Annotated in this window: 54 protein-coding genes and 1 pseudogene (2 of these 55 cut by a window edge); 30 read left to right on the forward strand and 25 right to left on the reverse strand. The window is 46.0% G+C overall.

Annotated elements, in window-relative coordinates; all coding sequences use genetic code 11:
- From Q365_RS0114850 to Q365_RS0114865, 4 genes are all read right to left on the reverse strand, one after another.
- Nucleotides 1-1,509 carry the 5' portion of a methyl-accepting chemotaxis protein gene (locus tag Q365_RS0114850; protein WP_028024088.1) on the reverse strand. 807 nt of this gene lie to the left of the window's left edge, so the window shows 1,509 of its 2,316 coding nt (coding positions 1-1,509); its start codon is at nucleotides 1,507-1,509; the stop codon falls past the left edge of the window.
- A 332-nt stretch (nucleotides 1,510-1,841) separates the two neighbouring features.
- Nucleotides 1,842-2,348: a GNAT family N-acetyltransferase gene (locus Q365_RS0114855; protein WP_028024089.1), complete on the reverse strand. Its 507-nt coding sequence runs from the start codon at nucleotides 2,346-2,348 to the stop codon at nucleotides 1,842-1,844.
- Between the two features lie 24 nt (nucleotides 2,349-2,372).
- The gene (locus tag Q365_RS0114860; protein ID WP_028024090.1) at nucleotides 2,373-3,068 is read right to left on the reverse strand and encodes an aspartate/glutamate racemase family protein; all 696 of its coding nucleotides are present in this window, start codon (nucleotides 3,066-3,068) and stop codon (nucleotides 2,373-2,375) included.
- Between the two features lie 472 nt (nucleotides 3,069-3,540).
- Nucleotides 3,541-4,767 (reverse strand): EAL domain-containing response regulator, encoded by a 1,227-nt coding sequence (locus Q365_RS0114865; RefSeq protein WP_028024091.1) that lies wholly within the window; start codon nucleotides 4,765-4,767, stop codon nucleotides 3,541-3,543.
- Nucleotides 4,768-5,023: 256 nt separating this feature from the next.
- Between Q365_RS0114865 and Q365_RS0114870 the strand changes: the two genes are divergently transcribed.
- On the forward strand, nucleotides 5,024-5,911 hold the full coding sequence (locus tag Q365_RS0114870) for a DMT family transporter (protein WP_028024092.1): 888 nt from the start codon (nucleotides 5,024-5,026) through the stop codon (nucleotides 5,909-5,911).
- A 90-nt stretch (nucleotides 5,912-6,001) separates the two neighbouring features.
- On the opposite strand, the gene Q365_RS0114875 is transcribed toward Q365_RS0114870, so the two are convergent.
- Nucleotides 6,002-6,484, reverse strand: coding sequence for a MarR family winged helix-turn-helix transcriptional regulator (locus Q365_RS0114875; protein ID WP_028024093.1), 483 nt, complete (start codon nucleotides 6,482-6,484; stop codon nucleotides 6,002-6,004).
- A 328-nt stretch (nucleotides 6,485-6,812) separates the two neighbouring features.
- On the opposite strand from Q365_RS0114875, the gene Q365_RS0114880 reads away from it, so the two are divergent.
- The 6 genes from Q365_RS0114880 to Q365_RS0114905 all read left to right on the forward strand — a co-directional run bounded on the left by Q365_RS0114880 (nucleotide 6,813) and on the right by Q365_RS0114905 (nucleotide 14,341).
- Nucleotides 6,813-8,048 (forward strand): imelysin family protein, encoded by a 1,236-nt coding sequence (locus Q365_RS0114880; RefSeq protein WP_028024094.1) that lies wholly within the window; start codon nucleotides 6,813-6,815, stop codon nucleotides 8,046-8,048.
- A 71-nt stretch (nucleotides 8,049-8,119) separates the two neighbouring features.
- Nucleotides 8,120-9,496 (forward strand): di-heme oxidoreductase family protein, encoded by a 1,377-nt coding sequence (locus tag Q365_RS0114885; RefSeq protein WP_028024095.1) that lies wholly within the window; start codon nucleotides 8,120-8,122, stop codon nucleotides 9,494-9,496.
- 12 nt (nucleotides 9,497-9,508) lie between these two features.
- Entirely contained in the window at nucleotides 9,509-10,651 is a 1,143-nt protein-coding gene (locus Q365_RS0114890) for an imelysin family protein (protein WP_245621560.1), read from the forward strand.
- Between the two features lie 2 nt (nucleotides 10,652-10,653).
- On the forward strand, nucleotides 10,654-11,739 hold the full coding sequence (locus tag Q365_RS0114895) for a DUF1513 domain-containing protein (RefSeq protein WP_028024097.1): 1,086 nt from the start codon (nucleotides 10,654-10,656) through the stop codon (nucleotides 11,737-11,739).
- A gap of 101 nt (nucleotides 11,740-11,840) precedes the next feature.
- Complete coding sequence (locus Q365_RS0114900) at nucleotides 11,841-13,487, forward strand: L,D-transpeptidase family protein (RefSeq protein WP_028024098.1); 1,647 nt, start codon at nucleotides 11,841-11,843, stop codon at nucleotides 13,485-13,487.
- A 302-nt stretch (nucleotides 13,488-13,789) separates the two neighbouring features.
- Nucleotides 13,790-14,341, forward strand: coding sequence for a DUF882 domain-containing protein (locus Q365_RS0114905; RefSeq protein WP_028024099.1), 552 nt, complete (start codon nucleotides 13,790-13,792; stop codon nucleotides 14,339-14,341).
- A gap of 106 nt (nucleotides 14,342-14,447) precedes the next feature.
- On the opposite strand, the gene Q365_RS0114910 is transcribed toward Q365_RS0114905, so the two are convergent.
- On the reverse strand, nucleotides 14,448-16,226 hold the full coding sequence (locus tag Q365_RS0114910; RefSeq protein WP_028024100.1) for a GNAT family N-acyltransferase: 1,779 nt from the start codon (nucleotides 16,224-16,226) through the stop codon (nucleotides 14,448-14,450).
- Nucleotides 16,227-16,261: 35 nt separating this feature from the next.
- Entirely contained in the window at nucleotides 16,262-17,131 is an 870-nt protein-coding gene (locus Q365_RS0114915; RefSeq protein ID WP_028024101.1) for a UDP-2,3-diacylglucosamine diphosphatase, read from the reverse strand.
- Nucleotides 17,132-17,349: 218 nt separating this feature from the next.
- On the opposite strand from Q365_RS0114915, the gene Q365_RS0114920 reads away from it, so the two are divergent.
- On the forward strand, nucleotides 17,350-18,003 hold the full coding sequence (locus Q365_RS0114920) for an MBL fold metallo-hydrolase (RefSeq protein ID WP_028024102.1): 654 nt from the start codon (nucleotides 17,350-17,352) through the stop codon (nucleotides 18,001-18,003).
- Between the two features lie 12 nt (nucleotides 18,004-18,015).
- On the opposite strand, the gene Q365_RS0114925 is transcribed toward Q365_RS0114920, so the two are convergent.
- A complete protein-coding gene (locus Q365_RS0114925) occupies nucleotides 18,016-18,711 on the reverse strand; it encodes a DUF2982 domain-containing protein (protein WP_028024103.1) in 696 nt (231 codons plus the stop codon).
- A gap of 272 nt (nucleotides 18,712-18,983) precedes the next feature.
- Between Q365_RS0114925 and Q365_RS0114930 the strand changes: the two genes are divergently transcribed.
- Both Q365_RS0114930 and Q365_RS0114935 read left to right on the forward strand, forming a co-directional pair.
- Entirely contained in the window at nucleotides 18,984-19,361 is a 378-nt protein-coding gene (locus Q365_RS0114930) for a hypothetical protein (RefSeq protein ID WP_028024104.1), read from the forward strand.
- Between the two features lie 405 nt (nucleotides 19,362-19,766).
- Entirely contained in the window at nucleotides 19,767-20,180 is a 414-nt protein-coding gene (locus tag Q365_RS0114935; RefSeq protein ID WP_028024105.1) for a hypothetical protein, read from the forward strand.
- A 170-nt stretch (nucleotides 20,181-20,350) separates the two neighbouring features.
- Here Q365_RS0114935 and Q365_RS0114940 read toward each other — a convergent pair whose 3' ends face one another.
- Both Q365_RS0114940 and Q365_RS0114950 read right to left on the reverse strand, forming a co-directional pair.
- Nucleotides 20,351-21,760, reverse strand: a complete 1,410-nt coding sequence (locus Q365_RS0114940) for a basic amino acid/polyamine antiporter (protein WP_028024106.1) — start codon at nucleotides 21,758-21,760, stop codon at nucleotides 20,351-20,353.
- A 225-nt stretch (nucleotides 21,761-21,985) separates the two neighbouring features.
- Nucleotides 21,986-22,513: a SulA-like leucine-rich domain-containing protein gene (locus tag Q365_RS0114950; protein ID WP_028024107.1), complete on the reverse strand. Its 528-nt coding sequence runs from the start codon at nucleotides 22,511-22,513 to the stop codon at nucleotides 21,986-21,988.
- Between the two features lie 314 nt (nucleotides 22,514-22,827).
- Here Q365_RS0114950 and Q365_RS0114955 point away from each other — a divergent pair, with 314 nt between their 5' ends.
- Nucleotides 22,828-23,469 carry a thiopurine S-methyltransferase gene (locus tag Q365_RS0114955; protein WP_028024108.1) on the forward strand — a complete coding sequence of 214 codons (642 nt, stop codon included), beginning with the start codon at nucleotides 22,828-22,830 and terminating at the stop codon, nucleotides 23,467-23,469.
- 94 nt (nucleotides 23,470-23,563) lie between these two features.
- On the opposite strand, the gene purT is transcribed toward Q365_RS0114955, so the two are convergent.
- The 7 genes from purT to sbcB form a co-directional block, all read right to left on the reverse strand.
- Complete coding sequence (gene purT / locus Q365_RS0114960; protein WP_035025103.1) at nucleotides 23,564-24,739, reverse strand: formate-dependent phosphoribosylglycinamide formyltransferase; 1,176 nt, start codon at nucleotides 24,737-24,739, stop codon at nucleotides 23,564-23,566.
- A 203-nt stretch (nucleotides 24,740-24,942) separates the two neighbouring features.
- Entirely contained in the window at nucleotides 24,943-25,827 is an 885-nt protein-coding gene (locus Q365_RS0114965; RefSeq protein ID WP_169737855.1) for a DMT family transporter, read from the reverse strand.
- A gap of 122 nt (nucleotides 25,828-25,949) precedes the next feature.
- Nucleotides 25,950-26,837: a cytidine deaminase gene (cdd, locus tag Q365_RS0114970; RefSeq protein WP_028024111.1), complete on the reverse strand. Its 888-nt coding sequence runs from the start codon at nucleotides 26,835-26,837 to the stop codon at nucleotides 25,950-25,952.
- 135 nt (nucleotides 26,838-26,972) lie between these two features.
- Nucleotides 26,973-27,677, reverse strand: a complete 705-nt coding sequence (locus Q365_RS0114975) for a CidB/LrgB family autolysis modulator (RefSeq protein ID WP_028024112.1) — start codon at nucleotides 27,675-27,677, stop codon at nucleotides 26,973-26,975.
- Nucleotides 27,677-28,024 carry a CidA/LrgA family protein gene (locus Q365_RS0114980; protein ID WP_028024113.1) on the reverse strand — a complete coding sequence of 116 codons (348 nt, stop codon included), beginning with the start codon at nucleotides 28,022-28,024 and terminating at the stop codon, nucleotides 27,677-27,679. Before Q365_RS0114980 ends, Q365_RS0114975 begins: the two co-directional genes overlap by 1 nt.
- A 117-nt stretch (nucleotides 28,025-28,141) precedes the next feature.
- The gene (locus tag Q365_RS0114985; protein ID WP_028024114.1) at nucleotides 28,142-28,651 is read right to left on the reverse strand and encodes a hypothetical protein; all 510 of its coding nucleotides are present in this window, start codon (nucleotides 28,649-28,651) and stop codon (nucleotides 28,142-28,144) included.
- Nucleotides 28,652-28,773: 122 nt separating this feature from the next.
- Nucleotides 28,774-30,198 (reverse strand): exodeoxyribonuclease I, encoded by a 1,425-nt coding sequence (sbcB, locus tag Q365_RS0114990; protein WP_028024115.1) that lies wholly within the window; start codon nucleotides 30,196-30,198, stop codon nucleotides 28,774-28,776.
- Between the two features lie 246 nt (nucleotides 30,199-30,444).
- Between sbcB and Q365_RS27200 the strand changes: the two are divergent.
- From Q365_RS27200 to Q365_RS27210, 3 genes and pseudogenes are all read left to right on the forward strand, one after another.
- A pseudogene (locus tag Q365_RS27200) lies at nucleotides 30,445-30,573 on the forward strand (Arm DNA-binding domain-containing protein); the annotation flags it as partial.
- Nucleotides 30,574-30,597: 24 nt separating this feature from the next.
- Entirely contained in the window at nucleotides 30,598-31,023 is a 426-nt protein-coding gene (locus Q365_RS27205; protein ID WP_245621562.1) for a hypothetical protein, read from the forward strand.
- 41 nt (nucleotides 31,024-31,064) lie between these two features.
- Nucleotides 31,065-31,487 carry a site-specific integrase gene (locus Q365_RS27210; RefSeq protein WP_245621559.1) on the forward strand — a complete coding sequence of 141 codons (423 nt, stop codon included), beginning with the start codon at nucleotides 31,065-31,067 and terminating at the stop codon, nucleotides 31,485-31,487.
- A gap of 57 nt (nucleotides 31,488-31,544) precedes the next feature.
- On the opposite strand, the gene Q365_RS0115000 is transcribed toward Q365_RS27210, so the two are convergent.
- Both Q365_RS0115000 and Q365_RS0115005 read right to left on the reverse strand, forming a co-directional pair.
- On the reverse strand, nucleotides 31,545-32,762 hold the full coding sequence (locus Q365_RS0115000; RefSeq protein ID WP_162176375.1) for a hypothetical protein: 1,218 nt from the start codon (nucleotides 32,760-32,762) through the stop codon (nucleotides 31,545-31,547).
- The gene (locus Q365_RS0115005) at nucleotides 32,755-33,861 is read right to left on the reverse strand and encodes a nucleoid-associated protein (RefSeq protein ID WP_028024117.1); all 1,107 of its coding nucleotides are present in this window, start codon (nucleotides 33,859-33,861) and stop codon (nucleotides 32,755-32,757) included. The genes Q365_RS0115000 and Q365_RS0115005 overlap by 8 nt, the downstream gene beginning before the upstream one ends.
- Nucleotides 33,862-34,397: 536 nt before the next feature.
- On the opposite strand from Q365_RS0115005, the gene Q365_RS0115015 reads away from it, so the two are divergent.
- Nucleotides 34,398-35,165, forward strand: coding sequence for a hypothetical protein (locus tag Q365_RS0115015; RefSeq protein ID WP_028024118.1), 768 nt, complete (start codon nucleotides 34,398-34,400; stop codon nucleotides 35,163-35,165).
- A gap of 48 nt (nucleotides 35,166-35,213) precedes the next feature.
- On the opposite strand, the gene Q365_RS26735 is transcribed toward Q365_RS0115015, so the two are convergent.
- Nucleotides 35,214-35,360: a hypothetical protein gene (locus Q365_RS26735; RefSeq protein ID WP_155859016.1), complete on the reverse strand. Its 147-nt coding sequence runs from the start codon at nucleotides 35,358-35,360 to the stop codon at nucleotides 35,214-35,216.
- 481 nt (nucleotides 35,361-35,841) lie between these two features.
- Between Q365_RS26735 and Q365_RS0115030 the strand changes: the two genes are divergently transcribed.
- From Q365_RS0115030 to Q365_RS0115090, 12 genes are all read left to right on the forward strand, one after another.
- Entirely contained in the window at nucleotides 35,842-36,960 is a 1,119-nt protein-coding gene (locus tag Q365_RS0115030) for a putative phage abortive infection protein (RefSeq protein WP_028024120.1), read from the forward strand.
- A gap of 85 nt (nucleotides 36,961-37,045) precedes the next feature.
- A complete protein-coding gene (locus tag Q365_RS25785; RefSeq protein WP_051563806.1) occupies nucleotides 37,046-37,639 on the forward strand; it encodes a site-specific integrase in 594 nt (197 codons plus the stop codon).
- A 73-nt stretch (nucleotides 37,640-37,712) separates the two neighbouring features.
- Nucleotides 37,713-38,033, forward strand: a complete 321-nt coding sequence (locus tag Q365_RS25790) for a MarR family transcriptional regulator (RefSeq protein WP_051563807.1) — start codon at nucleotides 37,713-37,715, stop codon at nucleotides 38,031-38,033.
- 513 nt (nucleotides 38,034-38,546) lie between these two features.
- Nucleotides 38,547-39,212: a DUF6710 family protein gene (locus Q365_RS0115050; RefSeq protein WP_028024122.1), complete on the forward strand. Its 666-nt coding sequence runs from the start codon at nucleotides 38,547-38,549 to the stop codon at nucleotides 39,210-39,212.
- A 398-nt stretch (nucleotides 39,213-39,610) separates the two neighbouring features.
- Nucleotides 39,611-40,501, forward strand: a complete 891-nt coding sequence (locus Q365_RS0115055; RefSeq protein ID WP_028024123.1) for a TauD/TfdA dioxygenase family protein — start codon at nucleotides 39,611-39,613, stop codon at nucleotides 40,499-40,501.
- 597 nt (nucleotides 40,502-41,098) lie between these two features.
- Nucleotides 41,099-42,754 carry a peptide ABC transporter substrate-binding protein gene (locus Q365_RS0115060; RefSeq protein ID WP_028024124.1) on the forward strand — a complete coding sequence of 552 codons (1,656 nt, stop codon included), beginning with the start codon at nucleotides 41,099-41,101 and terminating at the stop codon, nucleotides 42,752-42,754.
- A 9-nt stretch (nucleotides 42,755-42,763) separates the two neighbouring features.
- The gene (locus Q365_RS0115065) at nucleotides 42,764-43,711 is read left to right on the forward strand and encodes an ABC transporter ATP-binding protein (protein WP_028024125.1); all 948 of its coding nucleotides are present in this window, start codon (nucleotides 42,764-42,766) and stop codon (nucleotides 43,709-43,711) included.
- A gap of 10 nt (nucleotides 43,712-43,721) precedes the next feature.
- Nucleotides 43,722-44,738, forward strand: coding sequence for an ABC transporter ATP-binding protein (locus tag Q365_RS0115070; RefSeq protein WP_028024126.1), 1,017 nt, complete (start codon nucleotides 43,722-43,724; stop codon nucleotides 44,736-44,738).
- Nucleotides 44,735-45,703 (forward strand): ABC transporter permease, encoded by a 969-nt coding sequence (locus tag Q365_RS0115075; RefSeq protein WP_028024127.1) that lies wholly within the window; start codon nucleotides 44,735-44,737, stop codon nucleotides 45,701-45,703. The genes Q365_RS0115070 and Q365_RS0115075 overlap by 4 nt, the downstream gene beginning before the upstream one ends.
- Entirely contained in the window at nucleotides 45,700-46,644 is a 945-nt protein-coding gene (locus tag Q365_RS0115080) for an ABC transporter permease (protein WP_028024128.1), read from the forward strand. Before Q365_RS0115075 ends, Q365_RS0115080 begins: the two co-directional genes overlap by 4 nt.
- Nucleotides 46,645-46,847: 203 nt before the next feature.
- A complete protein-coding gene (locus Q365_RS0115085) occupies nucleotides 46,848-48,035 on the forward strand; it encodes an NnrS family protein (protein WP_028024129.1) in 1,188 nt (395 codons plus the stop codon).
- Nucleotides 48,036-48,122: 87 nt separating this feature from the next.
- The gene (locus Q365_RS0115090; RefSeq protein ID WP_028024130.1) at nucleotides 48,123-48,920 is read left to right on the forward strand and encodes a class II glutamine amidotransferase; all 798 of its coding nucleotides are present in this window, start codon (nucleotides 48,123-48,125) and stop codon (nucleotides 48,918-48,920) included.
- Between the two features lie 94 nt (nucleotides 48,921-49,014).
- On the opposite strand, the gene Q365_RS0115095 is transcribed toward Q365_RS0115090, so the two are convergent.
- Nucleotides 49,015-49,785 (reverse strand): nucleotidyltransferase family protein, encoded by a 771-nt coding sequence (locus tag Q365_RS0115095; protein WP_028024131.1) that lies wholly within the window; start codon nucleotides 49,783-49,785, stop codon nucleotides 49,015-49,017.
- 344 nt (nucleotides 49,786-50,129) lie between these two features.
- Here Q365_RS0115095 and Q365_RS0115100 point away from each other — a divergent pair, with 344 nt between their 5' ends.
- Together Q365_RS0115100 and Q365_RS0115105 are read left to right on the forward strand one after the other, a co-directional pair.
- Nucleotides 50,130-50,765, forward strand: a complete 636-nt coding sequence (locus tag Q365_RS0115100; RefSeq protein WP_028024132.1) for a 2OG-Fe dioxygenase family protein — start codon at nucleotides 50,130-50,132, stop codon at nucleotides 50,763-50,765.
- A gap of 123 nt (nucleotides 50,766-50,888) precedes the next feature.
- Nucleotides 50,889-52,277: a MipA/OmpV family protein gene (locus tag Q365_RS0115105; RefSeq protein ID WP_028024133.1), complete on the forward strand. Its 1,389-nt coding sequence runs from the start codon at nucleotides 50,889-50,891 to the stop codon at nucleotides 52,275-52,277.
- A 95-nt stretch (nucleotides 52,278-52,372) separates the two neighbouring features.
- Here Q365_RS0115105 and Q365_RS0115110 read toward each other — a convergent pair whose 3' ends face one another.
- From Q365_RS0115110 to Q365_RS0115125, 4 genes are all read right to left on the reverse strand, one after another.
- Nucleotides 52,373-52,849 carry a hypothetical protein gene (locus Q365_RS0115110; protein WP_028024134.1) on the reverse strand — a complete coding sequence of 159 codons (477 nt, stop codon included), beginning with the start codon at nucleotides 52,847-52,849 and terminating at the stop codon, nucleotides 52,373-52,375.
- Nucleotides 52,850-53,039: 190 nt separating this feature from the next.
- Nucleotides 53,040-53,630, reverse strand: coding sequence for an FMN-dependent NADH-azoreductase (locus Q365_RS0115115; protein WP_028024135.1), 591 nt, complete (start codon nucleotides 53,628-53,630; stop codon nucleotides 53,040-53,042).
- 250 nt (nucleotides 53,631-53,880) lie between these two features.
- A complete protein-coding gene (locus tag Q365_RS0115120) occupies nucleotides 53,881-54,579 on the reverse strand; it encodes a TSCPD domain-containing protein (RefSeq protein WP_028024136.1) in 699 nt (232 codons plus the stop codon).
- A 68-nt stretch (nucleotides 54,580-54,647) separates the two neighbouring features.
- Nucleotides 54,648-56,804 (reverse strand): adenosylcobalamin-dependent ribonucleoside-diphosphate reductase, encoded by a 2,157-nt coding sequence (locus Q365_RS0115125; protein ID WP_028024137.1) that lies wholly within the window; start codon nucleotides 56,802-56,804, stop codon nucleotides 54,648-54,650.
- 618 nt (nucleotides 56,805-57,422) lie between these two features.
- On the opposite strand from Q365_RS0115125, the gene Q365_RS0115130 reads away from it, so the two are divergent.
- Nucleotides 57,423-57,671, forward strand: partial view of an HAD family hydrolase gene (locus Q365_RS0115130; RefSeq protein WP_028024138.1) — the beginning only. It continues 432 nt past the right edge of the window; 249 of the gene's 681 nt are visible here — the first part of the coding sequence; the start codon lies at nucleotides 57,423-57,425; the stop codon falls past the right edge of the window.

Here is a 57,671-nt window from a genome sequence, read left to right on the forward strand (position 1 = left end):
TCCCAACGAATTTACCGTGGTATTGGCTCCCTTGATAAGCTCAAGGAAGTCATCAAGCATGATGTTCATCGATTTTGATAATTCGGCGATTTCATTTTTTCCTGAGGAATCCAATCGTATTGTCAAATCGTGCTCTCTGGCAATGTGTGAAATACGTTGAGTCAGCGCAGTGATGGGCTTGCTGATACTTGCTGCAACCAGCCATGCGATGACGAGAGAAACTAGAATCAAGGCAGCACCGATAGCAAAAGCGAGTTGGTGTAAGGTTTGCTGCAGTTGATGCACTTCAAACAGAGATTCTGCTGTCTCTATCTCTGCGATTAATGCCCATTCTTGTCCGAGTATTGAAATGGGGCTGTAGGCCGCAAACACATCTTTTCCTACATGGTTTGGTCCTGACGTAAACCCTTTTTCGCCATTCAGTGCTGCTATGGTGTGGGCAGATTGGATCGTTTGTTGCCCTGATGACGACTCCGTAAGACCAATTCGTTCGACTACAGCGTCTGGAATACCATTGTTTCGCAGTGAATCAAGGTAGGCCGGTTTGTCTTCGGCAAGCAAACGAGATTGAGACCGTATTAATTGGTCGGGCCCGACAAGGAAAGTCTCTCCGGTATTGCCCATGCCATCAAGCTTCCAGTTACCGTCATAGGTCATGATGGCGTTGATACTATCGATAGGCATTTGGAAAATAAGAACACCAACATTTTTGCCATTTTTTACCACGGGTGTACCGACAAAGGATGCAGGACTGTCGTAAGAAGGGTAATAGGGGGAAAAATCAATAAAACTGTACGCACCTTTTTCGAGATCTTTAGCCTGCATGAATGCATCAGCCAGACCGCTTTGGCGGTATGGGCCATTAATCAAATTGGTGGCATAGTCGAGTTCTTTGAATACTGAATAGACGACGTCGCCGCTGGTATCGACCAAGAAGATATCGTAATAGCCAAACGATTCTAAAAATTGTCGAAAGTTGCTATGAAAAACATCGTGAATTTCGCTGTACGTGGTTTCATCAGAAGCTTTGTCGAGCAGATGTTTATTGCCAAGCTCATGTTCATTCAAACCAATGTAAGCCTGTTGCAGTAATTTGCCATTGAGACCTATCTGCTCGAGGTTTCGCAGTGCATCGGATGGCTTTTGGTTTGTGTCTTGATATGTACTACCAAACTCATCGGTGTAATATTTTTTCAGTGTGCCTGCCTGATTCGGGACCAGCACCGCTTCCGTTCCGACACTTTGGAAGCTCGTTGAAAACTGAAGCATCGCATCTTCAGTCATGGTGGAATTAGCCAGATTGGTCAACTGCTTTACGATAGTGTCAAAGTAGCGCGTAACCTCCGACTTCTTCACCTCTCGCGCTGACATCAATTGGTTCTGAATTTGATGCTCTAGGGCGTCGGCAGATGTTTTATCTGCCGTAAGGGTTAGCAGTGTTGCGGTAGCAATGACCGTTGCCGCGCTAACAGAGACAAAAATAACTTTGATTTTTGTAGAGATGTTCATGCTTTTTGCTCCAAATTTTAGTCATTGGTTGCAAATGTGATTCTCATTAAGTGTAGAAAATTTGACATGCTTTGTTGGCGAATCTGGAGGTTTTCCGCCAAATGTGTGTTAACGCTATGAATTTGAAGATTAATAATTTTATCGTATTGATATCCGTAGCTTGCCGTCAAAACGCAGACCATTAACTCGTCAACTAACTGACAAATGTCTAACGTTTTGTTGGCTTTATACGGTGTTGAAAGTGTATGTTTTGCCTAAATGAGTGGACATAACCTAAAGGGGTGAACATGTCCATCATTTGGTTTTGGGTGTGATGCGATATCTGTTATTTTTTAGTCGGTTACCAATGCGCGTTCTAAAATAGCGACCGAGTAGTATTGTTCAAATTTATAGCCAACATCTGTCAGATATCCCACCTGCGTAAATCCAAATTTTTCATGCAAGCGTAATGACGCGGCATTGGGTAATGTGATGACAGAATAGGCGCGTCGAATAGGGGAGCTGCTCATTTTTTCTAACAATGCAGCCATGAGTTCAGAACCCATACCTTTAGCTTGGCACTCATGGTGCAAGTAGATGGTGATTTCGCTACTGATTTTGTAGGCCAGCTTCTCGCGAAATTCACCGTTATAAGCAAACCCAATCACGTGGCCGTGCGGATCTTCTTTCACCAATACATGATAATAGCCATCACTGTCAGAAAGCTTTTCAAACCATGCTTGTCGCCGTTGGATTGACCAAGGGTCATAGTCAAAAGTGATTGCCGTATTCAATACATAATGGTTGTAGATGTCATTGATGGTGTCTAGATCCGACACGCTTGCATTTCTAATTGTCACTCAGTCATTCCTTCTACGCGGTGTTTACTGTTCTTTTAGCGCCAGCTCGACGGCAGCGTTGGCGTGCAACTCAGTGGTGTCATACAGTGGGATACCGGTGTGTTTTTGCTGAACCAGCAACCCGATTTCTGTACAACCAAGAATGACGGCTTCAATGCCTTGCTTTTGCAGTTCGTCGATAACTGAGAGGTATTGCTTACGTGATTGTGCGGAAATCTTACCTTGGCAAAGCTCTTGGTAAATGATCTCGTGAACAATGTCTTGGTGCCACTCAGGGGGAACGGACACTTCAATGCCGTGCTCGTTGAGTCGTTCTTTATAAAATGGCTGAGACATGGTGAACCGTGTCCCAAGCAGCCCTACGTGCTTGATACCATCATGTTTTAACTGTTGCGCGGTTGCATCAGCGATATGAAGTAAAGGGATAGAGGTGGCGGCTTGCACTTCCGAAGCGACTTTATGCATGGTGTTTGTGCCGATCATAATAAAGTCGGCACCCGCCGTTTCGAGCTTCTTCGCTTCATTGGCTAGCAGAGCTGCTGCAGCTTGCCAATCTCCAGCGCGTTGAAGTGATTCAATGTCAGCAAAATCGACACTCGTCAGGATCATTTTTGAGGAATGATGGCCGCCAAGCACTTCCTTGGTTTTTTGATTGAGTAGGCGATAGTAAATTGCTGTCGACTCCCAACTCATCCCACCAATTAAACCTATTGTTTTCATGTGCACAATCCTTGTATATCCGAGCACAGATGTAGTGATGTAACTATGTTGATGTAGTTATATGCTTCCGTTAACTAAACAGTAAATACCATATAATCTCCGAAAAGGCACTGTTACTTGCTGAGACAGATCAGAAGTCGTGCTTTCTCAACATCATTGCAACTATTGCGTTGAGGGGGAATAGACAGACTGATGTTTAAAAAGGGAATGAAAAAAGGGGTGTATGGTTGTGAAAGCGTCAAGCTGGGTGGTGTTTTCAGAATGGATTCAAGGTTACTTGGGATATGGTGTTTGGGATATGGCACTTAAGGTGTGTTGTTTAACAAAAGTTAGCCTCTATTAAACAACACATTTAAGTAACACATTTGAACAATGCATTGATACCGGCATTGATACCGGCATTGATATCGGGATTGTTCTTGTGGTTCAGGCGAATGACTTTTTTGGTAACCGTTTTGGAAACACGTTTGTGCTAGCCACTCGTTTTTGATGTCGTCGCATTGGCGCTGACACCTTTCAACCAGCTGCTATACCAACTGCCCAGGCTTTCTATGGCCTTCGGTCGGCAGATCAAAAAACCTTGCAACAATATGCCGGGGTACCTGGAATAGAGATAATCGAGATCCTCAAAGTGCTCAATGCCTTCTGCTACCAAATCTACGTCAAATGAATTGGTAATCTCAGCGAGTGATTGAACAATCACCTGACTGAATTGATCTTGATGGATGTGGTTGATCAAGGTTCTATCAATTTTTACTTCGGTAAAAGGCAAGCTTCTTAGCTGATTAATATTGGTAAAACCCGTGCCAAAATCATCCATTGATAGCCCATACCCCCTGATCCGTAGTCGGTTGAGTGACTCCATTTGTTCGGGGGTTTTAAGCGCATATTCCTCAGTGATTTCTAACACTACACGGGATTTATCGATATGTTTTTCGCTGAAGAGAATTTCAAGTCGATTCGGGATCTCTAGGTCCGCGAGCTGTTGAGCGGATAGGTTGATACTGACGTGTACGTTGTCGCCAAAGATTTCCGAGAGCTTATCCATATCATGTGCAGTCGCTTCTGCCAGCTGCATCGTCATTAAGTCCATCAGGTCATGTTCTATGGCTGTGGGTATAAAGCGACCCGGTAGAACGGCATCGGTTTCTCCCGGCAGTCGAATACGTGCAAGTACCTCTAGGCTTTCGACACGGTTTGTCTGAGGGTTTAACTTAGGTTGGTAATAAGGGATGACTTGATGGCGCTCAATACAGTGTAATAACTCTGATTTACTCATTTTTTGAAAATGAGTAAATCGTCGTTCTTCAATTTGGTCCATTCTATCGAGTATCAGTTTTAAAGCGTCGACTTTCAGCGGTTTGGATACATTTCCAAGTAGGCAGATTGACTGCTGTCTGGCAACTTCAGCAGCGAGTTCAATGATCCGCACATCAAGGTCAGAAATAATGCACACGCCACCTTTAAAGTCCATTTTTCCTAACTCTCGAATGACGCCCATGCCATCAATTTCGGGCATGTTGAGGTCGGTGAGGACAATGTCATATTTGGTGGGGAAATGCTGCAGTTCCTCAATGGCCTCAACGGGTGATGAAAAGCGAGTGACGTCGCTATAGCCCAGCTCTCGCAGCATTCCCTCAACTAACGCTAAGATGGCGATGGAATCGTCAACTATCAAAATTCGCCTATCTTTGCTCATTTCTAATCCCTAAAAAAAGTGTCTCAATAGTAAAACTAGATGGATATTAGAAAAACACAAACGTCTACAAGGTATGAAAAAGCATACAATGCGAAGTCAGGCGAAAATTTTGAATCGGTTTAGACACTTAGTGACAGAACATTGATTTGAAGAAATGTTTTTATTGAAGTTTTGTTGATACATCCGATTCTGGCGATTGGTGATCGCAGATCGAGTTAAAGTCACCACGAAGGATAAACACTATGCAGGATTTTTCATGGAAATGAATAGAAAAGACACACTTGATCTGGTGCTGCTCGCCGCGTTATGGGGGGCTTCATTCATACTCATTCGCTACGCCGTGCCTGAATTTGGCCCGTTTGCTCTGATTTTGGTGCGTGTGGGGTTAGCTGCCTTATTACTGCTACCGATTCTAATGATTCGCCGTCAACTCCCTATTTTCAAGGCGCACTGGTTTCACGCCTGCACTGTCGGTCTATTTAGTTCAGCCGTACCTTTTTTACTTTTTGCCTATGCAATGATGAGTGTAACGGGAAGCTTCGCATCAATCGTTAATGCCGGCACGCCGATATGGGGAGCAATTATTGCTTACCTATGGTTGGGTGAGTCTATGACAAGAAATCGCGTTCTTGGGCTCCTTTTGGGTGTGCTCGGTGTGGTGATTCTTGTTTGGGGGAAACTGGACTTTGGTGACCAGGGATTAGGCTTTCCAGTGTTGGCTGTATTGGGTGCGACGTTTATGTACGGAATTTCAGCGAGTTACACCAAGCGATTCTTACATGATGTTCCACCTTTAGTCACGGCAACAGGCAGCCAAATAGGGGCAACCTTGTCTTTAATTCCGTTCGGTTTTTATTTTTGGCCTGATGCTGCGCCAAGCACAGCAAGCTGGATCGCTGCCATGGTGCTGGGTTTTGCCTCAACGGGTTTTGCCTATGTCATATTCTTCCGCTTGATTGGTAACATTGGGCCAGCGAACACGATGACGGTGACCTTCTTGATCCCATTGTTTGCAGCAGTGTGGGGAGCGATGTTCTTGGGAGAAATTATTACCGTGAGAATGATGCTTGGCGCGTTAGCCATCTTCTTAGGAACAGCGTTAGCAACGGGTTTCCTATCTCGCAGGCAGAGGAAAAACGCATAGTGTAGGGAAGCGGGGGTGAAACCGCCTGCATTGAACATGAATAGACAAAGAGCCCATGAGGGGCTCTTTTTTGTGGGTGCTGACTGTCGCTTATTGTGACTCTGAGGTAGTCAGTGCAGAGACTTCTAGTAGCGGTGCTGCATCAATATTGTCAGCATTCATCATCGAAGAGATTCGCTGAACTGAAGATATCAGTAGCGACTGCTCCCATTCTTCCAACGATTGAAAGCGCGAAATAAAACTGTCTTGTAACGGTTTAGGTGCTTGCTCAAGTGCTTTTTCACCTTCCGGCGTTAAATGCGCATGGACTTTACGCTTATCAAGGTTACTTCTGACACGCACGATGAGATTGCGGCTTGCGAGACGATCCAAGATGGTCGTCGCAGTGGCTTGGCTCATATTGGTATGGTTAGACAGCTGACGAATGGTCACTTCATCCAATTCATGAATCGCACTCATGAGTACGAGTTGAGGTCCTGTTAAGCCTGCAACTTTGTTGAGCTTACGTGAATGTAGGTCAATGGCTCGAATAATTTGTCTTAGCGCAACCAGCACCTCTTCGTGCTTCTCCATCGAAGCGTCTCCTTTAACTGCAGCAGGGTGAAAAACCGCGAAATTATCTGCGTAAAACACAAATAATAAAAGGCTTTTTCAATAACCTTACACACTGGAAGCGAAAGATGCGATATCGGAAAGCCATAGACTTTTCGTTGAGGCTCAAAAACGAGGCGTTGACGCTATGCAACTCAATACAAATGTTAAGGTAATGCGTATTTGAATGAGATTTTTTCTCATTATCATTTGAAATGATTGATAGTGAATGTAATAATCATTCGCGTTTGTAATAACTGGTTACATATCAACTTTTCAAGGACAGATTATGATGTATTCCTCTCGTGCCATGGCTCTCTCTGCATTCTCTCTTTCGTTAGCTTCTTTTACTACGTCGGCAGCGACGCCAGATCAAGTTGTTAGCCACTATGCCGATCTTGCTCATGCGGTTTATAGCGATTCTCACCTCACCGCAAAGCAGCTTGATACCGCAATCAACGCGTTGATTGAGAAACCATCAGCGCAAACATTGGCGACAGCTAAAACAGCGTGGCTTGCAGCTCGAGTACCGTATCAGCAATCTGAAGTGTTTCGCTTCGGCAATGCCATTGTTGATGACTGGGAAGGGCAATTGAATGCGTGGCCTTTGGACGAAGGTTTGATCGATTACGTGGCAACGGACTACCAGTATGAACTGGGTAATGAAGGCGCGGTGGCTAACATTGTTGCTAGCACGTCGATTAGTGTTGGTAATGAAACCATTGATATTCAGAAAATCACGCCTGAGGTGATTGCGTCTTTGAATGAATTGGGTGGATCTGAAGCCAATGTGGCTTCCGGCTATCACGCTATCGAATTCCTACTGTGGGGCCAAGATCTTAACGGTACAAATAGCGGCGCGGGCGAACGTTCATTCACCGATTTTGCTTATGGTGAATCATGCACAAATGGTCACTGTGATCGTCGTAGAGACTATTTAAAAGCGGCATCTGAATTGCTTATCACCGACTTAGCTTGGATGGAAAACCAATGGGCAGCGGGTGTGAGTGGCAATTACCGCGAAACCTTGCTTAACGAAAACGCAGAGAATGGTCTGAGAAAAATGCTGTTTGGCATGGGGTCATTGTCGCTAGGTGAATTGGCGGGTGAGCGCATGAAAGTGGCACTGGAAGCGAACTCATCGGAAGACGAGCATGACTGCTTTTCGGACAACACCCATAACTCTCATTATTACAACGAGCAAGGCATCTATAACGTCTTCACGGGTAGCTACTCTCGCGTAGACGGCTCTGCAGTGAGCGGCCCATCTTTGTATGGCATGGTGAAAAAAGCGAACCCTGAAAAGGCGGGAGAGATCCTTGCTGATTTCGACTCTGCGCGCAGTGCTGTGTTTAAGCTGGTGGAATCTGCTGAAGTGGACGGCGTGCATTTTGACCAATTGATTGCTGTTAACAACACGGATGGTCACCTCGTGATCAACAACGCGATTGCTGCACTGGTTGATCAAACTCGTGGCATTGAGTCTATCGCTGGCGAGTTGGGTATTAGCAATCTCAATCCGGATAGCGCCGATCACCAATTCTAAGAAATAGAAAATTAAACAGGGAGTTGCGGCAGGTTTGTCGCAACTCCCTTTGACGTATTTGGAAAGTAGTCATGAAATATACGGTTTTACTGCTCAGTGTCTTTGCATCGTTGTCATTCGCAAGTGAGATAAAGTCGGGTGGAGACACGACGACGAGCAAACAGGGCGCGAACGCCTTTTCCCAGCCAGCCACGAATCTTCCTCTTAGTGATCGCATTGACTTCAGTGTCGGCAACAGTTTTTTCCGTAACCCTTGGGTAAGCGCCCCCGCATCGACCGATGCCAGAGATGGACTTGGGCCACTGTTTAATACCAATGGATGTCAAAACTGCCACATTAAAGATGGACGAGGTCATTTGCCGCTTGAAGGTGATCAGAATGCCGTCTCTTTGCTCATTCGTTTGAGCATTCCTGCGTTGACCGACACACAGAAAAAGCAGCTCATTTTGTCCGGTAACATTCCTGAACCGACATACGGTGGGCAACTTCAAGATTTTGCGCTTCCGGGTGAAAAGCCGGAAGGTAGAATTGTCGTGAAGTTTGATTACCACACGGAAACATTCGCTGATGGACACACGGTTGAGTTGCGTAAGCCGATCATCTCTATTGCAGATTTGAATTACGGCGCGATGCACCCTAACACGCAAATGTCGGCGCGTATTGCACCGCCGATGATCGGGTTAGGCTTGTTGGAATCGATCCCCGAAGCGACGTTATTGGCTATTGCTGATCAGCAAAATAAAGATAACAACGGAGTGTCGGGGCGTCCCAATTATGTGTGGGATGTAGCGCAAGACAAAACGGTGGTTGGGCGCTTTGGCTGGAAAGCCGGTCAGCCAAATCTGATGCAGCAAAATGCCGCGGCGTTTAATGGCGACTTGGGCTTAACCAGCGCATTGTTTGCTGACGAAAACTGTTCCACAGGACAAGATCTTTGTCAGCGTTTGCCAAACGGTGGCAACCCAGAAGTCAGCGAAAAGATTCTTAATTTTGTCGAGTTCTATTCCCAACATCTCGCTGTTCCGATGCGCCGCAATCTTTCCGACCCCTTGGTTCAGAAAGGGGAGACGTTATTCCAAGAGGCCGGTTGCGCAAGTTGCCACCAGTCAAACCTCAAAACGGCAGCGCGCAGCAATAGGCCTGCACTGAGTGAACAAACCATTCACCCTTATACCGATCTTTTACTGCATGACATGGGTGAAGGATTGGCAGATAACCGTGGGGAGTTTTTGGCTAACGGTCAAGAATGGCGAACCGCACCGCTTTGGGGAATTGGGTATACCCACGAAGTGAATGGGCACACTGAATATCTTCACGATGGTCGTGCTCGAACGGAAATGGAGGCGATTCTTTGGCACGGTGGTGAAGCCAAAGCAAGCCAACAAGCAGTCTTAGGGTTTGATGCGCGCCAAAGAGCGGCATTGATAGCATTTCTGAAGTCGTTGTAGGAATGGGATGTGATGATGAATGTAGCGAATAATATAGCGAGCAACGTAGCGAGAAATGCAGCGAGTGACGCAAAAGGTCTTGTCGTATTAGTGACGCTGTCACTATTGATGGGGTGTGATAGCCAAGCGCAATCTGTTTCATCTGAACAAGCAGATCCTCAAAATGCCCTTTGGGAGATCCAAACGCGTTCGACATCTGAGTTTGTTGCTCAAGCCAATAGGTTGGAATCCGATATCGCGGCACTGTGCGAAACAAAAACCAATCACGCATTGTTCAAAAGCCAAGCGCAGTGGGTAGAAACCATGAAGGCGTGGCAGTCTTTGGCGGGGGCTAACTATGGCAATGAAACGGCGATGTCCTTGAGCTGGCAAATTCAATTCTATCCTGACAAGAAAAACACGATTGGACGTCAGATCGGGCAATTGCTGAAGAGCGAAGAGGATATGTCGACGTTGGCGCTCGAAAATCAAAGTGTCGCGGTTCAAGGTGTTGGGGCACTTGAATGGTTGCTGTTTGATGGGATGCCTATTACTCAAACTAATACTGGCACAGCCAAGCTTGAAGCTGAAGGGATAGATAAGTTGGCAGTACGTTGCCCACTGACCCAAGCGGTTTCGTCACACTTGGTTAATTCTTCAGAACGTATGGCATTGGCATGGCAGGGTAATCTTTGGAAGGAAGCTTCTGAAGAACAGCGTAATAGAGATGCGCTGAATATTTTGGCGAGTCAATTAGATTCAGCCATGAAAACCTTGTCCTTAGCGATGGGAAAACCCGGTTATCCCAAGCCGTATCAAGCCCAAGCATGGCGTTCAGGACAATCCTTGGCGCTGCTGAAAGCCCGCATTGTTGCGCTACAAGCACGTTATATTGAAACGCTAGATGGTGTGTTGCGTGAGCAAAACCAAAGCCAAGGCCAAAACAAAGATCAACAACTAGGGGCTTTGGCTGATCGACTGGTAAAGCACTGGGACATTGCGCTGGAAAGTGTGCCCAATGGTGACGCTATCAAACCCTATTTGTCAGAACCCTCGGATTACCGCCAGTTAATCACGTTGTCGAATAACTTAGAGTACATCAAGATTGCGTTAGCCGATGAGGTCGCCGCAGCGCTGGGTATGGTTGTGGGATTTAACTCAACGGACGGAGACTAGCCATGGTAAGCCACAAACGACGACGCATGCTGTTGTCGGCGTTGGCGGTGGTCGCGTCTGGCGGTTTCGTTGGGGGCGTGTATTCGCGTGCTCGTGCCGAGCACGCATTGAAGCCAGCGTATATGGGATGTGCTCGGCAACCAGACGGCCAGTTCAATGTGACTGCCATCAATGATGCGGGAGAGGTCTGTTTCACCTCACCACTTTCGCATCGTGGTCACGGGATTGCGGTTGATCACTCAAAGCGTTTAGCGTTTGTATTTGCTCGCCGGCCAGGCGCGTATATTAGTGTGATATCAACGGATACCGGTGAGGTGTTTTCTACTTATCATTCCGACCCTCGGCGTTATTTTTACGGTCATGGTGATGTGTTGGGTGACGTGTTACTGACAACGGAAGGCATTGAGGGGTCAAGTGAAGGTGTGATTGGGATCTATCGTATTGCTTCTAATGGCAGCCTCTCCAAACTCCGTGAGATTACGGGTTTTGGAATTGGACCACACGAGCTTAAGGTCGTCGATGAACATACGTTGGCTGTCGCTGTTGGGGGAATACACACGGACAAGCGAACCCCAATGAACCTAGATACCATGAAGCCAGCTTTGGTATTCATCGATATTCCTTCAGGGCGAATCACCCAGCAATACCACCTAGAAGACCACCAACTGAGTATCCGCCATCTTGCAGTCAGTTCCGCAAAAGACGTGGTGATTGCACAGCAATATAAAGGTGACACCGATAAAGTTTCACCATTATTGGCGATTAAACGAAAAAATGGTGACTTTGTAGCGCTTAAGGCGAGTACTGAGCAGTGGACGCGTTTTCAACACTACATTGGCAGTGTGGCATGCACGGAAAAACAAGTCATTGCTACCTCACCTCGGGGTAATTGCTTTGGGGTTTGGGATATCGCAACCGGCGAGCTTCAGTCGCTATCCGCCTTGATGGATGCTTCTGGCGTCTCGGCTGAAGCCGACCGTTTTGCCTTAAGTTCAGGCAGTGGCAGGGTTGCATTTCAATTGGCGAGAAAAAGTATTAATTTTCATACATCTGGCGTGACCTGGGATAATCATTGGGTCATGCTGTGACGTCATACTTTTCTAACTCTTTGTTTTTCTAGATTCATAAAAAATCCGCCAACGAAAGCCGCGTCCTTTGCCATACTAAGATCTCAATTGGGAGGTAGCGCATGTTTTTAGCTCGTACGTTTTTTAAGGCATTATGGGTGGTAGCCTTAATACCTATGTCCCTATGGGCATCGGAACCTTCTGATATGCAACAAAAGCCATCTCTATCTGCTTTGACTTGGGTGAAACAAGCCGAGTCAGAAGTCGGGGTGGTTTCTCACACCAGCGAGCTTGCAAACATCTACGAGTTTTTTTCTTTTTCACCGATCTGGCATGATTATCGTGCTAAAGATGAATTAGAAACGCAGATCAACATTATTTCTCTTGCAGGACTGAGCGAAGATTTTGAATGGCGCGCGCTTATGCTGCGTGATCTCAGATCGAGTGGCGACTGGCGAGCTTACGATGTGTTTGCCACCGACAGTTTATTGGCATTGACCCGCTATATCGACGGCATTCCAGAGCATGGGAAAAGCTGGTTCTTCGGCACTGATATTACTGACGACTTACCGCCACCAACACTGACCAAAATCAATGGCCTTGTCGCAGCGGGAAGTCGCAATCAACTTTTCGATTATGTGTTTAAACTGCGCCCTGATACGCCACAATATCGCGAAATGGCGAAAGCCATTGTTAAGCTTCAGGACGTAGAGCAACGTTATTGGCCAAAATTGGCGCAAGGCGGGCTGATCCGACCGGGTAAAAAACTCGATGACGCAGACAGTCTGATCACCAGTTTGGAAAGACACGGGGTGTTGAGCACTATGGATGCTCAGCGGTTAAAGATCGCACAAGTGAGCGACTACGACGCCACGATGGTAGGTGCGGTAAAGCGATTTCAGGCTCGTCACGGTTTGAAAGAAGATGGCGTGATAGGCAATAAAACCCGTCAATGGTTGAATAAATCGGTGAATACACGCATCCAAATTCTTGCGTTGAATATGGAACGTTTGCGCTTGTGGCCAACCGAAAGAAACAAGATCATTCTGGTGAATATTCCCAATTACGAAATGGAATTGTGGATAGACAGCGAACTTGTGCTCGACAGTAAAGTGGTGGTTGGGCGTCCAAGTAGAAGAACCCCATTGTTTGATTCGCGCTTGGATTCCGTTGTGTTCAATCCTAGCTGGAATGTCCCTGTGACCATTATGCGCAAAGACATTCTTCCTAAGGCGCGTCAAGATAACGAGTATTTGTCCAAGCACAGCTACACCGTATTAAGCGGCTGGGTAAATGGTGATGTGATCCCTCATAGCGATATTGACTGGGAAAATATCACGGACAGAAATTTCCCTTATCGTTTACAGCAATCTCCGGGCGACTTTAATGCACTGGGGCGCTACAAATTTAACACCCCTAATGGCAATGCTATCTACCTGCACGACACGCCTGCGAAGAGTTTATTCAATAAAGAGAGAAGGGCGTTCAGTTCGGGATGTATTCGAGTTCAAAAAGCGGAGACCTTAGCGCAGGTATTGTTGAGTCGTTCTGGTTTGGAGTTTGGCGATTATGACTACTACCGTCAGCATCTCGAAACCAAATGGGTGACGCTGAGACAAAAAGTCGCCGTTCACACCATCTATCAAACCGCGTGGGTGAATGGGGAAGGGAACGTAGAGTTTCGCAGTGATGTTTATCATTATGATGCACGACCAAAACGCACCCTTACTGCACTAGGGACTGTCGCCGCCAATACCCCAACCTTCTAATTCCGCATTTTTGTTTAGATTAGGTCTTTACGCCCAAGTTACGTGAGGTTGCTTGGGTAGAAATAGAGACCTACGCCACAATTACATATTTTTACATATTGCTGACAAAGATAAAAAAACACATAAATTCATCATGAAGAGGTGGTTTTTACAGCGGTTCGCTCATTTTAGAGACAGGTGACCGTTTGATTCATTGATCAACTCCCGTTAAATTCCAGCTTGTTTAAAGCGCCGTTAGCTGCAACTTCAAAGCAGTGGGCGACTTATTTTTGAATTTATATTTTGGGAAATAGTTGGTTTTTATGGACGGTTTGGATACCCAACGTCGCCGCTTTTTGCTGGGTGGTGCGGCGTGTATGGTAGCGGCTGCGCTACCGAAAAATGCTCTTGCTCTGCCTTTTACTGATGGCGAACGTCGCGTTCTATCAATGACAAGCATAAACACCGGTGAACACCTGAATGTTTGCTATTTTAACGGCCAAATGTATTTGCCGAATGAGCTGAACGAACTCAACAATTTGTGCCGCGATCATCGTCGAAATGTCTCAACGGAGATGGACAAGAAACTGTATGACCAATTAACGGCCATTTATCAAAAAGTAGGGGCTAAGCATCCTATTAGTATGGTGTCAGGTTATCGTTCACCAGCCACGAATGAAATGCTACGCAAAAATGGCGGCGGTCAGGCGAAGAAAAGCTACCACATGACTGGGCAAGCTATCGATTTTCATATTGAAGGCGTGCCATTGGCAAAAATTCGTGATGCTGCACTTTCACTGAAAGCTGGTGGTGTTGGCTATTACCCCAACAGTGGCTTCATCCATATTGATACTGGCCCAGTAAGAACGTGGTAATGATTGCAAAAATTCGACTTTGAGCGTTAAGACACTTGATGTGAAAAGACAATTGATATGAAAAGGGCGCAGCTTTCGAGCTAGCGCCCTTTTTGTTTTTATGCGGCTAAACCGGACTAGGCTGTCGGTTTGATTGGTTCTGTTGACCAAGTTCTGTGGATTGTTGCGCGTTGTTAGTGCGCATGTAGCGTTGACGCTTCTTCTCTTTGAGCTTGGTCATGTCGACCATGACTAAGCCATCAATACAATCGGCAAAATCGGGGTCGACGCCGAAATCAAGAAACTGCACGCCGCCCGCCTCACAAAGCTCGCTGTACTGTTTGTACAATGTCGGAATACTGGTGCCGAGGTTATCGAGCAATACCTTCAGTGTTTTTAAATCTTGCTGATAGTCATTTCCACAGAAGTGATTGAGTAATTCATGTTCTTTTTGGCTGTCCATACTAAATGGATGCTTTGAGCGCGCCACGTCAGCCGTCGCACCAAAATAGGTACGATAGAAAAAGATCAGTAGCTCTTTCGCGGGTTGCGGCATGGCATTACTGATGGTGACAGGGCCAAACAAATAGCGATAGTGGGGATGCTTAGAGAGGAATGCGCCAATGCCAAGCCATAAGTACTCTAAGCTGCGTTTACCCCAGTACTTGGGTTGAACAAAGCTTCGTCCAAGTTCCAAACCAGCATTCAGGTAGGGAGTCATGCCTTCGTCGTAGTTGAACAAACTATGGGTGTATAGCGACTGAATACCCTGCTGAGCGATGACTGCTTGCGTATCGCAGAAGCGATAAGCACCAACGATATCCATGCTCGCGGGGTCCCAAAGAACCAAATGGAAGTAGTGTTCATCGTGTTTGTCGATATCACGGCGCTGTCCCGTCCCTTCACCAACGGCGCGAAATGCCACTTCACGCAATCGACCGATTTCGCGCATCACTGACGATTCGTTTTTGTAGCGATAGAGATAAATGATCTTTCCATCGGGTGTGACGCCTAATTGCTCTGAGTCTTGTAGCTCTTGTTGCAGTGCCAGAGGGTTTTCCGGTGAGGCAATGGCTGACTCTGTAGGGAATTGTCCCGCTTTCCCTTTCGCGATCTGGTAAAGGTGTTTCTTGATGAGCTTGACCCGCGTTTTCATCGGTAGGTTGCGACTGGCGTGATAGCTGGCAAAGGGGATGGACTCCCCAATGGTGAAGGTGATGTGGCTATTTCGCTGACCAAACATTTCGTTGACTAATAGCAGCGTCGAGAGTGGTTTATAAACCATTGACGCGCCATAAAACATAGCGGAATTTTTGCCATCCACATGTATCGGTAAAATAGGGGCTTTGGCTTTGGTCGCCATTCTCAAAAAACCGTTTTGCCAATCAATGTCTTTCACGCCAGTAGGGCCAAATCGAGACACTTCACCCGCAGGAAATATAATGATCGCGCCATCTTTGTTTAGCCACTCATCAATGCTTCGTAAATTTTCCTTTGGTGTCTTGCCTGACATGTTGTTCACGGGGAGCAGGCAATTGTGCAGCGGCTTTATTTGCATTAACAGGTTGTTGGCTACCGCTTTAACATCGGGGCGAATTTCTCTGACTAACTTGAGCAATGCTAATCCATCAAGCGAACCAATTGGGTGGTTAGCGATGATCACAACACGTCCAGTTCGGGGAATATGTTCTTTTTCTCGGTCGCTCGTGAAGTAGCTAAAACGAAAGTAGTCCAGTACTTGTTCGACAAATTCGAAGCCTTTCAGGTACGGGTACTTGTCGGCAAAATCATGAAACGCTTGCTGGTGGAGCAACTTATGCAGCGTTGAGGACACGGGCTTTGCTAACCAAGGCTTCTGCGCCAGATTCGGATAATGGTGCGTGATAACTTCATCAATATTGAACATAGTATTCCTAAAATGACGTTTTCCAATCTTGGTGGTTAAGCGGCTTCTGAGTCACTGTCTTCAGAACTACCGTTCTTAGAAACAGGTTCGCCAAAGCCAATGCTTTCAGAGGGTATTGAAATGGAAGATGGGTCGACAAAGGCCTTGGTTTCCGCAACCAATTCTGGCTTTTCGGTCCATCGAATCAACTGCATTGTGCCGTCGTGTTGTTCAAGCAGTGCCGTACAGTTTTCAATCCAATCTCCATCATTGAGATATAGCGTCCCGTTAATGTCTTTCATGCCAGGGTGATGGATATGGCCACACACCACGGCATCGGCGCCTTTTCTCTGTGCGAACTGAATTGCAGCGTTCTCAAAGCGGGAAATGGCGACATTCGCAGATTGGACTTTTGATTTGATATAAGACGCTAACGACCAGTACGAGAAGCCCATTCTTCGTCTTAACCTTGCCCACCATCGGTTGAGGAATAGCAAAAAATCATACCCAACGTATCCGGCTAACTCAGTGAGACGACTGTGGCAAACGGCGTTGTCAAACTCATCGCCATGCAGGGCAATAATGCGTTTGCCTGTGACAGACTCATGGAGGTACTTTGAATGAACTTCGATGCGTCCAAAGTCGAAAGATAGGTAATCACGAATAGCGGCATCATGGTTGCCGGGTACATAGATTAAGCGGCTACCTGAGTGGGCGCGTTGAATCAGTAAAGAGAGGACTTCACTGTGCGATTCTGGCCAATGTCGGTTTGATTTCATGGAATGAAAATCAACGATGTCGCCCACAAGAATAATGGTTTGAGCCTCATGGCGCTGAAGAAAATCGAGGAGGTATTTTGCTTTGCAATCTTTGTTGCCTAAGTGAAGATCTGAGATCCACAGGGTACGCACTGAGATTGAATTCATAGCTTTCCATCTAATAGTCAAAACGCGTGATGTACAAAAGCTAAGCTACGGCGTAAAGATGAAAAACTGTTGTCATTCCCGTGACATGACGATGTCGGCTGGTTGACAAAGAGATGACACCGCGAGTGTTAAATGCGAGTGGGGTGGGATGACAACATTAAAATTGAGGAAATAGCGTGGTATGCTTTGCGCGTTTTCGCATTTATACGGATTGTATTATGGCTTTGAAGTTTGAGATTGTTCCTGTTACCGCTTATCAGCAAAACTGTTCCATCATCTGGTGTGATAAAACCAACGAAGCAGCATTGGTTGATCCCGGTGGCGATGTGGCTGCATTGATTGCAAAAGTTGATCAGTTGGGCGTTAAGGTCACCAAAGTGTTGTTGACTCATGGTCACCTAGACCATGTGGGTGGAACGGTTGATATTTCGGAAGCGTATAAAGTGCCAGTGATCGGTCCTGAAAAGCAGGATGCGTTTTGGCTTCAAGGTTTACCGAAACAAAGTGAAATGTTTGGTTTTGCGCGCACAGAGGCATTTGAGCCAACTCAATGGCTAAATGACGGCGACACGGTAACAATCGGTGAAAGCACGCTGAACGTGATTCACACGCCAGGGCATACACCTGGACATGTTTGCTTCGTTAGTGAAGATGATCGTATGGCATGGGTGGGTGACGTACTGTTTAATGGAAGCATTGGTCGTACTGATTTCCCTAAAGGTGACCACGCGACACTGATCAGCTCAATCAAAGAGAAATTGTTCCCTCTTGGTAATGATATTCGCTTTGTTCCTGGTCATGGTCCAACGTCAACGTTTGGTGTTGAGCGTCAGCAAAACCCTTATGTAGCTGACAATATGCCAATTTGGTAAAGAGCTGACTCTTTACTCTGTTTTCTCTGCGGGATGCCGTCCCGCAGATGCTAAATACTGGCGCGTCAATCCGACAAAATCCTCTAACGGCCTGTCCAACAAATCTTCACTGACAAACACGTCATACCCCAACAACTCTCTTGTGTATTTCATGCGGTTTGCCAGCATGGCGACCAACCCTTTGTAGACCTTACCACTTGCTCCTACATACGGCGTGTCATCGAACATCATGTCTTCGAGTTTGGTTTTACGTTCAGTTTCAGCACGTCGATAGGCGGTCAGCAATATACCGCGTTGTTCCATAATGATGTGGCTAGCGAGGCGGAAACTGATGCCGTCTAACAGTGGCTCGTAGTCTTTCAGCTTTATTCCTATCCAAGGCATAGGCTGGTGCCAGCCTTGCGTAGAAACAGAAGGGATGCCGATTTCCCGAATATCTCGCCATTTTACACTCCACCCTCCTTTCGGTGTGTGATGCTGAATGTGCATATCGGAAAGCGAGAAGGAGAGACGTTGTTGATCGATGATACGCGCAATGTAAAAGCCCAAACCGCTAAGAAGGCACACGCCTAGCAACGCAGGAATAGCGTTGACTTGTGGGTTAATGATGACGAGCGTCAACACAATCATGACGAGTACGATGACCGCAATGGAGAAATATTTTCCGAGCTGTTGGTGTGGCGGATAAATCAGCAACTGCTTGTTCACTTCTTTGGCGGTCCTTCTATTCGATACATAATCAAAGCATAGTGCGATCACTCCGTTAACATAACACTCGAATGATGCCTCCGTCATGCAAAGAGGAGCTGTTTATCTTTCAAACAAAATAACAAGAACTTTCCGACACTTGGCTCAACTTTCGTCCGAAAACACGGTTAGCGCTATAAAACCTATGAGGATTTTGGTATAAAACGCGCTTTGTTTTTCACCCTGCTGTATCAGGGGATGCTTAACGCAGTGCATCGGAGTAGGACGATTTAATGAAGATCTCTCATAAACGTAAAGTTCAAGGCAAACTTCAAAAACACATTAAAGCTGTGAAATCGGCTTCAGTGGCGTCTGTGAAGAAAGAAAAGCCAGTGAAAGCCGTTGCAGCGGCAAAACCGGCTGTTGAGCCAAAAACTGAAACAGCACCTAAAGTTGTGGCGAGTACTTCTCTGACTCCGAAACAACAGCAGGTTCTGGATATTGTCCGCCAAAATGCTGAAGGTATTAACCCTAAAGGTATTGGTCTGGCTGCAGGTCAGGAAGAAGCGAAAGCGGCTTCATGGGCAAGTGCGGCACTGAAGAAACTGGCAGAAGAAGGCGTGGTTGAACGCCTACAAGTGGGTAGCAAAGTGCTCTACAAAGCGCTTTAATTTCTCCACCGCTTCATAAAGTTTTGAACCAGCTTTCGAGCTGGTTTTTTTGTAGGCAAAATTCGCTAAAAATTACATCAGTGTTAACGTGCTGTAGCCGTTAATGGTGGTGTTTTTGCTTTGGAATAATGAATCGCCGATCAACGCCAAACTTCTGGTTTATTTGCGAGTTTAGTCGCGAAAAACACATATAGTGAGTGGTAATTTGAATGTGCCTAGTTTGTTTGATACGCCTGTTTAGTCACCCAGCAAGGGTTCAATAACAGCATGTATTGTCTTCCGTTTGAGTCTTTCATTGGGGCGAATAACTCTTCCAAATGAAGGAGAGGTTGAAGGCTGTCAGCGCAGACAAGCGGGTAGCATTTGAATGCAAATTGGATTGAAAACAAAGCAGCAGGATTTGCTATGACTGGATATGTTGGTGGAACGGAGCATCATCTTAGTGGTGTAATCAACTTTGATTATACGCACTTTCTCTGTGAGTCTAGCCGTGAGAGTTGGACTTTTTCTCAAGCACTCATGGTGCAAGTATCACGCTGGCGTCGTCGCGCCGCTATCGAGCCTGATAACGATAGTCGCGTATTTCCTAGCGAGGCGTTTGCTTCGGCGGTGAGCCATTCACTCTCTTCATTGTACAGCGATGTTTCTAACCTGATCACCTTGATCGAAGAGGCAAAGAAACAGCACATTGAGGCGTTGAATATCATGCTACCTTACGCTCTTGATGAGAGTGAACTGGATAAAATTCGCCGTAAAACTCACGTTAAAATTATACAGTTGGAAGAAGAGCGAGACGTGCTGCAAGTTCAACTGCTCTAGGTGGAGCGGTTATCAGTGCTGCTCAATTAAACGCCATTTTTCGATATGCCGACACGCGAACAGTTAGCGGGGGACGGTGAATGGACGAAAAATGGCGTGAAGCCTCATTCTATTTCGATTGTTCTCGCCTTCGTTCGCCTAGTTCGCCTAGTTCGCCTTCGCCGACGCGTTTACAGTGTTACTCCTCTGGCAATAAGATACACCGCCGCCGCACCCGCTATCAGCACACCGATCAGAATATACCGATTTCTTCCTTTAAACGCGGGTTCGCCATTTTCATGTTTCGTATACAGATAAAATACGATGCCGGGCAGATACAAAAGCGTTGCAAGCAGCAGATGATGTAAGCCGGACGCATACAGTAACCACACGCCATAAAATGTGGCCAGTGCTGCGATTAAACGCACTCGGGTGCTATTGAGTTCAGATCGTGACAACTTAAGCAGATAAGCCGCCACCAACAAATACGGCACCAAGATCATCTCAGACGCGACCGTTAACAGATCGTCATAACCCCCGCCAATCACATACATGAATATCAGGCACAACTGAACAACGATACTTGTCAGCCAAACTGAATTTGTGGGCGCACCATTGCTATTGGTTTTCGCAAAGCACTTGGGGAACATCCCATCTTTCGCCGCGGTATAAGGGGTTTCTGTCGCGAGTAGTGTCCAGCTAAGATATGCGCCACACACTGAGATAATCAAGCCTGCGCCGATGATCACAACACCCACTTTACCAATGAGCGCCTCAAGAATCTTAGCGGTTGATGGGTTAGGGTACTTAGCCAGTTCAGGCGTTGAAACGACCCCCATTGCAAGCAAGGTGACTGACACATATAAGAACAAGCAGGTTAATAGTCCGAGTATGGTAGCGCGTCCGACATCCTTACGATTTTGTGCCCGGCTGGATACCACCACAGCACCTTCTACGCCGATAAACACCCAGACAGTGATTAACATGGTTTGTTTAACCTGATCAAACAAACTGGGTTCGTTAGCCATGGTGACGCCACTGAAGTCGAAGGTGAACGTATGCCATTTGAAGGCAAAGAGGGCAGCGACGATAAAAATGATAATCGGGATCAGTTTGGCGACGGTGGTGACATAGTTCACGATGGCAGCGGTTTGCACGCCACGAAGCACCAAAGTATGGACGAGCCAGATAAGCACAGAGGACAACCCAATGGATAGCAAGGTGTTGCCATTGCCAAACAGTGTCATTGAGCTGGTGTCGAAGAATAAACCCAAGGTGCTAAATACGATGACGAGATAAGAAACGTTCGCCACCGCGGCGCTTAGCCAATAGCCCCACGCTGAAAAGAACCCACATAGATCGCCAAACCCTGCCTGCGCATAACCAAATACGCCACCTGAAACCTCAGGTTTATTCATCGTCAATTCTTGAAATGTGAGCGCAAGGCAGACCATACCAAACCCTGTTATTGCCCATCCCAGTGTCACCGCAGCAGGGCTAGCAACGACTGCCATGTTTTGCGGCAAACTAAAAACACCTGCGCCGATCATTGAACCAATGACAAGTGCTGTAAGCGCTTTTAAATCTAACTTATTACTCAAAATAGCTGCCCATACGATCAATCTAAGAAGTTGATAATGAAGTGGATGAGTATAGTTAACAAAATCGATGGTTTATTTGTTCAGAAATGGGATTTGAAAATATTGGAGGCGATTGAAGCGTCGGAAGTTATAGAAATGTCGAGTGAATAAAACAAGGGGTTGCGGCATTCAAAGTAATTCCCCTTTGAACGCCGCTAGGCAGTGTTCTTTGGTTTCACAATTGGATCAGTGCAGGTGCTCAGAAAATCCATTGATGACGAAACCTTGCGCTTCAGTATTTGGTTCACCCGAATCTATACAGTGCTGTGGCAAAACGGCATTGTGAAACTCTTCGTATTCGCCAAAAGCGATCACAGCGGAAGACGTATCGGACGCCATCGCTTTCTTCATCAATGCAATCGCATCATGCGTAGATGTTGGCCTCGCAATACGGATTTGGGATGCCTGAATACCAGCCTGCTGAAAAAGAGATAAACAAAAACGAGACGGCGGGGCAATCAAGGTGATCCACTTTTGGCTCTCACTGAATGACTTCAGTACGCGAAGTAAGTAAGCCAACTCACTCATATTGTTTTGGTAAACGTTGACCGAAACCAATCTCCCATTTGTATTACCTTCCTGTGAAAAGGCATTAGAATCAGTGTGACGATAGCTTTTTGCACCCGCAGCAAGACGAGCATAATGCTCACGTACGACGGGACGTGACATTGACTGATGAGGTACTGAATGGGGAGTTGCATACGAGTGTTTCATCTCAATTTCCTGTATGTTTATCCAATACTGTATGTGTATACAGTAGTTATAATTTACACAAAAAACAATAGGGAATGAGAAAACATCGAGACGGTGATCACGAATATGAGCGACTTGATCCTCACAAATTGGCTTTCTATTGATGACATCACATGCTGTTCTTCAGCGCGTTAATGCTTTTCAACCACAGTTCAAATTCAAAACACTCCACTGAAACAGCGCCATCCAGCCTATAAATTCCTGTTGAATAAGCACCTTGAAGTTGTTTGGGTATATGATAAGAGCCACAGTAAGTATTTTTTAGAGAGCTGAAGATGGATCAGGAATTTTGGCATAGCCGCTGGGCAGAGAATCGCATTGGCTTCCACCTTACCGATACTAACCCTGCATTAGTGAAACATTGGAATGCGCTTAAACCACAACGAAATGAAGCGGTGTTTGTGCCAATGTGCGGTAAGTCGGTCGATCTCAGTTGGCTTGCCTGCAAACACAATGAAGTTGTTGGCGTTGAATTGAGTGAAATTGCGGTACGCGCATTTTTCTCTGAACATCTATATACGCCATTGGTAACGGCAATCAGCCCAATCATGAAGCTGTATCAGTTTGATGAAGTCTCTATCTACAGTGGTGATTACTTCTCTGCACCTTTGGCTCAATATCCACTGATCTATGATCGAGCGGCATTGATTGCTATGCCAGATGACCTTCGTCAGCAGTATGTCGAGCGCTTGCTCTCGTTGCTAAAACCTGGAGGTCGTATTTTATTGGTCACTTTGGATTATCCTCAGGCTCAAATGGATGGGCCTCCATTTAGTGTGACTGCAGACGACGTGCATTCATTGTTTGAGGGATACAAGATCACCCGCCTTGATCGTGATGAAAACAGCGATCGACCGCCAAAGGGCAAAGCGGCAAGTCATTTTGTGGAAGAGGTGTGGCTCATCGAATCCGAGTAAGCGTGGCTATCGCTTGTCTTTCTTAGTGAATCAACAAAAAAAACGCCACCCATTTAGGTGGCGTGTGTTGTTACAACGCTTGTCGATGAAAAAACTACAACTCGACTTTAACCGCAGAAGCAGTAGTGATTGCTTTGCTGATCGCAGCATCAATGGTGTTATCACACGCCAGTGCAACACCCAGTCGACGCTGCCCATCAATGTCCGGCTTACCAAACAGACGTATTTGTGAATCTTGTTGACGAAGTGCCTGAGTCAATCCATTAAAACCAATGTTGCTAGACGTGCCTTGGCCCAAAATCACAGCGGATGCGGAAGGACCGAACTGTCTGATCGTGTTTATCGGCAATCCAAGAAAAGCGCGAACATGCAGCGCAAACTCAGATAGATCTTGAGAGATCAAAGTCACCATGCCGGTGTCGTGTGGGCGAGGGGAGACTTCACTGAACAACACTTCATCACCTTTCACAAACAGTTCCACGCCAAACAAGCCATAGCCACCCAATGCGCCCACCACTTTTCTGGCAACATCTTCGGCTGCTGCACGAGCTTTATCGCTCATTGCCTGTGGTTGCCATGATTCACGGTAATCACCGTCTTCTTGGCGATGTCCAATAGGCGCGCAGAAATGAATCCCGTCTATCGCGCTAATGGTGAGAAGCGTGATTTCATAATCAAATTCAACAAAGCCTTCGATGATGACGCGTCCCGCACCTGCGCGGCCACCTTCTTGAGCGTACGCCCAAGATGTCTCGATGTCAGCATCGGTTTTAATGACACTTTGCCCTTTGCCCGAGGAGCTCATGACTGGCTTAATCACACATGGCATGCCTACAGATTCCACCGCACTTTTGAATGCGTCGAATGTATCTGCAAAGGCATAAGGGGAGGTTGCAACGCCAAGATCTTCCGCGGCAAGACGGCGAATACCTTCGCGGTTCATGGTCAGTTGGGTAGCGCGGGCAGTCGGGATGACGTTCAATCCCTCTTTTTCAAGCTCAACAAGGCGGTCTGTCGCAATGGCTTCAATCTCAGGTACCACAAAGTCTGGTTTTTCCTGTGCAATGATGGCTGCGAGCGCGTCGCCATCAAGCATATCGACAACATGGCTGCGATGGGCGACTTGCATCGCGGGTGCATCAGCGTATCGGTCACACGCGATGACTTCAATGCCAAGACGTTGACACTCAATGGCCACTTCCTTACCTAATTCGCCAGACCCTAATAGCAAAACACGCGTTGCGCCCGGACGAGTAGCAGTTCCAAACATGATTATCTTCCAACAATGCAATTAACTGCTGGTGATTTTACCTTAAGCAATCGTTTGCGCAAGCGTTTGCTTTGGTGTTTTGCGCAGATTCTAGTGCCAAGTTTCTGATTTCACTTAAACAAGAATAAACAAACGGCCGCTAAAAAGCGGCCGTTGTTAGAGCATTGCTAGGGTGTCTTTTTGTGCCTGATAAAACGCCTTGATTAGGCTGTTTTTGGTTTACGTGTTTCCCAATGCGTGATGAAAAACACCGCAGCCACAATAATGGCAGCACCTAACCACAAACGACCAGGCGGCACCCAGCCAAACACTAAGAATCCAAACAACACGTTGAGTGGTAGTTTCGCGTTATCAAAAGGCTGAACGAATGAAGCATCTGCTGCCGCGTAGGCTTTGGCGATAGCCCATTGTGCAATCGCTGTGAGTAAACCCGCCCCCAATAGCATTAGCCATGCAACGTGGCCAGTTGGTAGCGTCCAATCCGGAATCGCCAACACAATGTTGAATGGTGTGATCAGTAACAGAAGGTAAACCACCATGGTGGTAGGTGAATCCTTATGTGACAATTTTTTCACCATTAAGGAATACGTCGCCCAGAAGAATGCAGCACCAATTGGCAGCAGCGTTGCCCAGTTAAAATCATCAGACCATGGCTCAAGAATGATCATGGCACCCACGAAGCCACTTAACGTTGCTATCCAACGAGCAGGGCCCACTCGTTCGCCGAGAAACAGTCCAGAACCGATAGTGGCAAACAGCGGTGAAGTCATAAGTAGTGCGATGCCCTGCCAAATCGGAACAGGGTAGGCGAGCGCCCATAACCATAGCTGAATACCAATGACAGAGAAAAATACACGTAGGCAGTGCATTCCGAGCTGATCGGTTTTTAATGCTTCTCGAATGCCCATGCTTCGAAGCCAAGGGATCATAGCGACCAGCGCAATGAAATACTGGATAAACGCTACCGTCGTAGAAGGTAGTTGCATCTTGAAGCTAACATATTGGGCAAGGCTGTTGACCATCGCGAAGCAGACGCCAGCGGTGAGCATCCAAGAGGCACCAATAATGGGATTGTGAGGTTGGCTCATGCGTGTACAGAATGTTGGAAAAAGTGCAGAGATAGTAGCGAACTTTAGGCGCTAGGCATAACGAAAACGCCAGCGTTTGCTGGCGTTTTGTATTTTTGGACGACAAATGTGTGTTGTTGGCGCTAAATCGCCAAATAACTCAATGGAATGTCGGGATTCAGTGCTTCTAGGATAGCTTGAGTATCTTGCAAATGGCTAACCACAGCGCGGGCTTTTTCAACCAGAACAACTTCTTGGATGTCTTTCAAGTCTGCGTCGGCAAGGTTCATCGCAATGAGAGCGACTTGAAGTGGCGGCAGGCTTGGGTTAAATGCCGCGTTTTCAGCATACATGCCAGCGAATACCGTGCCATTGATGTCACGAATTGCTGCACCACTCAGGTTGTGGGAGTAAGGGGCATGGCTGCGGTTAGTCGCCGCGACTGCCGCTTGAACCAATGCGTTGTCTTCACTAACGGTTAAGCCGTGATCAACCGGTGCAAGCAAAGGCTGCTCGATACCAAGATCTGCAGGGCCAAAAGGCTCAGGCAGATATTCGTGCAGCAGTTTTGCATCACGATTTGGCAGTTGAATGTTGAGCGTATCAGCGCCGTTAATTTCATTCATGAACTGACGGCAGTGACCACAAGGGCTGTAGTTGATGGTGATGTCTTTAAGGGCGGTTTCGCCTTTCAGCCATGCATGGCTGATTGCAGATTGTTCAGCATGGATGGCTTGGCTCAACTGAACACCTTCAAACTCCATGTTTGCACCAAAGTAGAGTTTGCCTGATTCGCCACGAGCAATAGCGCCAACATAGAATTTAGAAATGGGTGCAACAGAATAGGCAGCCGCTAAAGGCAATAACGCAACGCGCAGGTCTTGATCAGACAAGCCCGTGATTTCAAGCAAGTTGTCGTATTCTTGTGCGCTAATAGTCGCATCAAATTCTGGAGAAGCGCATAGCGTTTCTATGGCTTCTTTCAGTGGCGACGAAAGCGCTGAAATGGCTTCTTGAATGCTAGCTCGCATGTTTGCTCCAAAGGCAATGGTATGGCTGAGTATTCTACGGGCAAATACCAGATTATAAATGTGATCAAAATCACCAAATCAATGCAATTAGATCTATTGTTTCATAATTATAGGTGACTTCACATGAATTCGATTTCATTTGAAGCAAGTCGTGATTAGGTTGCAATTAACAAACCACTCAATGACATAGAAGATAAATGGCGCAAGAATCGCGCTGATAATGCCGCAAATGACCAATGCTAGAGAACTGAACGCACCTTCCTGATAGTTGGTCTCTGCAGCCTTTGCGGTTCCAATGGCATGGGATACAGCTCCAATCGATAACCCGCGAGCTAATGGTGATTTGATCTTCATGGCATTCAAGATTGGATACGCAAACAACGCGCCGAGCAACCCCGCAATTACCACAAGAGCGGCTGTAACGGCGGGTATGCCTCCTATATTTTCCGCGGTGCTGAGAGCAAAGGGTGTTGAGACAGATTTAGGCAATACAGATGCGGCGATCTGCATGTCGCCACCTGTTACAAGCGCAATCACTGTTCCTAGAATCATCGATAGCACACTCGCCCCCGTGCAAGCGATCAATATGACCTTCCACTGACGTCGAATCACATGCATCTGTTCATATAGAGGATAAGCAAGCGCGATGACCGCAGGGCCAAGCATAAAGTTGATGATCGTATTTTGCTCAAAGTAGGTGTCGTAGGTGTTATCCGTAAATGTCAGTGCGGGTATCAATAGACACATACTTATCAGCAAAGGATTAAAAACGGGATGACGTAATTTCAACGCAATTTGGCGACCAATGAGGTATGCCCCTATGGTTGCGAATAACCAGATCATTGTTCGCTCCCCTGAGATCTATCAACGAGTTTTGCCACGATAACGAACACCAACAGTGAGCTTAACGTTGTTGCGCTAAGTAGCGGCAGTGAATCACTGATGAGCAAATGGAAATGGTTCATCAATCCCATACTGGCGGGGATGAAAAACAGCGGCATGATGGTGATGAGCAATGTACAGGAATCTTTCACCCAACGTGCTGGCACAATGCCCGTTGTGAGGCTAACAAAAAGCAACAGCATGCTGACGATACTGCTGGGAATAGGGAGATGTAATAGCTGAGTTAACAAACTACCTATCAGGTAGTAAACGGCAATGAGAACAAAGCCAAGAAGATGTTTCACGGAGAAAAGCCAGCAAGATTGAACGTACTGCCATTTTAAACTGAGCTGACTATAAAAATCTTGTTTAAACCGAGGTTATTCCCACTATTGCACATTAGTTAGGCAATCGTGTCGGTGTTACATAAAGTAGGCAAATGCAGCGGCTACAGTTAAGAGCGAAATCAATGTAACAGCAACAATAGGGAGAATGTGACGCTCTGTGCTGTTATCAACCACAGGTTCATCAACGTGAACATCAAGCGGGTCTGGTACGGAGGGATCCGGCGCGGGCACGGCTTGGCGTTGATACGTTTTCTGAGGTAGCGAGACCCGATAACCATGATCGCCAACGACATCTAATGGAAGCACTTTTTCGCCTTGGCGGTATGATTTAGAGAGCAGAGAGCAAAGGCTGCTTTGATGTTGAGAGAACGATGAATCAGGCAGAGACGTAGATGCATAAAGCACACGTGCAGAAAGCACTTCCCCGGCGTGATAACAAAGCATTTCCAGCAAACGACATTCTTCATAGGTGAGTGTTGTCACTGAGCTGTCTTGCCAATACAAAGAGCGGCTTTCTGGCTCGAAATCGACGTCAGAAAATCGGTAGCACCGACTGTTAACTTTCGTGACCATTGAATCATCCATCTCACTATCTCCGATAAGAAAAGTGTGGACTCAAATCACAGAATTTCAACTGCAACACCCCTGTTTATTCAGGGGTGTATAGCGCACATCACACGGTATTCAAGGGGAGTTAGCGATAAACACTAAGATACAAGCGATTCAACGTAATGATAAATGGACTTAAGAATGGCCAATTTTTTTTCATCACTTTGATGTTCCTCCACCAGATCTTCTAACCGAGTCATATATTCTGGCAGATGGGTTTCGAAATAATCACGACGATGCAGATGCCATTTGTTCTGTTCGCTATCGGTCAGCGTCCATGAAAAGTTTCGAGCACGATAACGGAACAACAAGGGCTTAATGCGTTGATCTGACACTTGAATATCAAGCGCTGCAAGATTTTCAGGCTTGGTCTGACGAATGATATCCATGGTAGAACGATCAGACGGCGAGAAAAAGCCGTTATAGAGTTCGCTATCTACGTTATTGGATGAAGCATACTCTGGTTTGTCAGTATATAACGCGACCAGTTTCTCTCGAACCTCCGGGTGCGCTTGAAGCTTTTTCAGGTTGCTCAAGCAGAACTGACGGTCAATACCCAGCCTTTCCGCATCTTCTGGGCGCAAGGTTTTAGCTTCCGCCAGTACAGGGCATTTATTGATGTGAATAAGCTTGATCGGCGCAGGAAGTTCATCTGGCGCTAGGTCGGTGCGTTTGGTGTAAAGACGCTCACGCAACGCATCGGCATCTAAATTGAACAATGGCGTAGGATCTAGCGCCAAGTCGATGGCAATAACGGCATTCTTGTTGTCAGGGTGCCAAGCGACGGGCACAACCCAACTGGTATTGCCACGTTCGGTACCAAACATGCCCGACACATGCACTAATGGCTTCATGGCAACAATATCAATCAAAGCCGTTAGCTTGTTCTTATTGCGGTGCGTATATAGGTAATCAAACAAACGTGGTTGGGCTTGCTTGAATTTTTTTGCCATCTCTATGGTGGCAATCACGTCCGCCATGGCGTCATGCGCGTTGGCGTGTTCAATACCATTAGCGACAGATAAATGCTCAAGCTTAAAGCTGGTAAAACCGTCTTGATTTAGTGGCCATTCGATGCCGTCTGGGCGAAGTGCGTATGCTGCGCGCATGGCATCCAAAAGATCCCACCTTGAATTCCCGTTTTGCCAGCTCCAGCCATAAGGGTCGAAGAAATTACGGTACAAGGTATAGCGTGACACTTCGTCGTCAAAACGGATGTTGTTGTAGCCCACCGAGCATGTTCCTGGTTGCGCAAACTGCTCATGGATCTTCGCGATGAACTCGGGCTCCGAAAGGCCTCGGCTGACAGCGGTTTGTGGTGTGATACCTGTGATCAAGCAAGCTTCGGGCTGTGGAAGGTAGTCATTGGGAGGCTGACAGTAAATCACCAAGGGTTCGCCAATGATATTGAAGTCTTTGTCTGTCCTTACGCCTGCAAACTGGCAGGGACGATCAAGCGCGGGGCTGATACCAAAGGTTTCATAATCAAAGAAGAAGAATGTAGGCTGTTCGGAATTTTTCATAAGAGTTCTAGTTTTTCCAAGGCTTGGTAATTAAGCCTTTAAATTCAGGCGATTAAATGTATATATTATGCTGATTTTTAAACTAAAGTGATTCGTTTTTCTGCGTTTCACATTTGCACTTGCGTCCGAACCTGCGTCTATTTTTGGTAAGTGCTGCGTCTTTTTTCTAGGGATGTTGAAATGAGCATAACAGACAAACAATTAAGGGCTATCGTAAATTCAGACAGTTACGATGGCTCTTCATAGTTGAATGATGGAGAGGGGCTGATTGCTAAAATCTCACCCAAGGCCAACATTACATTTCAGTATCGTTGTCGCTTCAATGGCGCCAATAAACGATTTCGTATTGGTAAGTATCCGATAACCTCTCTCAAGAACGCAAGGCAAATCCATAAAAGGGTGTTGGAGTTAAGGGAAGAGGGGCGAAATCCAGAAATAGCGCTTACGGGTGAAACCGATTTCGTCACCCTTAAAAACTGCGTTGACTATTGGCTGGAGAACAAAGGCCCACAACTTAAGCCAGGAGCGCGCCAGCTATACCATTCTTTTGCCGATAACTACTACCACATTTTTCAGGATGTCGATGTAGAACGAATACCCGCAAGAGAGTGGATGAAGTGGTTTGATGAAATTGCCAAGAAAAATCCCAAAACGGCAAACTCAGCATTCTCGAAACTCCGCACCTGCTTTAATTACTGCAAATCCAAGTTCATGATCGACGGAACGCACTTGGAAAAAATTCGCCAGCAAGATGCAGGTGCTGCGCCAGTGGCTGATGACAGAGTGCTATCACTGCCGGACTCGCCAAAATTTGTATTGCGATAGAAAGAAGCAAAGCTGGAACATCAACAAAGCATCTACACCTGATGACGATGCTTTGGGGAAAACGACTTTCTGAGCTTCGCTTAGCGAGACGTGAGCACTTCGACCTGGTCAATGATGTTTGGACGGTACCGCCAGAACTGAGCAAGATGGGGAACACCATTCGCATGCCAATACCGAAAGATATCAAGCCAATGCTCGAACGCTTGATGCACATCTATGATGACTACCTCTTCCCAGGAACCTCACTCAACAAACCCATCATCATTTCAACCGTTTGCTCAGAACTTGGCACTATGCCACATGTGACAAAGAAAATGCTGGGGCATGAGCTGGGCGGAATTATGGCTGTTTACAACAAACACGACTGGCTTAAAGAGCAGAAGGAAGCGTATGAGGTTTATTCTGATGCGCTGTCGAAGCAAGTTAGGAAAGAGTTGGAGCATGAAGTTGATAAGGCAAGTTGACCTCTTGCCGTATCACTACACTTTAAAGATGAATACGGGAAATACAACTTTTGATAGTCAACGATAGCTCATCACAAAAACTGCGGTGGATGAGACTGCAGGAATCCAAGCTATAAACCGGAAGATACATAGATGTAGCTTGGCTTTACGGTAGTTGTTCCTCAATCCGGTTTCCATGTTAGTGATTGCAGTCTGTAGATCGGTAGGATAACTGTCTTTTCTACCATTGAATGCTTTGAGTACCAGCTCCTTTGCTTCATTCACAATTTGCAGCCGATTCCTCTGATTGTCTATTGCAGTGACAGTAATATAAGTTGTAATCAACAAGCCCAATACAACTAAAATATCACCAACAATCCCTACGCTTTTCGTATTAATTGCTACAACAGCAGCCATAGAAACTGGTACAGCAAGGATTTTGCTTACCACGTCTGATGTCACATTTGCTATTTTTTCTGCTAATTCTATTTCGGCCTGTGCAACCTCTTTTTTGGCTTTATGGAAAGCAAAACCACTAAGGTAGGTAGCGAAATTATCTTGATAAAGAGAGACAAAGTCACTCCAATTTGTAGCTAGCTTTTTAAAAGCGTCTTTTGGCGAGTTAGCATCAGAAGTAAATTCCAACAGTGTTGAGCTGAAAACGCTCAGTTTTTCATGGAAATGATGATCAGTATTGGACTCTTCTTTAATAAGATACTCAAGTATGGATATATCTACAGGGTGATTGTCAATTACCTCTTCATCGATACAGATGTCCAGTACCAATGGTTTACTAGATTCAGCTACATTCGCGACGAATACCAGAGTGTGATCTTGAGAATCGCTCTTTTTATCGTGATAGGGAGCGATCTTTCTTATCGCAGAAACAAACGAACAAACTTGTTCAAGTTTATTCGTAACAGATGAAGTTTCCGAGGGGAAACAGATGTCACTGCTTGCTAAATAAAATGTTTGAGGCATTTCGCCGGTTAGGAGTGAGGGACTCCTGTCCACAAGTTCTTTTAAATTTTTGAACCAAGGAGAACTGCCGCTATCTCCGATACGAATGCGCGCACAATAATCAGTATCGAGCAGTAACTCGTTTACATCCAAATCTTCATCTGGATCAGAAATAGGCCAAATCCTTTCTACTCTGTGGGGAGTACAGTCACTTTGCAAGTGCTTCATGATCATCTGGTTGGCAGTGAAATTGACGTCGAACTTATTCCCACTTAACTTCGGATAATTCCCAATCCGGTATAGTTCAACAAGGTTTTTGAGAGCCATTTTATTCAATTATACCTAGCTGCCTTTCAATATCAGCTTTTAGTTTTGGCGGAAGTTTTGATATTGTAAGCTGTCCATTCTTGTACCAAATTCGGCTTCCAGAATCTGTTCCAAGGTCGCCTCTATCAAAGTTTATGCCTAAAGCCTCGTCTTTATAGATAATGTGAGTAAGTTTCTTCAACTCATTTTTATTGACGGAGAATTCAGCAGGGACCCCAACATCTTCGCTATTAAGATGTTGAAACAGGTTCTCTGTGAGGTCATCGACGGTATCAATATCAACTTTTGCAAATATCCCCCTTGCTAACTCAACAACCTCGCTAAGCCTTGCTGTTTTGTCATCTGGGTTTGCTTCTTTATTAGTCAGGTATACAGTAACTTTGCGTTTGAACTCATCTGCGTAAGAATCCAAACCCTCTGTAGAGCGAAAAAACTTAGTCCCGTGGATAACTACACCTTTAGTCGCTTTAGCTGACGGAGAACCAGCTTTACAGCCAAGAGCTCGAACGAAATATTGGGAAGACTCGTTGTTGGCACTAGATCCAATAAATGTCAGATAACAAATGTCGTTTTGTTCTTCAGGAGACGCAGTTAGGTATTCCGTCCACCTTTGAAAGCTAAACCTAGCCGCGGAATGTAGTTTACCTAGATCAATGTATTGTAAATCTTGGACGTCCAAGCCTTTCATGCCGAAACCTGGTTTTTGCTTAACCATAGCTACGAGAAGAAATCGTGAGCTGTTGGCTTGGTAGTCTATGAACAGGATATGCCCGCCAGTAGCTGGGCCCGTTGACCGTGCCTCTCTGTGTAGTTCTTTCATTATGGTGTTTGTTAGAGAAAGAAAGGTCGAGTCCTTAACACCATCTCTTTTGGTGTAGTAGTCCTTGATAGTTTGAGGTGCTTCCCCGTGAGAGCCTGAATTGTCAAAAACACCATACTGAAGGCTGTTGCCTTTCTTACCGTAAGCATCAATAACTCCCTCGATAAGTGATACTACTGTAGGGTCGCTCAGTGGCAACAGCTCATCCCGAAGGCTAGATTTTTGGATTTCTTGATGCTGTTCCTTGTTTAAACGATGCACAACAGCTTTATTGATTACAACTGACATAAGGCTTTCCTTTGAAATCGGGTCAGGCAATATTGAGCTAGTTAGACATATTTTCCAATAACTTACCGAGAAATTTTTGACTTAAGCCGCGCAGCTGAGTGCTTTTCATCCATTGAATCAAAGTCTCATGATTAGAATCTATGGGGAACAACAAATGATCCTAATACCCCTTAAACCCACCTTCATGCTGAACCAACTCCATTACTGCTTCTCTTAACCAACGCAAGGGCGTGTACTGTGGAACAATGAAACCCGTTACGCCAATTTCACCCGCACGCTAGATGTCCCATTTAGCCGTTTTATCCGCTACAAGCCGGTTCTGGAAGATTTGGTGGATTGGCTAACCATTGGTCGCACCGCTGCACTACTGCGCATGCAAGGACAGATGGGAAATGAAAAACGCGAGGCTAAGAAAGCTGCGTGATGTGAGCTAACTAGATTGAAATCGTGAAGGCCACCGAAAGGTGGCTCTTTTGTTGTTTTAATTTATCCGAATATATGTAGGGTGCGGGCTGAGCATTTATTAGGGTTTTTATATGTTGAATTTTTTCAAATCTAGTTTTGACACAGTGGCACAGCGTATTACTAATCCGTTAGTAGGTGCCTATATTATGGCTTGGTTGATAGTAAATCGCGTAGGTATCGCTGCTTTCATCTTTGCTAATGATAATGAAACGCGTATTGAGATCGTGAGGCAATACGGTGTTGGTTACGATGAACTACTAGCGATTTTACTTGCTACAGGATACTTGGTATTTAGTTATCTAGTATCTCCTGCGGTACAGATGTTCGTTGAGAAAGTGCGTTTCGAATGGATTGAATCTCGTGATATCGAGGTAAAGAAAGTACAAGAACGTGTAAGACAATGGGCTGCGTTTGAGTCAACAGCAGACTATGTACAGAAAGACTTTGATAAGCAATTAAAAGACCTTAGAGCTAAAGCTGAAGACTTCGATAGGCTGGAAAAGGAAACAGAAGAGCTTGAATCTAATATTGATGCAATGAGTAGTAAAGTTGATAGACTTGAAGAGCAAGAGACCATCCGACAAAGTTACAATAAAATGTGTACTCATTTGCTTCCTTCATTAAGGGAAATATATAGTTGGTATGAGCGGGCGAGCTCAAGTAGTCATATGTTAAGTGAGACTGAAAAGCTACTTCTTGACCAATTAGAACAGGACAATTTTGTGTTAAAAGTTCAAGAATTAAACGAGCATGTTCTGTTTGAAAACGGCGATTCGGATCAAATTGAAAATTATCTAGATCTCGGATCAAGAACGGATGAGTTAGAAAAAGCTAAGTGATTATTTTAGTTATAACTCCTTCGAGACATTTTCTTGACTTTAATCTTGCTATTTAAGGTCTACAGTATAGACAGTAATTTCAACCCCATGGTGGGTGATAGCAGAGAGCACACGTTTCACGTAGCGCTCTCTTGAATCGGGATTTTTGATCAGAACAATGCCCGGCTTTTTCCCTGTTTCTGCGCTGTAATACATGGCTTTCCCAATTGCCTCAGCCCATTTTTCACCATAATTAAACTCTAAGGCGTGGGTATCTGTAAGGCAATCAACACGCGTTCTATCAGGTAGTACGTGTTCAACTTCTCCAATACAGTAAAACGTTATATAGTCTTTTTCTCGCCAAGGTTTTTTATGAGTTGGAATCTATTTTTTTCGATGGTTGAGGTGATTGTATTCGCATGGCCTAGAGTGTTCGCAGAATGTTTGACTCCCTTAAAACCCTGAGTTATGACTTCATCAGAGCTATTAACATTCTTTGAAGGTGCGCGAGCAACTAACGTTACAAGGCCTGCAATGAGTAATGAAATTAGAGCCAAAAAGAGATTTCTAAGCATTATTGGTATCCTCTTTCACAATCTCATAGTCAAACATGGGCATAAAAACTTAGTTTTAACATAAGCCAGATTTGAAAGGGTGAGAAGTCTATGTATTATGTTCATTTTTTATGGAGCAACTAATGACCCAAAAAGAGTCAGGCTCAGGTATGCCAATGAGACGTGTGATTGCAATACTAGTCACCATAGGAGCGTTGTATGGCTTTTTTATTTACGCTTTAGACCTTATTAACGAGTATCAAAGCATCCTTAAAGATCTTAATAAAAATGCGCTGGGACCAGAGCAGTTAGCTGGTGTTCTTGGTACTCAAGGAGATTACTTTGGCGGATTGTTAAATCCATTTCTAGCCTTTTTTTCACTCATAGCGTTGTTATACACAATTTACTTGCAGACAAATGAGCTTTCACTGACACGAAAAGAAATGGAAAAAACTACCAAGTTCAACGAAGATCAGGCGCTTGAACTTAGAAAGCAGGTTGAAGCGGCTGAAAGAGCAGCAGAGCTTCAAGCGAACGTTTCGAGACAACAGCAGTTTGATACCACATTCTCAACGTTATTGGCCGAGCACGGTAGGGTGCTTAACGAAATATCTAAGGATAATGACGCGTGTGCAGTGCTGAATGGTGTCGAAATGAAGCTGTCAATTTTTGGAGCTAGAGAACAAATACATCAGTGTCAGATGCTTTGTAAATACTATAGGGTTCTCTATCAACTCTTGAAATATATAGCAAGAAATCATCCTGAAAATACGCATAGAAGATTCGATAGGGAATACTTGTCACTGCGGCCAAGTGACGATGAGAAAGTATATTCAAGCTTGGTTCGTTCAATGATTCCTCACGACGTGCTTAAAGGATTAGCCGCGAATAGTGCGTGGACTGATAGAGCTGATAGTGAATATTGTGAATACATACTATTGATTGAACGCTATGCAATGCTAGAACACTTACACATGGAGAATGCTCTAAAAAAAGGTGGAAAGGGGATTGCATTTTTGAGCTTGGAAACTGGAGCCACGTTTGTTTATCGGAGTGAAGCATTCGGTACGAATACGTCACTTAGCTTTGTTATTGAATCGTGGCTCGAAGGATTCAGAACGTCACATACTTCTTCATCGTTTGATCGTTACTTCAGTAGTGTTCCATTAGTTTACTATGAATCATCTGTTATAGCTGGAGTGATCGGTTCCAAAGAATTTTCGGACTACAAAGAAAGAGTTTCTAGTCTTGGCATCAAGTGAATACCTTTCGCTACGAGCAATACTACTTAATGGCTTAACAATGTTTGCTTTGTGAGCTGTTTATCAAAATCACTACATATTGTGTGTGAGTGTTGACACGGATCAATTACCGGCCATTTTGGCGAAGGCCAGCGAACAAGCGCCGCCAGCTCGTATATTGGTGACGATGATGCTAGGCCATGGAGCTCGAATTGGTGAAACACGTAAGGCGATGTGGAAAAATATCAGTTTAACGCTGAAACAGTGGACCATTCCTGCAGGTGATGCGAAGAACGGTGAGGCGATGGTGTACCCGTTTTCACCTGGCATGGTTGAGTTGTTGCATTCATACCGTGAGTGGCAAATTGAACTAGGTTATAAAGGCGATTGTTTGTTTCCAATATCCTTTCGTGAAAACAAGCCGGCTTATAGTTCGTTGGCAAGTGGTTGGGTGAGGGCTATTTCTAATAAAGAATGGTCAGGACACGACTTAAGAAAGCGAGCGCGTTCAATTTGGCTTGAGATTGGTGTTGATTACATCGTTTGTGAATCGCTACTCAATCACGCACGAGACAAACTAGACCAAGCGTATATCCATACTCACATGGAATCACAGAAGAAAGAGGCACTCGAAACCTATCACGAGTGGCTAAAATCGTGCTGGTTAACCTGTTTCACGCCTGTCTCGACTGAAAATTAGATCCTCACTTTCCCTATTTATATCAATTCTCTACGTCAATTCTCAAATAAATCCAAGCGGATGATAGTAAGTCATGCAAAATCACGCCCAAACAGCACCCATCGACCCGCGATTGGCTAACATCGCACGTCTATTGCCTCATCAGATCAACGCGGTGAGGCTCAGTAAAACACAATTGAAAGTGCTCAATGCCATTCGATGTGGCGAGCAAGTGACACCGGAACAAATCTCAACCCGTTGCGATCTTTCTCAATCGTTCGCGAGCACATTGTTGAAGCGCTTATTTGAAAAAGCATATATCGAACGCCGAGCAGAATCTTCACAAATTGGAGGGTTAACTTACGTATATTTGAAGCAATGGAACACTACCCCGTCAGATATAATACCATTATAAATCATTTACTTAGATTTATTGGCGATATGTTTTTAACACGGTATGTTTGCGTGAGTGATGTTATTTCAATAGGTGGGAATATGACAAACAAACGACAGCAAAGCGCGAATTTTATTGTGAATACATTTGATGTGGAATTTAGTACAAGCTTGTTCATTTCGAGGTTTAAAGAGTGTTATGGAGTTGAACTTGAAACCAAGGAAGCAAATAGGTTGATTAGCTGTGAGAGGGCTCAAGTGCATGTGGGATCAAGCAGCGATAATTTTCATTGGCATCCGACCAGGCGGGCAAAGGCCGTTAGCAAGAGAGATTATATTGGCATGAATCACCGTTTCTCTCAGTGAAAATAGGTTCTTTCCAGTCACTGTTTCTCTCAAACTAGGGCGACCCTCGGGTGATAAAAATTTTTCGGGTCGCCTAGTCATCACCAACAGCGCGGCTATCTTCACGATTAATTCCAGTCTACTCTGTTACCGTTATTCGTAACACGTTGTTTAATTATTGGAGGAGATAGTGGAGCTAAGTACTGAGTTCGTATGTCGAGATGATGAACTAGCAAATTTACTAAGGAGGGCTGATGCATTAGTTGATGATAGTAATATTGAAGGATTGCGAGACCTGCAACGAACTGTTTGGCGGCAGCTTCAGAGCAAATTCCTGTTGCAGCCTTATTTAGTTAAGGATCATTCCTCCTGGACATCCATTGAACATAACGACTTTGAATTTGATTGCGTGCAACCAAGTACCCATGAGTTAGTCACTGTTGTTGAAGCTGCGTTTATCAACTTAAGATCCGAACCCGCAATAACTAGTCCCTGGCATCCACAAAGAATTATTAGAAATTTAGGGACGATAGGGGATGGTTTACCTAAAGGCCCTTTCGCAGAGACTTCAAACCATTCAGTGAACTACTACTGGCCTTTGAATTTGGCCCTAGTGACAGGAGGTAACCATTCTATTGCTCAAGGGCTTCTTCGTGGTCAGGGAACAGTAAAGGTAGAAGAGTGCTTTGATTTAACTCCTATCGTCGAACAGGTTTTCTATGATGGTGATAGTTGGGTTTTATTTAGTTCAGGTAAGCGAATAAGACAGCCAAGATTTAAGGAGATAGGTTGGGCATGGGAACTTGGCAGAATTCTTATGAGGCATTCTACTTTTCATTTTACCAATATGGGGTAGCTATTTACATTCTAAGAATGTGTCCTATTTACGTCCAAACTTCCCCAGCCAAGACAAATACCTATTAAATATCATACTTTTACCGTATTAGTCTCACAGTCAAAGAAAAAGGTCGGTTCGTTGGTGTTTGCCACGGTGGTATCCAAGGGTTTGAAAGACGAGGCGATGTTACCGCAAATCAAAAGAGAAATCTTGCCAAGGGCAGTAAAATAGGCCGATATCAATCTCTTGGTAACGTGCGAAAGATTAACTCCCAATACGTCTTGATGCCTTGAACATAAGGTCAGTAGCGCTTTGTGTATCCTGCCCCTTCATGTTGTTAGGGTATATGATGAACGATAAAGACGCTTTGCCCGTTCTTATACGTCGATAACCTGTTCAATCACTTGGAAGGATAGATGTTAACAATCACGCCACTCACGCCCCATATTGGCGCCATCATTGAAGGTGTCGCCCTCGCTTCGTGTAGCGACAACGATTTTACACAGATATATCAGGCATTCTTGAACTACAAAGTGGTGTTTTTTAGGGATCAGTGCCTTTCTCCTGATGAACAACTCTCACTGGCTCGTCGGTTTGGCGAGTTGGAAGCACCGCATCCATTTTTCCCCCATGTTGATGGCTTTCCACAAGTGAGTGTCATTGAAACGACGCCGGGCAACCCACCGGGTAAGAGTTTCTGGCATACCGACATGACATGGCAAAAAGCGCCGCCCAAATGCTCTGTGTTAAGTGCTCAGCATCTTCCAGACGAGGGAGGGGATACGATTTGGGTGTCGATGGAGGCGGTGTATCAACATTTACCCAGTGCGTTGCAGGGCGCATTGCTGGGTAAAACGGCGACCCATGCTGTGCATGGTTTTGCGGGGAGTCGATTTGATGAAACGAACGCGGAGGGTGAAAGTAAAGTCGCACAGATAGCTGACAAGATGGAAGGTGTGCATCATCCATTGGTTGTTCGCCATCCAGAAACGGAGCGACCGAGCCTTTATATCAATGAACAGTTTTGCCAATACATTGATAAGGACACCTCAGACAGCGAATATGTGGGTGCTCAAAAAAACGAAAATGCGGAAGGGGATGATGACCTATTGTCTTCGCTGTTTGCATTGAGTCGCGTTGAAACGTTTCAGGTTCGGTTCTCATGGCAAACAGGGAGTGTTGCGATATGGGATAACCGTTGTACCCAACATTTTGCTGTCACAGATTATGGCGATAAGCCTCGTAAGCTTCATCGTGTGGTGGTTAAAGGTGAGCAACCTGTGGCCATGCCAATTCAGGGTGCTTGAGTTAAACGATGCCGAAACGTTTAAAACGCTGTGTCGCCTATCTCGAGTCTATTGCGGTCGAGAGTCATTGATGTTGTTAGGACTGGATTCTGCTGGTGGCATCATTTTCTTTTTCTTCTTTATATTATCCCCTCAGTCTTGCTTAATTATTCACTGGTCAATCTTTTGTCTGTCATCAGGTGTTGGCTGGGTTATGCCCAAGCCCTCACTAATTTAAGTATTTGTATATACTTACTCCTGTCCATTTTTTATCTCTCACCGATTGCGTGCTATAAATTTACCGCATGATTATCTATAAATTCAGCATGATCGTTTATAATGTCAAATACTTACTGGTGTAACTGTTTGAGCTGTAAGCATTTAAATTGTTAAAAATGTTTAAATGCGACCTGTTCGGGCATTTTCGTGATTTATTTGTTCTTTATGCATGAATTGTAAACAGTGTGTAGTCGACAACAATCGAAACATATGTTTAACATTGAAGGCATATGCGCAATTTTCAACTGCATTTAGTTTTGGGGCTAATGAAACCACCTTAATTGCGCATGATATTTGGGCAACGGAATTTCCCCAGCTGCATACAAAGGAACTGATAAAATGAAGAAAACAATCCTCGCATTGGCGATGGCAGCACCTCTTGCGCTTTCAGCTGCATCGGCAAGTGCTGAAACCTTGAAAATTGGTATGTCTCAATACCCTGAAGGTTTGCACCCGATTCTCGTCTCAAACGTTGCTGCCTCCTATATTCTTAGTACTGCGCATCGCGGCACCGTGATTTACGGCAAAGACTGGCTGTTACAATGTAACGCCTGTGTGGAAGTGCCAAGTTTTGAAAATGGCCTAGCCGAACGCATCAAACTCGAAGATGGTAGTGAAGGTATCAAGATGACCGTTACTATCCCTGATGATCTGTTCTGGGGTGACGGCGTTCCCGTAACCACTAAAGATATGAAGCTAGGCTTCGACATCGCAACAGATAAGCGTGTCGGAAACCCAGGGTTGCAAGAAGCAAAAACCATGGAAAAATTGGTATTGCTTGACGACAAAAAATTCGAAGTCTATCTGAATAAAATCACCTTTAAATACAACACGTTCGTTCCGACACCTATGCCTGCACACGTTGAAGGTGATTTGTACGCGAAAGATCCAACCAGCTACTCGAAAACCACTAAGTACGCCACAGAGCCGACCAATCCTGGCCTTTACTTTGGCCCGTTTGTTCTCTCGAAAGTCAACGCTGGTAGCTTCATTACGGCTGAGCAAAACCCACACTGGAAAGGCAAATCGCCTGCCATCGATGAGATTATCTTCAAAGCGGTAGAGAACACCTCGGCGCTAGAGGCGCACCTATTGTCGGGTTCTGTGGACTACTTACCGGGTGAACTCGGTCTGTCGCTTGACCAAGTACTACAACTTGAAAAACGTCACGGCAACAAGTTCAACGTTCACTACGAGCCGGGTCTGCTTTACGAGCACCTAGATACCACAATGGACAACCCGCATCTTGCTAAGAAAGAAGTGCGTCAGGCGCTGCTGTATGGTGCAAACCGCCAACAGCTCGTTGATAAATTGTTTGCGGGCAAACAGCCTATTGCGGATACCAACGTAAGCCCACGTGACACCACCTTCTTCGCGGATGTTAAACGTTACGAATACAATCCGGAAAAAGCCAAGCAATTACTTCTTGATGCTGGCTACACGCTGAAAAACGGTGTGATGGTTGATGGTGATGGCAACGCGCTACAAATCGAATTGATGACAACGGCGGGCAATAAAACCCGTGAGTTGGTACAGCAAGTGCTGCAATCACAGTGGAAGCAGATTGGTGTGAAGGTCAACATCAATAACCAACCAGCACGCGTTTACTTTGGTGAGACGCTGAACAAGCGTAAGCACAAAGGCCTCGCAATGTTTGCTTGGTATTCGTCGCCAGAAAGTCCACCGCGTACAACACTTCTATCCACCAACATTCCAACGGAAGAGAATGGTTGGTCTGGCCAAAACTACATTGGCTATACAAACCCTGCAATGGATGAGTTGCTGAACAAAGTCGAAGCAGAACTGGATACGGAGAAACGTAAGAAGATCTTCCACGACATTCAGAACATCTACGCGGAAGATTTGCCAGCACTGCCACTGTATTTCCGAGCGGACAGCTTTGTGATGCCGAAATGGCTAGAGGGCGTGACGCCGACGGGTCATATGTTCCCTTCAACCAACTGGGTTGAAGAGTGGTACACCACCAAGAAGTAGGAGCCGTCAATGGAACAGACGATACTGGATGTTCGTCGTCTGCGGGTAGCCTTTAATGGCTACCCAGCGGTTAACGATATCAGCTTTCATATTAACAAAGGCGAAATTCTTGGCGTTGTGGGCGAGTCTGGCTGCGGCAAAAGCCTTGCGGCGCTTACCTTGATGGGGCTTCAGCCCAATGTCATGAAAGCCAGTGGTGACGTGGTTTTCCGTGGAGAAAATCTACTCAACAACAGTGATGCGGATTGGCAGAAAGTGCGTGGCGAAGGGATCGCCATGATTTTCCAAGAGCCGATGACAGCGCTGAATCCTGTTGTAACAGTGGGCGATCAAATCGCGGAAATGTTTGAGCTTCACCGTGGTAGTAATCAAGCAGAATCAAAAGAACGTGCGATAGAGATGTTGGAAAGGGTTCATATCCCCGATCCGGTTCGACGCGCAAAAGCCTACCCACATGAACTCTCCGGTGGGATGCGACAGCGTGTAATGATTGCCATGGCACTGGCATGTGAACCAGAACTCATTATCGCCGATGAACCTACAACGGCATTGGATGTCACGGTACAGGCGCAGGTTCTTGATTTGCTGGAAGAGTTGCGTGATACCACAGGAACTGCCGTTCAGTTTATCAGCCACAACTTGGGCGTTGTATCACAACTCGCTGAGCGCGTTATCGTGATGTATGCAGGGCGCATTGTTGAACAAGCGACAGCGGAAGAGTTGTTTGCTAACCCTCAACACCCGTATACCCAAGGTTTGTTAGCCACTTTACCCAAAATTGGCGGCGCACGTGATGTGTTGCCAGCAATTCCGGGGGCAGTACCTCCACTTGATCTGCGAGGCAATGGATGCCCGTTTGCAGATCGCTGCGGTAAAGCAACGCCAACGTGTGTCTCTACCATGCCTGAAACGGTTGAACTAAATACCGTGCACACCGTTGCGTGTCACCATATCTAAGGACGGACTTATGACATTATTAAAATTAGACAATGTCTGTCAGCGCTACCCCATAGGACAAAAAGGGTGGTTCGGGAAACCTGCGCAAGAGTTGAAAGCCGTAAACAAGATTTCTCTTTCTTTGGATGAAGGGGAAACCATTGCAATTGTCGGTGAATCTGGCTGCGGAAAATCAACGCTCGGGCGCATGGTTGCGCTACTCGAACACCCTATTGAAGGCACGGTAGAATTGGCGGGTATTAAAACCGCAGATTTGAAAGGAGAGGAACTTAAGGCACTTCGACGTAAGCTTGGCTTAGTGTTTCAAGACCCGTACTCTGCGTTAAACCCTCGTTTACCGGTTTCTGAGCTGGTGGGTGAACCGCTTGAGGTTTACAACGTTGGAGACAAGGCTTCACGCAAAGCTAAGGTGATTGACGCTCTCATCGCTGTGGGGCTTAGTGAAGATGCATTGGATCGCTATCCCCATGAGTTCTCAGGTGGTCAACGACAGCGCATTTGTATTGCTCGTGCATTGGTGCTTGAACCTCAATTGATTGTCGCGGATGAACCGCTCTCCGCGCTCGATGTTTCGGTACAAAGCCAAGTACTCAACTTGTTTGCCGAATTGCAGCGCGAACGCAACCTGTCTTTTTTCTTCATCAGCCATGACATGGCGGTGGTCGATTATCTTGCTGATACCATTGTGGTGATGTATCTCGGTCAGATTGTTGAGCAAGCCCCACGTGATGCGTTCTTTGCAAACCCCGCGCACCCATATAGCCAAGCCTTGCTGGCAGCAGTTCCTGAAGTTGGAAGAGGCAAACGTCTTAAAGGCTTAGCGCTGCAGGGTGATGTTCCTAGTCCGATCGATCCGCCAAGTGGTTGTGCATTTCACCCTCGTTGTGCAAAAGCGACGGAGAAGTGCAAGACAGAAGCGCCAAGTGCGTCGCTATACGGCGGAGACAGTAAGCACATTGTTGCGTGTCACTACCCAAGCGAAGTGATAGACGCAAAAAAGTTTGAAAGTAAGGAGGCCACAGCATGATGCAGTTCGTTATTGGCCGAGTGTTACAAAGCGTATTTGTCCTGTTTTTAGTCTCATTTGTTTCTTATGCGCTCATTGGTCTCATGCCAGGTGACCCGATTGATTTGATGGCAACGTCTGATCCAAACATGACGGCAGAAGATGTCGCGATGCTAAAAGCCCTTCAAGGCTTGGATCAGCCATTGGTAGAGCGTTACTGGCACTGGCTCTCAGCAGCAGTGCAGGGCGACTTTGGTTACTCTCGCTTGTATTACCAACCTGCAGAAGATGTTCTTATTCCTGCCGTTTGGAACACTGTTAAGTTGGTTGGCATAGCGACAATGCTATCGTTACTTATCGCCATTCCCGTAGGCGTAATCGCCGCGTTGAAACACCGCACTTGGGCGGACTATGTCATTAGTTTTAGTGCATTTGTTGGCTTTTCAACACCAGCGTTTTGGTTGGCACTGATGTTGATCCTCGTGTTCTCTGTCACGCTTGGTTGGTTGCCTGCTGGCGGAACAGGTGAAGCAGAAGGCGGCGGTTTCTGGATTGAACTTAAGCACCTTATTCTTCCGGTTATTTCGCTGACTGTATTGAATGTGGCAAGTCACTCTCGTTACGTTCGCGGCACCATGCTAGAAGTCATGCGTCAGGATTACATTCGCACGGCGGTAGCAAAAGGCGCATCAAGAACCCGCGTTATTTTTCGTCACGCGCTTCGCAACGCCATGATTCCATTGGTAACCATTATCGCGTTGGACATTGGCTTTCTTCTGTCGGGTGCACTCATCACCGAAACGGTGTTCGCATGGCCGGGTATGGGTAAGCTAATTTTCGATGCCATTATGGGCAATGACTACAATCTCGCGTTACTGGGATTGATGGTTATCACCTTCACTGCGCTATTGGGTAACTTGCTGGCAGATATTGCCTACGCGAAATTGGACCCACGAATCAGTCTGACAAAAGGAGCTTCAGCATGACACAAGACATGACAAATGCTGCTCCAGTAGCAGCACCAAAGCGCCAAGCCTCTTCGCCATGGGTACTAGTCTGGCATCGCTTTTGTAAACATAAAGCCGGTTTAGTCAGCGGTGTATTTATTCTGCTACTCGCGATCCTTTGCTTTAGTGCGCCACTGCTTGCCAGTTGGTTTGGTCACGACCCTTTTGAAGTTGATTTCTTCGCACGTTTTGAGCCAGCCAGTGACACACACTGGTTAGGTGCAGATGAACTGGGACGAGATGTATTCCTCCGCTTACTGTATGGCGGTCAGGTGTCCCTGTCTGTCGGTGCAGTTGCTGCACTGATGACTGCGGTATTGGGTACCTTGGTTGGCGTTTTTGCGGGTTACTTTGGTGGCAAGTTGGATGCTGTATTGATGCGTATTGCAGACTTTACGCTGTCATTGCCGACGCTACCTCTGATGATTGTTATGGCAGCAGTTGATTTGAATAAGTTGGGCCTGCCTGAGAGTTGGGCGCAAGGCGAGAACGCGAGCTTCATTCGCATCATCGTTATTGTTGCTTTGTTTGGCTGGCCGACCACGGCACGTTTGGTTCGCTCTGGCACCTTGTCACTGCGTGAACGAGATTATGTCAAAGCCGCGGTAGGTTACGGTGCTTCGCCTTGGCGTATTATTCGCCGCCATGTACTGCCCAACGTTTTGTCACCGGTGATCATTGCGACCACCATGGCATTGGGCGGGGTGATTTTGTTGGAGAGTGCGTTGTCATTTTTGGGGCTAGGCATTCAGCCACCAATGCCATCTTGGGGCAACATGCTGCAAAATGCACAAGAAGTGATTTGGCAATCGCCAGGTCTGGCTATCTACCCGGGTATCGCAATCTTGGTAACGGTGATGGCATTCAACTTCTTGGGTGATGCACTACAAGATGCCTTAGATCCGAAATCTGGCAACTAATCCTATCTTTGCTTCGAAAAGCCAGCATTTGCTGGCTTTTTTGTTTTCTGACATCAATACCAACCCTCATTACATCGGCGAAAAGCATCGAAGAAAAGCATCGACGCGAAACATGTTTAATTCAAAGGGAGCTTTTCAATCCCCTTTAAACATGCAAAAATAATACATGTTTAAAGGTTTTCTTCGCACAGGTAGATCTCATGATGCTCAATATTGTTGATAAGCAAAAAGAAGAACGGATCCCACCGGTGCTTCGTCTCGGGTTCAGGCCATTGTTTCTCATGGCGGGGATCTACGCCGTGTTTTCGATCGCGGTATGGGTGTGGCTATTTACCAGCGGAAGTCCATCGCCATTAAATGTTCCCACAATGTGGTGGCATGCCCACGAAATGTTGTTTGGCGTTGCAATGGCCGTGGTTGCCGGCTTTCTGCTGACTGCAGTACAAACGTGGACGGGCGTGAAAGGTACGTCAGGGGCAAGGCTCGCTTTTATTGTGATGCTTTGGCTGCTTGCGCGAATTCTGTTTTGGATTGATGTGCCATTGTCAGTTATCGCCATTGTTGATACCGCATTCCTTGCAATGACGGGCTGGGAAGTGGGGTATCGCGTTGTGGTAACCAAACGCTGGAGAAATCTCTTTTTCATTCCTATGCTGCTGGTGGCAGTGAGTGCCAATTTGGCAAGCTACGCCACCGTAAAAGGTATGCCACCATTCTCATCCAACGCGCTGTGGCAGGCGATGTTGTGGTGGTTCATGATCCTAATTTCGGTAATGGGTGGGCGAGTTATCCCATTTTTTACCGCGAAGCGCTTTCAACTCGAATCGCCAAAACCACTTCTCTGGCTCGATATCTTGGCGATCCTTCCTCTATTGTTGTTGGCGGTCATGAGTTTCTTTCCTTTGCTTCCAGCATTAATCAGCGCCGCTCTCATGGCCACGGCAGGATTAGCGCAAGCCTATCGTCTCTATCGCTGGCAGGGGTTGAAGTCGATGGGAGAGCCTTTAGTGTGGTCATTGCATTTGTTCTACTTGGCACTGCCTATCGGCTTGCTGGCGAAAGCAGTATTCATCAGTAACCCTTGGGTTTCACACACCTTGATTCATTTGTTTGCGATGGGAACCTTAGCAGGGGTCATCCTTGCCATGATTGCTCGCGTGAGTATGGGGCATACGGGGCGTGAAATTTACAAAGGCCCTAAGTTCAGATTCGCCTATGCCTCGTTGGTATTGGCCACGTTAGTGCGCGTTGTCGGAGCAATAGTTTGGCCTGAATATCTTCAAATATGGGTGATAATTGCCGGCATTGGTTGGGCGTTGGCATTTGGTGGCTTTGTGATGAATTTTGGCCCGATGCTCCTAAAAGCAAGGGTGGACGGACACCCCGGATAAGCCACTTTCGTGCTTTTGTGGCACGTCGCACTGCAATAAACCGTGATTGCGTCATACTATTGATATGATAATCAAGGAGTAATTCTCGTGTGTAGATGGCTGGCGTACCAAGGAAAACCGTGCTTTTTAGATGAAATGCTACACCAGCCGAATCATTCGTTGGTGATGCAAAGCATGGAAGCATCCAAAGCGGTGACGGCCGTAAACGCTGATGGCTTTGGCGCGGCTTGGTATGGTGAAAAGCCGACCCCAGCGCTGTATCGAGAAGTGCTTCCCGCATGGTCTGATGCCAATTTACGCTCTCTTGCCGAACACACTTGCTCGCACCGATTTATGGCGCATGTGAGGGCATCAACAGGCGCGAATACGTCCAGAGAGAATTGCCATCCGTTCAACGTGAAAAACTGGCTCTTTATGCACAATGGGCAAATCCCTGAGTTTGAAAGAGTCCGTTACCAACTTGAGCGACAACTCGATGAACCTTGTTATTTAAAGCGCAAAGGCACAACGGATAGCGAGCTGATATTTCTTCTTTTGATGCAGCATGGGTTAGAGCAAAACCCTAAATTGGCGTTAAGACGAGTGATTAGCATGATTGAAGCTGAGATGGCAAACAAAGGCATCAATGATCAGCCTTTCAAAGCGGCATTGTGCATTAGTGACGGTCAGCAATATTGGGCGTTACGTTACGCCTCGTTTGGTACACCGCCAACCATGTTCTTTAAAGGCGTCGACAGCGGTGTTGTGCTTGCTTCTGAGCCGTTTGAGTTAGATAGACATGAGTGGAAAAGTATTCCTGCTCAGAGCTTTGTTGAAATGGTTGGTGAGCAAGTCACGGTGACAGAATTTCATCTTGCTCAGGAAACGCTTGATAGCACCGCTTGAATATTAACGATGGCGGTGAGTTTATTTGGTGATTCAGTGGGACCTGTGAAAAGTAAAAGGGCGCAGCGTGCGCCCTTTGAGTATTTGAAATGTACTAAATGGCAATACCATAGGGTTGATAACCTTGCCATGCATGGTCATATAAAGCGCGGGATTCTTTTCGCAGCTTTTCAATCTTAGCCACTTCATATTGGCTCAAGTCGCGAGTTTCCAACGTCGCACTGCGCTCAATGGTTTGGATTTGTTCATAGTTTTTGTGTTCCTTGCCATTCTTAACGGCTGAAATAGCCTTTAGGTGCAGTTGAACTTCAGCAATCATTTTGCTCTCTGGCAAAGCAACCAATACTTTGATATCTCGATAACCTGATGGACGAGGTGTGTGGAAACGATTGATGACCTCCATGGTTTTTGCTGACGCCGCAAGTTGCTCATATGCGATGTTCAAGTCTTCTATTGAGTCTGTTTCCACAGTGATTCGAACAAGGTCAGTGAGGCGTGACACATCGCCATCAAGCTCTTTATCGACTTTTTCAGTTGCACGCTCCAGTCCTTTCAATCCGGCGGACAACACGTTGCCGTTACTTTGTTTGGCAATGTTGGTAGCAAGTTGCTCTAGTTCAGCCTGAGCGGCTGGTGCGGCGGCATAAAGATCGGTTAAATCTGTATGCGGTTGTTCGATGGTTTTGGCGCGGAATGAAGGAATAGAGAATAGCTCTGAAAGGGTAGCTTCGTGGCTTGCTTGTGGCTGCTGATATGAAATGCTCTGGCTACTTTCGGGTACTTTTACGTCGAGTTGCTCAGCGTAAGCGGGTACACGAATCACCAGAATAGGAACGATAATCAGCGCTTTAAACATTCTTCCCATCTAAATACCTCTGTTGGTTGAGGGTCACTCGGGTTGGTGTCCAGTGAGTGTCCACAACTTCATCATATCGACTGAAGATGAATGTTAGCTGAATGGAAGGTCGACGTTCGAGGGGGAGTTCTCAATCTGTGTTTTTACATGAGGCGCAGATCAAATAATGCAAACTATTATCCTGTTATTGATATTTTATATAGTTTATCTGTGCGTATATCCTCCATCGGTTGATTAATCACTCTGTATAAGTTTGTCAAAATTGCTGCGGTGGCGTTAACTTTATGTGATGACTGCTGTCGCTTGTTTCTTACCGGAAGCTCGTGGCGAACAATCAACATGGAGGACGTAACATGTATCATCCAGACTATCTTATGCAGCTATGTCATATCAGCGACCATGCTGTCAGAGAGTTAGAACCAACCTTTGATCATCTGCCAACTACCCCTTATGCCGATGGCCAGTACAGGTTAAGACGCTATTCCATCGTGCAATGCCATGAAGGTGCGGTGCGCCACATGCCTCAGCATACCTTTGTGCAAAGTAAGACCATTAACCAGCATCAAGGCGGCGTCGTTCGTCAATTCGAAGATCTATCGACGCATGTGCTGCACTCAGAAGGCTTTTTCGAATTGTGTCGGCTGTTTAAAGACAACAACGAGCTGGACGATGAACAAGATATTGAGATACATCAGATGAGGGTGATCACACTCAACGATATCACGCCGGTTTCACCGGAAGGTGTGCATCAGGATGGGTTTGATCATATTGCGATTGCTGCAATCCATCGCCAAAACGTTCAGGGGGGCGAAATCCTTGTTTACAAGGACAAAGCGCAACAACCATTTTTCTCGTTGGCCATGAATGATGGTGATGTCGCACTGCTAGATGATCATGCTGTTTGGCATAACGCAAACCCGATTCGCCCTATTAATCCTGCGCTCGTTGGGCATGTCGATCTCTTCGTATTAACAGCGAGAGAACACTAGTCGCACAATGGAAAGAGTGGGCAAAGTAATTGCTTTTCCACTCTTTTTTCTTCCACTCTGTCCGGAAAATCGACAGAGTTAGGTTACAATAAAACCAATGTGAACTTACCGTCTCGTTGTCTAATGCCAAGCTTATCTAAATCTGCTGCTATTGCCACTGCCTTGCTTGCCCCATTTTGTTGGGGTAATACTGATGCTCAAAACACGTCGACTCACAATACACCGGTTGTTGAATCCGAATCATCTTCGACTGACAGTGTCGATTCTCTGCGATTAAAGCGAAGTGAAAACTGGGGTATTGCTGCCACGGTAAGAACGGCGGGCGTCCCTTTTACTGAAGGCGGAAGTTCCAATGTCTCTAGCTTTGTTCCCATGATGTTTTATGAAGACGAAGCATTTTTCATTAAAGGAACAGAAGGCGGGATCCGTTTGTGGGAGGAAGGCGATTGGCGTGCCAATGCGATTCTTCGCATGCGTTTTATCGATTTACCTACCGCGGTACAAAATGACATTGGTGGCGACACGGGTGATTTCGGTTTTCAGCTTAAACGTCAGTTAGGTGATGGCTGGTTTGCAGATATCGATCTGTTGTCCGATAAAGAATATCGCTTTCATGGTATCGCAACGCTTGGAAAGCAATGGTCGACTGACAATGCCGATTTTGAAGCAACCTTGTCAGCGCGCTATAAAGATGCCGACTTTAATAGCTTCTATTATGGGCTGTCAGAATACAGGAATGAAGGCGAGCATATAGGCGCAGGGGTCGATGTGAAAACAGGTATGAATGTGCGTTATCACGTGTATTCGAACCTGTACTTGGTGGGTGCTGCCTATGCGACGTACTTTGATGAGAATGTTCGACACGCTAAAACCATAGATACAGATTGGCAAGGTGAGGTCTTCGCGGGCTTTGGCTTCTTTAATGATAATAAGCGCCATGGAAAGAAAGATATTTCAACACGACCATACTGGCGACTGGCTCACGGTTGGGCGACGCCATCAAATATCGGTGAAATTATTGCGGGCGATTCACAAAAAGACCCGTATGGAAACACACTGACGTCCTTGTTCTATGGGCATCCTCTCAGTGATTCCTTGTTTGGCATTCCTTTGGATATTTACCTTACCCCTGGTGTCGTTTGGCACTGGAGTTCGGATGTTCAAGCTTCGTCGTCAGAGTACGTGATGGCGATTAAAGCCTTTTACACGTTTGATTGGCCCACTACATGGCGTCTCGGTGTGGCAGAAGGGTTGTCCTATGTGAACAACATCACGCATGTAGAACGATCAGAAATGGAACGCAAAGGGTACGAGCCTAGTCATCTTCTTAACTATATAGATTTATCACTAGATGTGAATGTGGGTGATTTGGTGGGCAAAAAGAGTTGGAACAATCTCTGGCTTGGGTATTCCATTCATCACCGCTCTGCGATCTTTGAGAAAGCGAGCCAGTTTGGGCGAATCAAAGGCGGCAGCAACTACAACACCATCTACTTACAAATGGATTTCTAGCGAAACCGTTGGCGTTTTCGCTGGGTATTACTAATCCAAATGCCAGACAATAAAAACGGGCGATAAGCCCGTTTTTTGTGTCTGCTTATCAGCCATTACGCCGTGTAGGGCAAGTACCCTGTGAAACCGACGATTTTCCAACCTGATGGCGTTTGTTTCAGATAATAAAGCGTTTGCCATTTCAGGGTTTCAGGCTCTTTACCAACAACCTGTATGGTGCCATCGAACTGCTTACGGGCAATGGCTTTTCCATCTTTCACTTCAATTTGTTCAAGCGTGGTCAGCGTATGAATCGCGTCTTCGAGTGGTTCAGCATATTCAGTATCAAGGCTGGCTCTCGCCGCTTCTAACCATGAATCGCGGTAATCATCGAATCGAGAGAAGGCAAGGTTCCAGTTTCCTGGGTCTTGATCAAACCCTGCGTTAACAGCGAAAAACTCTTGTTCGAGAAAGTCGTTCTCAACCATTGACCAATCCGCTTGGGTGTAAGCCTTAATATCTTTGGCTACCAGCATGTCCCAAATTTCTGCGCGGTCAGAATCTTTACCCAAAAATGGATTGCTTTTAATCACTTATAACTCCAAATGAAGGAATGTTAGATGCGTCATGAAACGGGATTTTTAGACAAAAGAAAATGACGGTTTTATCAGGCTGAGAGGGAGATCGATATTCACTCTGCGGAGAGGTGAAAAAAAGGGCGGTTTGCCATAAAACAAAACGCAGTGCGATGGCCGCCCTGCGTTTTGTTAGCAGTCGTGAAGCTTAAGACATCAGAGCTGAAAGTTCGTTGGACGCTTGTTGGAATGACTCGGCGGCAGGGGCTTCACCCATCGCAAGCGCTTCACTATAAACAAACTCAATGTCAGTGATGCCGACAAAGTTCAATAACGTGGTGAGGTAGCCCGTGATATGGTCACGCGATGTGTCTTTGTGCAAACCACCACGTGTGGTCACAACAATGGCTTTTTTACCGGTAAGCAGACCTTTTGGCCCTTGCTCTGTGTAGGCGAATGTAACGCCAGCACGAGCGATAAGATCGAACCAGTTCTTCAGTTGAGTAGGCACAGTAAAGTTGTACATGGGCGCTGCAATTAGCAAGGTATCGCAGGCTTGGATTTCGTTGATCAATTGTTCAGACAACGCCAGAGCGTCTTGTTGACGCTGCGTTGGATTTTCCGCGCCACGTAAGCCAGCCATTATTTCGCCATCTAGCATAGGCACAGGGTGCGCTGCCAAGTCGCGCTCGATAACGAAATGGTCATTGCCTGACTGCTCAATCGCTCCGTCGATCAGTTTTGTTGAAGATGAAAATTCGCCAAGAATACTCGATTTCAAAACCAAAACACTTGCCATTAGACGCTCCGTAGATTTTTTATAAAATACTGATTTCTTTATTGATGCAAACTATAAGCAAAACGTTGGACATGACAAAGCGCAAATTTCCGTCGCTATCGTTCGAATAAATTGAACAAGTTAAGATGTAGGGCTGGCAGGATTGGTGGGCTGGTCAGAAGTGAAGCCCAAAAGAGAAGTAAAATATAGATAGGCAGATAACAAAAAGGCTTCCCTTAGGAAGCCTCTCTCTAGCAATACGCTAAGTGCATTAACCGCACTTAGAATCGCCGCAGTTCAGACAAGTTTGGCAACCGTCTTTCACAATCACTGCTTTGTTGTGGCATTTGTAGCAAAGGGTCGCACTTGGCGGGAAACCGGTGTTTACAGGCTCTTCTTCCTTCACTTCTTCTTTAGCTGCGTTTTCAGCACGCTTAGCTTCAAGAAATGCTTTTTGGTGCTCATCCATTTCAGGATTACGCAACATGCCGATTTTCATCAGGTGCTGTTCGATAACATTACCGATTTCAGCAATCAGTGATGGCACGTATTTCCCTTTATTCCAGTAGCCGCCTTTTGGATCGAACACTGAACGAAGTTCTTCAACCAAGAACGTGCAGTCACCACCTTTACGGAACACCGCTGAGATGATGCGTGTTAGCGCAACAATCCACTGGTAGTGCTCAAGGCTTTTGCTGTTGATGAAGATTTCGAATGGGCGACGGATTTCATGGTCCGTTCCTTCGTTCAACACCACATCGTTGATCGTGATGAACAGCGAATGCTCAGAAACGTGCTCAGGCGTTTTTAGCTTGTACGTGGTGCCAAGCAGGATTTCTGGACGTGGCATTTCTTCATGCATTGTCTCGATGGTTGGCAGTTCTGGTACAAGCGCGACCGGTGCAACGTCAGCAGAGTCTTTGCTCTTTACTTTGTATGAAACAATTTTGCTTTCAATTTTACGTGTCATAACGAATTACTTCTTTCATAGTGGATGGCTTGCTCTCAAGCCATCCCAACAATCTTATTCCGGTACGATTAGAACTTACCGTAGTAACCTTCTTTCAGCGCATCGTAAAGGTTAGCCGCCGAGTGAATTTCACCGTCGTACTCAATCTTTTCGTTGCCCTTCGCTTCGAAGGTAGAACCGTCTTCTAGCGCGAATACATACGTGGTGTTTTCAAGATCTTCTTCTTTCACCAATACGCCTTGGAACACTTCAGGGTTGAAGCGGAAAGTCGTACAGCCTTTCAGACCTTTATCGTAAGCATCCATGTAGATGTTTTTGAAGTCTTCAAACGGGAAGTCAGTCGGTACGTTAGCCGTCTTTGAAATCGAAGAGTCGATCCAACGTTGCGCTGCTGCTTGAACTTCAACGTGCTGACTTGGCGTAATGTCATCAGCAGTAATGAAGTACTCAGGCAATTGCTCGTCTTCTTTGGTGCTGTATGGCATCGCTTTGGTGTTGATCAGTTCGCGATAAGCCAGCAATTCAAAGCTGAATACATCAACGCTTTCTTTCGATTTTTTACCCGGCTTAATCACGTTACGCGTGTAGTGGTGAGCGAAGCTTGGCTCAATACCATTACTTGCATTGTTCGCTAGCGACAGTGAAATCGTTCCTGTCGGTGCGATGGAGCTGTGGTGAGTAAAGCGGCCGCCTTTTTCAACCAGTTTGGCAATCAAATCTGGGCGAATGTCGCCAATCTGCTGCATGTAACGGCTGTATTTAGCGTGAAGCACTTTACCTTTCACTTTGTCGCCGATCTTAATGCCATCCACTGCCATTTCAGGGCGTAGACGCAGCATTTTAGCGGTAACAACAAACTCTTGGTCCATGACCGGTGCAACGCCTTTTTCTTCAGCGAGTGCCACAGCTTGTTCCCAACCCGTAATGGCCATTTCTTGCGAAACTTGCTCAGTGAACGCGATAGACGCAGCGCTGCCGTATTTGTGGCGTAGCATAGTCAGCGTTGAGCCCAAGCCCAAGAAACCCATGCCGTGACGACGTTTGGTTTCAATCTCTTCACGTTGTTTCGCTAGTGGCAATTGGTTGATCTCAACCACGTTGTCCAGCATACGTGTGAAGGTGGCAACAACCTTGCGGTACATTTCCCAATCGAACTTAGCATTCTCAGTGAACGGGTCACGAACGAATTTGGTTAGGTTAACAGAACCAAGCAGACAAGCGCCGTATGGTGGAAGCGGTTGCTCGCCACACGGGTTGGTTGCACGAATCTCTTCGCAGAACCAGTTGTTGTTCATCTGGTTTACTTTGTCGATCAGGATAAAGCCTGGTTCAGCGTAATCGTAGGTTGACGTCATGATGACGTTCCACAGGTTACGTGCTGGCATGGTGCGGTAGATCTTACATGCGATACGGCCAAGTTCGTCTTCAACAAAGCCTTCGCTGCTTGGCCAGTCAGCCCAAACAATGTTGGCATCGTTGTTTAGGTCAGTTTTGTCCTGACGTGCTTCTTTTTCTGTCACAGGGAAGATCAACTGCCATTCGCCGTCGTTCTTCACTGCTTCGATAAATTCTTCGTTGATCAACAATGACAAGTTGAATTGACGTAGACGACCGTTTTCACGTTTTGCACGGATGAATTCCATCACATCAGGGTGACGGATATCCATGGTACCCATTTGCGCACCGCGACGTCCGCCAGCAGACGATACGGTAAAGCACATCTTGTCGTAGATATCCATGAACGACAGTGGGCCAGACGTGTAAGCGCCAGCACCAGAAACGAATGCACCACGTGGGCGTAGGGTAGAGAAGTCGTAGCCAATACCACAGCCAGCTTTTAGCGTGAGGCCTGCTTCGTGAACCTTACCCAAGATGTCATCCATTGAATCTTCAATGGTGCCACTCACCGTACAGTTGATGGTTGAGGTTGCTGGTTTGTGCTCGAAAGCGCCAGCGTTAGACGTAATGCGTCCTGCTGGGATAGCACCGTGGCGAAGCGCCCACAGAAATTCTTGATACCATTTATCTTGTACCGATTTTTCTTCGAGATCAGCTAGAGCACGAGCAACACGCTTGAACGTATCATCGAGTGTTTCGTCGATTGCGTCACCGTGTTTGCTTTTTAAGCGGTACTTGCTGTCCCAGATTTCCATGGACGTATCTTGGTATGGAATTGCTAGAACACCAGTAAGTTCGATTTCAGAAGCTGACTTGGTTTTGGCCATTATAAATTGCACCTCGAGAGTAATGCCGACTTGTTGAGCGAAACTTGGCCAAAGACACTATATTGTGTCTCTGATTGGCAAGGGCGCAGATCAAACCACTATATCGTGTGATCTTCAAGTCTTGACAAGCACACTTTATCGAACAAATTTTACTTCTCTTTCTGCCACAGCGCGTTGTGTGTTCAAACTGTTCTGATAGTAAAACCAATAAGGGAGACATTGCCCAAAACTTGGTCACCTTCGTCACATCAGATACAGGCAGTGAAACGTTGCTGGTATGTTGTTGAAAGGTTGCCTTGCAAGGGTTTTGTTGATCTTTGGTCGTTTACTAAACGTGTAATAGGCAGCCAGTGATTGATACCAAAAGGCTAACGCACACTTTTGACAAATAGCTTTTGTGTTTTCACGCCATGCTGGTATAAGCCTTTGCGAAATCACAGTTTTCCAATACATGGAGCACTGTGTTTGAAGACGGTCTACTATCTCTAAACGCGCACAATAAAGTTGCCAATGGACTGCGTATGTAAATACAATGTTTCGTTTGCGTGTGGGAAATGCCAAGCGCGATATCAAATCAGCCTTGAGTAGCGAAATGAAAAGATTTGAGGAAAGGCGCTAATGAACCTGTTTATGCTAGATGTCGATGGTACGCTCATCGATAATTATGATTTTGACTCCGATTGCTTCCGATCTGCAGTAGAAGAAGTGATGGGTATAGCGTTAACCGATGAGTGGGGGGCATTTACTAATGTCACTGACGTCGGCATTTTAGACGAATTGATTGACCAAGAAGGTCTGCGCCATGAAAGAATGCGCATTCAAAGAGAAGTAAAAGCCCTGTTTTTGAGTAAACTGCGTGTTTATATT

This window comes from Enterovibrio calviensis DSM 14347, from assembly GCF_000621165.1.
GTDB lineage: Bacteria > Pseudomonadota > Gammaproteobacteria > Enterobacterales > Vibrionaceae > Enterovibrio > Enterovibrio calviensis.

Bases quoted from the DNA above. Each gene is read 5' to 3' on its own strand.
- Q365_RS0114910 (WP_028024100.1), bottom strand. From the start codon at position 16,226: ATGTTCAATATTGATGAAGTTATCACGCACCATTATCCGAATCTGGCG.
- Q365_RS0114915 (WP_028024101.1), bottom strand. From the start codon at position 17,131: ATGAATTCAATCTCAGTGCGTACCCTGTGGATCTCAGATCTTCACTTA.
- Q365_RS26735 (WP_155859016.1), bottom strand. From the start codon at position 35,360: ATGTATTACAGCGCAGAAACAGGGAAAAAGCCGGGCATTGTTCTGATC.
- Q365_RS0115085 (WP_028024129.1), top strand. From the start codon at position 46,848: ATGCTCAATATTGTTGATAAGCAAAAAGAAGAACGGATCCCACCGGTG.
- Q365_RS0115100 (WP_028024132.1), top strand. From the start codon at position 50,130: ATGTATCATCCAGACTATCTTATGCAGCTATGTCATATCAGCGACCAT.
- Q365_RS0115055 (WP_028024123.1), top strand. From the start codon at position 39,611: ATGTTAACAATCACGCCACTCACGCCCCATATTGGCGCCATCATTGAA.
- Q365_RS0114965 (WP_169737855.1), bottom strand. From the start codon at position 25,827: ATGAGCCAACCTCACAATCCCATTATTGGTGCCTCTTGGATGCTCACC.
- Q365_RS0114955 (WP_028024108.1), top strand. From the start codon at position 22,828: ATGGATCAGGAATTTTGGCATAGCCGCTGGGCAGAGAATCGCATTGGC.
- Q365_RS0114935 (WP_028024105.1), top strand. From the start codon at position 19,767: ATGACTGGATATGTTGGTGGAACGGAGCATCATCTTAGTGGTGTAATC.
- Q365_RS0114865 (WP_028024091.1), bottom strand. From the start codon at position 4,767: ATGAGCAAAGATAGGCGAATTTTGATAGTTGACGATTCCATCGCCATC.
- Q365_RS0114950 (WP_028024107.1), bottom strand. From the start codon at position 22,513: ATGAAACACTCGTATGCAACTCCCCATTCAGTACCTCATCAGTCAATG.
- Q365_RS0115075 (WP_028024127.1), top strand. From the start codon at position 44,735: ATGATGCAGTTCGTTATTGGCCGAGTGTTACAAAGCGTATTTGTCCTG.
- Q365_RS0115005 (WP_028024117.1), bottom strand. From the start codon at position 33,861: ATGTCAGTTGTAATCAATAAAGCTGTTGTGCATCGTTTAAACAAGGAA.
- Q365_RS25790 (WP_051563807.1), top strand. From the start codon at position 37,713: ATGCAAAATCACGCCCAAACAGCACCCATCGACCCGCGATTGGCTAAC.
- Q365_RS0114985 (WP_028024114.1), bottom strand. From the start codon at position 28,651: ATGGATGATTCAATGGTCACGAAAGTTAACAGTCGGTGCTACCGATTT.
- purT (WP_035025103.1), bottom strand. From the start codon at position 24,739: ATGTTTGGAACTGCTACTCGTCCGGGCGCAACGCGTGTTTTGCTATTA.
- Q365_RS0114880 (WP_028024094.1), top strand. From the start codon at position 6,813: ATGGCTCTCTCTGCATTCTCTCTTTCGTTAGCTTCTTTTACTACGTCG.
- Q365_RS0115125 (WP_028024137.1), bottom strand. From the start codon at position 56,804: ATGGCCAAAACCAAGTCAGCTTCTGAAATCGAACTTACTGGTGTTCTA.
- sbcB (WP_028024115.1), bottom strand. From the start codon at position 30,198: ATGAAAAATTCCGAACAGCCTACATTCTTCTTCTTTGATTATGAAACC.
- Q365_RS0114900 (WP_028024098.1), top strand. From the start codon at position 11,841: ATGTTTTTAGCTCGTACGTTTTTTAAGGCATTATGGGTGGTAGCCTTA.
- Q365_RS0115015 (WP_028024118.1), top strand. From the start codon at position 34,398: ATGTTGAATTTTTTCAAATCTAGTTTTGACACAGTGGCACAGCGTATT.
- Q365_RS0115070 (WP_028024126.1), top strand. From the start codon at position 43,722: ATGACATTATTAAAATTAGACAATGTCTGTCAGCGCTACCCCATAGGA.
- Q365_RS27210 (WP_245621559.1), top strand. From the start codon at position 31,065: ATGACGATGCTTTGGGGAAAACGACTTTCTGAGCTTCGCTTAGCGAGA.
- Q365_RS0114875 (WP_028024093.1), bottom strand. From the start codon at position 6,484: ATGGAGAAGCACGAAGAGGTGCTGGTTGCGCTAAGACAAATTATTCGA.
- Q365_RS0114905 (WP_028024099.1), top strand. From the start codon at position 13,790: ATGGACGGTTTGGATACCCAACGTCGCCGCTTTTTGCTGGGTGGTGCG.
- Q365_RS0114895 (WP_028024097.1), top strand. From the start codon at position 10,654: ATGGTAAGCCACAAACGACGACGCATGCTGTTGTCGGCGTTGGCGGTG.
- Q365_RS0115105 (WP_028024133.1), top strand. From the start codon at position 50,889: ATGCCAAGCTTATCTAAATCTGCTGCTATTGCCACTGCCTTGCTTGCC.
- Q365_RS0115120 (WP_028024136.1), bottom strand. From the start codon at position 54,579: ATGACACGTAAAATTGAAAGCAAAATTGTTTCATACAAAGTAAAGAGC.
- Q365_RS0114860 (WP_028024090.1), bottom strand. From the start codon at position 3,068: ATGAAAACAATAGGTTTAATTGGTGGGATGAGTTGGGAGTCGACAGCA.
- Q365_RS0115095 (WP_028024131.1), bottom strand. From the start codon at position 49,785: ATGGGAAGAATGTTTAAAGCGCTGATTATCGTTCCTATTCTGGTGATT.
- Q365_RS0115115 (WP_028024135.1), bottom strand. From the start codon at position 53,630: ATGGCAAGTGTTTTGGTTTTGAAATCGAGTATTCTTGGCGAATTTTCA.
- Q365_RS0114930 (WP_028024104.1), top strand. From the start codon at position 18,984: ATGAAGATCTCTCATAAACGTAAAGTTCAAGGCAAACTTCAAAAACAC.
- Q365_RS0115060 (WP_028024124.1), top strand. From the start codon at position 41,099: ATGAAGAAAACAATCCTCGCATTGGCGATGGCAGCACCTCTTGCGCTT.
- Q365_RS0114870 (WP_028024092.1), top strand. From the start codon at position 5,024: ATGGAAATGAATAGAAAAGACACACTTGATCTGGTGCTGCTCGCCGCG.
- Q365_RS0115080 (WP_028024128.1), top strand. From the start codon at position 45,700: ATGACACAAGACATGACAAATGCTGCTCCAGTAGCAGCACCAAAGCGC.
- Q365_RS0115030 (WP_028024120.1), top strand. From the start codon at position 35,842: ATGACCCAAAAAGAGTCAGGCTCAGGTATGCCAATGAGACGTGTGATT.
- Q365_RS0114885 (WP_028024095.1), top strand. From the start codon at position 8,120: ATGAAATATACGGTTTTACTGCTCAGTGTCTTTGCATCGTTGTCATTC.
- Q365_RS0114920 (WP_028024102.1), top strand. From the start codon at position 17,350: ATGGCTTTGAAGTTTGAGATTGTTCCTGTTACCGCTTATCAGCAAAAC.
- Q365_RS0115065 (WP_028024125.1), top strand. From the start codon at position 42,764: ATGGAACAGACGATACTGGATGTTCGTCGTCTGCGGGTAGCCTTTAAT.
- Q365_RS0114890 (WP_245621560.1), top strand. From the start codon at position 9,509: ATGATGAATGTAGCGAATAATATAGCGAGCAACGTAGCGAGAAATGCA.
- cdd (WP_028024111.1), bottom strand. From the start codon at position 26,837: ATGCGAGCTAGCATTCAAGAAGCCATTTCAGCGCTTTCGTCGCCACTG.